We start from the raw sequence: 52,655 nt of genomic DNA, 5'->3' as shown, positions 1-52,655 counted from the left end.
GATCAGGGCACGGGACCAGCCCCGTCGTTCTGCTGGCGAGGTCCTTCGGTCGGCGCCAAGATGCAGTGTACAAGGAAGTTATGGGGTGGCGCCTCCCTCAGGAAGTCAATCGCGTGGGAGGTTGGGCAACACCCTCTGAGGTGGCCAGGCCCGAGTGCGCTTTCGGCGGTCGCGGGTGACTGGACACGCGCGGTGGATCGCGCCTGTATACAGGCATGCCTGCGTACAGGCATTCCTCCGTGATGGCGGAACCATGGAAGAAGAGCCACCTGCGCGGGACGTGCTTTCCTGGATGTCCCGGAGGTGGATGGGGCCTCCCGCACACGCCTCCGCGGGGGCTGTTTCGTGGAGCTCCACGCGTGCCGGCTGGGGCTGCGGGAGGCCGTTCGCGGGTCTGGTTGGACCTCCGGACTTCCGCCTTGTCGAACGGGGAGACTTGACCGCCATTTGCCGGGGCTTTACGCTGTGCTCCGCCGTGCGGGTTCGCGGCCGCGACTGAACGATAGAGAGAGACGAAAACGGGATGAGCGATTCACGGGTGGACCAGCGCTTCGACGAGCTGGTGTCGCAGGTGCACGACTGGGTGGAATCGGCGGTGGCGCTGGACGAGGGGCACTTTCCCAGCGAGCTGCTGAGCGACCTTCGTGACCTGGTGGAGGAGCTGAAGGCGTTCATGGACGACGAGGAAAGCTCTGCGTACAGCCGCGCCGACGTGCTGGAGATCTTCGTTACGCCCGAGATGGGCGAGGTGATGCACCGCTTTCCCAAGGTGCGCCGGCTGCTGGAGAGCGCCTGGGGCTCGTCGCTCATCGACCAGATCGAGGAAGAGTCCGCCGGCTTCGATCCCGAAGGCGACGACGACGACGACGACGATTGACCACTCCCGTCCCGGCGGCCGCACCCGGCGCCGGGCGGGTGGGCGGAACGCGCGTCCGCGCCGCGGGCGGGCCGCGCCGTGCTTTTTCGCCTGGGCGAAGATGCCCTCCGCATGGACGGCCGGCCGCGAAAAACCCCGCCCGCAGGCGGGGTTTTTCGCGTTCGGGGGAGCCCCTGGAAAGACGCGTGCTTTGATCACTTGGCCTGACCGCTTGCGTACGGGCCCGCAGGTGCGTACAATCCCGAGTGTCCACCCACCGAACCTAGACAAAGTGGCCGGGCCGCCTCGCCGGACGAGGCTTGGCGCCATGTGCCCATCGAGACGCTGCGTGCCTTCATGGGCCAGCTCGTACTTGACACGTCCTTACGCGACGTGGCGGCACGGGTGGGTCTTGGGCACGAAGCGATGCGCAAGTTCGTCAACGGCACCACCGAGCGTCCGCACCAGCGCAGTCTGCGGGCGATGGGGTTGCTGTACAACGAGCGGCAGGCGCTGCAGGCCCGCGAGCGCGGCACCATCCCCACGGCCGGCCAGCTGAAGCTGCTGCTGCCGCGCGGGCTGGACGAAGCCGGCGCCGAGGTGCGGGCCGTGTTCGACGCCATCCGCGGCACCCGCAAGGCCTCGCCGCTGGCGGACGACTTGGAGCAGTGGCTGCTGCGCCGCCTGCGCGAGGAGTACGCCGCCGAGCCGCAGTGGGGCCCCGCCCGCAAGCGCAGCCGCAAGTAGCCGCCGCCCCATCATCGTGACGACGAAGCCCGTCTCCCTCCGGAGGCGGGCTTCCTTGTTTTCGTGGCGATTCCTGCCGAGTACGGGCAATCGCCGTCACTCCGAGGGAATGCCGCCCACCCCGAGGCATCCGGAGGGCGCAGTACCTCCGTCGCCGACCGAGTCTGGCGCGAGAAGCCCCCGTTTCCGAAAGAGATTCTTCGGTCGGCGCACCGGCTGGCGTGCATCTGGAAAGGACCGGGGTGCGCCTCCCTCAGAATGACACCGTTGGCCGGATTGATCTGGACCGCTCTGCGGAATCGGCCCAACACCCGCTCACCCCTTCACCCCTTCACCCCTTCACCCTCCCCTGCCCACCCCCGCGGTCCGCGCCTTGCGCCATCACCCGCGCACCCCTGACCGCACTCCCGCTCGCGCCGATGATCCAGCTGCTGAACCGCACCGAAGCCCAGTCCGCCACGGCGGCGCCCCCGTCGTTTCCGCTACGCGTGGGCGGCATCGACGTGGGCTCCAACGCCATCCGCTTTCTGGCCGCCGAGTTCACCGCGCCCACGGAGTACCGCGTGCTGGCCGAGCGGCGCGAGCCGGTGCGCCTGGGGCACGAGGTGTTCCTGTCGGGCAAGCTGGCCCGCGGCGCCATGGAGGCGGCCGTGGAGGCCATCGGTGGCTTCCGGGTGCAGATGGAGGCGCTGGGGATTGCCCACTACCGCGCCGTGGCCACCAGCGCCACCCGCGAAAGCCGCAACGGCGAAGAGTTCGTGGACCGGGTGCGCCGCGAGACGGGGATCGAGCTGGAGGTGATCACCGGCAGCGAAGAGGCGCGCCTGGTGTACGAGGCCGTCAAGGCGCAGGTGCCGTTCGGCAAGAAGAAGTGGCTGCTGGTGGACCTGGGCGGCGGCAGCGTCGAGGTGTCGCTGGTGGACAACAGCGCCATCCTGTGGAGCGAGTCGCACACCATGGGCTCCGTGCGGCTGCTGGAGGAGCTGGCCGTCTCGGGCGAGGAGCCGGGCCGTTTCCAGCGGCTGCTGGAGGAGTACGCCGCCACGCTGCGCATTCCCGTCATCACCCAGCAGTGGAACCCGGCGGGGCTCATCGCCACCGGCGGCAACATCGAGGCGCTGGCGCGGCTGATGGGGGCCGAGCCGGGGCGCGGCAAGGCGGCGTCCATCCCCCTGGTGGAGCTGCGCCGGGTGATCGCGGTGCTGTCGCGCCTTTCGTACCGGCAGCGCGTGGAGCAGCTGGGGCTGCGCGAAGACCGGGCCGACGTCATCCTCCCCGCCGCCATGGTGTACGAGCGCGTGGCCTCGCTGGCGGGCGCCGAAGCGGTGCTGGTGCCGGCCGTGGGGCTCAAGGACGGCGTGCTGCTGGACCTGGTGGACGACCTGACCACGCACGAGGCGCACGAGGTACGCAAGGAAAAGCAGGCGATCGCGGGCGCGGTGGCGCTGGGCAGGCGCTACCTGTTCGAGGAGGCGCACGCCGCCCACGTGGCGCACCTGGCCGGCTCGCTGTTCGACCAGCTGCTCAAGGTGCACAAGCTCGACGCGGGAGACCGGCGCATCCTGCTGGCGGCGGCGGTGCTGCACGACGTGGGCATCTTCATCGGCCACAAGAAGCACCACAAGCACTCGCTGTACATCATCTCGCAGTCCGAGATCCCCGAGTTCACCCCGCGCGAGATCGCGGTGATCGCCAACGTGGCGCGCTACCACCGCAAGGGCGTGCCCGCGGTGCACCACGAGCAGTACACCGGCCTGGACTCGGAAGACCGCGACCGGGTGGTGAAGCTGGCCTCCATCCTTCGCATCGCCGACGCGCTGGACCGCGAGCACCTGCAGGCCGTGCGCGGGCTCAAGGCCAGCGTGGGCAAGGGCAGGCTCACGCTGGAGCTGGACGGCACCGGCGACCTTCTGCTGGAGCGCTGGGCCCTGCGCCGCAAGGCCGGCCTGTTCGCCGACACCTTCGGCCTTGAGGTAGAGGTCGCCGGGGATCGGGAGGGGTAGACGGCATCCGTCTCCCGGACGGATGCCGTGAGTGGCCGCAATGCGGCCGCACCGGACGCGCCAGCGTTGGCGCCTGTTCAAACGAATGCAATTCCAGCACTTGCGCGTCTCTGGGCCAGCCGCTACTCATCGACTCCGTCCAGCCGTACTCGCGTTTCCTTCCCAGCCCCACCACCCCATGACCATCGCCGAAATCGACGAGCTCGTCCTTGCGGGCGAGTCGGAAACGATCGAGTTCAAGCGTACGACGGGCCAGCGCTCCGAAGCGTCGCGGGCGGTCTGCGGGATGCTGAACGGAATCGGCGGCTTCGTCTTCTTCGGCGTGGAGGACGACGGACGGATCGTGGGGCAGGAGGTGACCGCAAAGACGATCGCCGACCTGGTTCACGAGCTGCGGCGCATCGATCCGCAGCCGGCGCTTACACCGGAGCGCGTGCCGCTGGAGAACGGCCGCGAGGTCCTGGTGGTCTCGGTGCCCGGCCGGACGGGCGGCGCCTTTACCTACGACGGCAGGCCGTACGTGCGTCAGGGGCCGGTGACGGCGGCCATGCCGCAGGAGCAGTACCGGCGCCTGCTGCTGGAAGGAGCGCATCCCGCGCACCGGTGGGAGATCCTTCCCGCGTCCGGCGTCACGCTGGACGACCTCGATCACGCGGAGATCGACCGGACGGTGGGCGAGGCCGTGCGCCGCCTTCGCCTGGACGATCCGGGGACCGGCGACCCCGAGCAGCTTCTGCGCGCAATGCAGCTCATCCGCAACGGCCAGCTGGTCAACGCGGCGGTCGTGCTGTTCTGCCGGCGGGAGCGCCTGGCCCAACTTTATCCGCAGTGCCTGCTGCGCCTGGCCCGCTTTCGCGGAACGGACAAGAGCGAGTTCATCGACAACCGGCAGGAGGTGGGCAACGCGTTCGACCTGATGATGCGCGCCCAGCGCTTTCTCCGCGACCATCTGCCCGTCGCGGGCCGGATCGTTCCATCGTTGTTCGAACGGGTCGACGATCCGCTCTACCCACCCGCGGCGCTGCGCGAGGCGCTGGCGAACGCCATCTGCCACCGCGACTACAGCATGCCGGGCGGTTCGGTGGGGATCGCCCTGTATGATGACCGCCTGGAGATCACGAGCACCGGTGCGCTGCCGTTCGGCCTTACGCCCGAGACCCTGCTCAAGCCGCACACGTCCCAACCATGGAACCCGCTGATCGCGAACGTCTTCTTCCGTCGCGGCGTCATCGAGCAGTGGGGGCGCGGGACGCTGAAGATGGTGGAGCTTACGGCGCGGGCCGGGCTGGCTGCGCCGGAGTTCGAGCAGCGCGGAGGCGAGGTGGTCGTGCGCTTCTGGCCCGTGCGCTACGTGGCGCCCACGCGGGTAATTCGCACGGTGAGCCCGCTGCAGCAGCAGATCCTGGAGGCGCTGTCGGTGATGGGGCCGGCTACGCTGGCCCAGGTGTCCGCCACGATCGGGGAGGAGGCGGCCATCCTGAGCGTGCGAGACAACCTGCAGGCGCTCCGGCGGCTGGACCTGGTGCAGGTGGCGGGCCGAGGCCGGGGCGCGCGCTGGAAGCTGGAATGAAGCGAATAGAAGTGGAATGGAAGTGAATTGAAGTGGAATGGAAGTGAATTGAAGTCGGATAGAAGTGAATGAAGTCCCATGAAAGTCAGTTGAAGTAAATTGAAGGGGCCATCCAGCAGAGATCACTTCCATTCCACTTCGATGCGCTTTCATCGAACTTCCATCTGCCTCGATGGCCATCATCCCTCGGCGGGCGGCAGGTAGTCGCGCCGGATGGCGGCGGCGATGTCGGGGGCGGCGTGGGGGCGGCCGATGCGGCGCGCCTCGCACGACAGGCGCTCCAGCAGCCCCGGCTCGGCGAACACGCGGTGAAAGGCGTCGCGCATCTCCGCCGGGGTGGCGGCGCACAGGCCGGCGCCCTCCTGCACCACGGCGCGCGTGTTCACCTCCTCCGCGCCGGGAATGGGGCGCGTGAGCAGCAGCGGGCGCCCCACCGCCAGCGACTCGCTCACCGTCAGCCCGCCGGGCTTTCCGGCCACCACGTCGGCCGCGGCCAGGAACCGCTCCATCCCCCGGACGGTGCCGTACACGTGCAGCCGCTCCGGCGGCACCCCCAGCGACGAAAGCCGCGCGCGCGCCGCCTCGTTGCGCGCGCAGACGGCCACGATCTGCACGGCGGGGTGCGTGGCCTGCAGCGCGGCCTCCGTCCCCTCGTCCACGCCCAGCCCCAGCCCGCCGCCCGTCACCAGCGCCACCGGGCGGTCCGGCGCCAGCCCCAGCTCCGCGCACGCCTGCTCGCGCGAGGGCGGCACCGAGAACGCCGGGCCGATGGGAATGCCCGTGACCGCGATGCGCGTGCGGCGCACCCGCCGGCGGCGCAGGTCGTTGGCCATGGTGTCGGTGGCCACGAAGTACTGCGCCACGCCGCGCTGCACCCAGAAGCGGTGCAGCCCGAAGTCGGTGATGGCCAGCGCCAGCGGAGGAAGGCCAAAGCGGCCGGCGGCGAGCTGCGCGGGAAGAAAGTGCGTGCACAGGCACACGCGCCACGGCCCGGACTGCAGCAGGCGGCGAAACTCGCGGAAGAGCGTGCGGTGCGCCACCGGGCCCCACCGCGCCCGGTTCTGCGCGTCGCCGTCGGTCACGCGGTAGATCTCCTTCCACAGCCGCGGCGCGCGGGCCACCATGGTCTCGAACAGCGAGCCGTAGAAGGCGCGCACCCACCGCGGGGCAATGGAGAGCAGCTCCACGTGCTCCACGTGCAGCCCGGGATCCTGCGCCGCGAACGCCTCGCGCACGGCCTCGGCGGCCCGGATGTGCCCGGTGCCGTTGGCGGCGGAGACGATCAGGACGGCCGGCCGGCTCATGGGAGCATTTTGCAGCTTGGGGCGCGCGTGGGGGCGGGGCCCGGCCTTCCCGGGAAACGTCTGGAACACGGGAAGAGCTTCCGTCCGTGCGGATGCCCGTCGCAAGGACCGTGCTTTGCGCCGGACGCGTTTACGCCGCCGCGCGCGTGTTGTGCCACGCCACCCGCCGCCATCCCGATGCAGGACGTCACCGGAGAGTTATCGTCACGTCCGGTAACCCCGCGGGGACCGCGGACGATGCGGATCCGGTGCGGGAAGTGGTGGTTTCGACCGGGGTTGGCGCATCACGAGCGCACCCGGTGTGTCGCGATCAGATGCCGATGCTATAACACTTGACGTCTGGAAACGTGGGATTTACTCTCCATGGCACGAGCGTGGGCCGGTGTCTCCGGCCCGTCCATCGTGCTCGGTCCCCCCACCTTCTGGAGGATGCATGGAAAACCCGTATTCGCCCACCACCGTACCGCTGGACGTGCTCGCCGCCGCCGCCGCCGCGGGCGTGAACCTGGCGCTCCAGGACCAGACGCAGGCCTACGCCGACATCGGTCCCACCATGGGCATGTTCCCCGTCGAGCCGTGAGCTCGGCGGTGGCGAACGGACAGGGTACGCCGTCCCGCGGCGACGCCGTGCCGTTCTGCCCGAGCGCACGGCCCACGCAGGACGGGGCGTTTGCCTTCGGCGTGGTGGGCGGTACGCTGGAAGAACGCCGCGTGGGCTACCTGGAGGGGCGCGTTCCGGTTACGGACGAGCTCCTGGCGATGGCCGGTCCCGTCATGCCCACGCAGGTGTTCCGGTTCGGGGCACCCTGCGCGGGCGGGGCCTGCACGCACTTCGACGGCGCAGACTGCAAGCTGGCCACCAAGCTGGTGCAGCTGATGCCGGCGGTCAGCAAGAACCTGCCGGCATGCCATCTTCGCCCGGACTGCCGCTGGTGGAAGCAGGAGGGCAAGGCGGCGTGCATGCGCTGCCCGGCCATCATGACGGACTGCTACACCCCCAGCGACGCGCAGCGCCTGGTGGCGAACCCCGCCACCCCGGTGCCGGCGCGGGTCTGAGGATCGGCTGCAGCCTCGTGGGATCGATCGAGCGCCCGGAAGCCACACGGCTTCCGGGCGCTCGTTTTTCGATGAGGTGATACCAGTTCCGGCAAAACGAATGATCAGGCAGGCTCTTGCTTCCGCTGCATGAGATCACGTCTGTTGCGGATCGGATGAGAGTGGGCTTGAGAATCAGCCTGGCCGCGTTGACTTCCGTGAGGGAGGCGCCGCGCCTGACCGGCTGCTACGAAGAAACCTGTCCTCTTGTCTTCTCCGTGTCCCCGGTGTGACGCCGATCCGGGAAAACAACACCTTCATGCGTACAGAGGAACAGAGTCAGACAGAGGAACCAAGATAATATCTGGCTCGCTTTCTCTGTCTGACTCTGTATCCTCTGTACGATTTATTCTTTTTCAGGATCTGGTCTGAGAATGAGACGGCCTGTGGGGAATGCACAATCGGGCTGAGAATCTGGCATGAGCCTGAGACCTTCAGCACCCGGCACCGGCCTTGCCACCCCGCCGGCCCATGAAGATCAAGCTGCGGCACGCGCTGGCCTCCCTGCGCTCCACCTACTGGTTCATCCCCGCGCTGATGGCGGGGGCGGCGGGGATCCTGGGACTGGTTTCGGTGCAGGTGGACCGCTACCTGGCGCACCGGTACGTGGACGAGCTGTCGTGGGTCTACTCCGGCGGCGCGGAGGGGGCGCGGGCGGTGCTGGGCGTGGTGGCGGGATCGGTGATGAGCACGGCGGGCGTCACCTTCTCCATCACCATCGCCGCGCTGTCGCTGGCGTCCACGCAGCTGGGGCCGCGGCTGCTGCACACCTTCATGCGCGACGTGGCCAACCAGGTGGTGCTGGGTACCTTCATCGCCACCTTCGTGTTCTGTCTGCTGGTCCTGCGCACCATCCAGGGCGAAGACGACGGCGGCCGCTTCGTCCCCGCGCTGTCGGTGACGGCGGGGGTGGGGCTGGGGCTGGCCAGCCTGGGCGTGCTGATCTTCTTCATCCATCACGTCGCCGTCTCCATCCAGGCGCCCAACGTGGTCGCCGGCGTGGGACGCGAGCTGGCGCGGCAGGTGGAGCGCGCCTTTCCGACGCCGGAGCGCGTGGAGGCTTCACCGCCGGCCGCCACGCTGCCGCCCGACTTCGACGCGCGGGCGGCGCTGGTGGGCAGCGCGAAGGACGGCTACGTGCAGGTGCTGGACGAGGACGCGCTGGTGAAGATCGCGGCGCGGACGGGGACCACCCTGGTGGTGGAGCTGAGGCCGGGGCAGTTCGCGGCCGAGGGCGCGGCGCTGGTACGTGCCTGGCCGCCCGAGGCCATGAGCCCCGACCTGGCCCGCGACATCCGCCGGCGCTTCGTGGTGGGAACGCAGCGCACGGCGGAGCAGGACGTGGAGTTCGCCGTGGACCAGCTGGCCGAGGTGGCGGTGCGGGCGCTGTCGCCCGCCATCAACGATCCGTTCACCGCCATCGCGTGCCTGGACTGGCTGGGCGCGGGGCTGTGCCGGGCTGCGCGGGGGCGCACGGCGCGCACACAGCTGGCGGACGAGGGCGGTACGGTGCGGGTGATCTACCGCAACGGCTACACATTCGCGGGGCTCATCGACGCCGCGTTCAACCAGATTCGCCAGTTCGGCGCGCGCAGCCCGGCGGTGATGCTGCGGATGCTGGAAACCCTCGAAGCCGTGGTACGCTGCACCGGCGGCGACCGCGACGAGATCCAGACCCTGCTGCAGCACGCGCGGATGGTGCACCGCGCCGCGCTCGAAGCCACCCCCGAGCCCCGCGACCGCGCCGACCTGGACCGGCGCTTCACCGAGGTGCTGCGTATCTGCGGCGCGCACGACGCGGGCGATGCGACTCCTGAGACGGCTTGAAAAGATTTGTCTCACGCAGAGGCCGCAGAGGAAGCGGAGCAAACCACCTCTGCGGCCTCTGGGTGGGACCGTTCTTCTGGCGGAACGGGATTACACCCGCTCCACGCCCGCCGTCCCCATCCGGCGCAGGATCTCGCCCTTGAGCGCCGCGAAGTCGCCGTCGGAAAGCACGGGCTGCAGGCCGGCGGTCGACAGGGGCTCGTCCAGCTCTACCCACGAGACGCATCCCTCGTAGCGCAGCGTGTCCGGACGCGCCACCGGCTCCGGCAGGCGGTAGGCGCGCACGATGAGCGCGTGCACGAAGGGCTTGCCCGCGTAGTTGAAGCGGTAGTGCGCGGCGGGGGGCGCCAGCGGGTGCATCCCCTCCAGCGCGTCCAGCACGTCGGTGTTCGTGATGCGGAAGAGGTCGTCGACCACCGCGTAGACGCGAAAGGGGACGGTGCCGGCCGGCGGCGGGGTGAGCCGGTCCATCAGCGGATGCAGCGGCTCCGCCAGGTCCGCCGCGTTCTGGTGCCATCCGGTGGGAAAGATCCAGAACTCGCGGTGCTCTACGCCAAAGCCGCCCCGCCGCTCGTGGATGCCGCCCTTGCGGATGAGCAGCGCGATCTGCCCCGCGGCCAGCGCCTCTTCGGTGACCGCCCACTCCTTGAGGGCCACCGGGCTGCCTTCCCTCATGCCGCTCCTTCGAACGGCAGGCCCACCACGCGCGCCGCGGGCCCGTCCGCCGCGCCCACCCGCACCTCCGCGCCCGGCTGCATCTCGCGCCGTACGTAGCCCATCGCCACCGTCTGCCCCAGCCGGGGCGAGAACGCCGCGCTGGTCGTCCAGCCCACCTCCTTGCCCGTCTCGGGGTTCACCAGCGGGGCGCGGACGGCGGGCGCGGGCGCGTCGCCCAGCAGCAGGCCGCGCAGGTGCCGGTTCACGTGGCCGCGGTGGGCAATGCGGATGATGACCTCCTGTCCCGTGTAGCACCCCTTGTGAAACGAGATGGCCCGCTCCATCAGCCCGGACGACTCGTACGCCTCGGTGGGGATGGTCTCCTCGGTCAGCTCCAGCCCGTAGCGGGGGCGCCCCGCCTCGATGCGCAGCGTCTCCAGCGCGCCGAAGCCCACCGGCCGCGCGTCCGCCGCGCGCAGCGCCGTCCACAGCGCCGCCGCGCGGTCCGCGGGGACGAAGACGTCGAACCCCTCCTCGCCGCCGGCCTCGCGCGTGGCCGCCACCAGCAGCCGCGCGCCGGCGTACTCCGGCTCCACGAACGCGTCCTCCGCCAGCGCGGGGATCTCCGCGTCCAGCACCCGCGCAAGCAGCGCCCGCGCACCGGGCCCGTAGACGCCCAGCTCCGCCACCACGTCCGTGGCGTCGGCCCAGCGGGCGAACATCGGCGGCACCATCTTCTTCAGGTGCTCGCGCGTGCCCTCGCGCGCCTCTCGGGCAATGCTCACCAGCACCTCGCCGTCCGCGCGGCGAAACACGCGCACGTCGGCGATCATCCGGCCCTTGGCGGTGAGCATGGCCGCGTAGACGCCGCGCCCCGCCTCCGCTTTCAGCAGGTCGTTGCTGATCAGCCCGTGCATCATCCGCGCGGGGTCCTTGCCCCACAGCCGGAACCGCGCGCGGTCGTCGCGCACCGCGACGCCGGCCGACGCGCGGACCGCGCGGTACTCCGCCGCTCCGTCGCCAAAGTGGCGCGCCACCGGGTGCCCCGCCACGTCGCCAAAGGCCGCGCCGGCCTGTTCCAGAAGTGGCCGCGGCGCGGAGTGCGCCGGGGCGGCCGTCGTCGTGTCCGTCATCGTCATCTCTCCTCCTGGTGCCGCACGCCGCCGTGCGACGAAGGGCCGCCGCGGGGAAGCTCCCGGGGCGGCCCGTAGGTTCAGGTCCGTGGACGCGCGGCGGGGTCAGCCGCCCGCGCCCTGCCGGCACAGCTCGCGAAGGCGCTCGTCCGCGCCCTCCAGCTCGGTGACCAGCCGGCGCACCTCGGCGGTGGAGGCCGCGTTGGGCAGGTCCACCTTGATCTCCGCGCCTTCGCCGCGGGGAAGGTACACCACCGTCACCTTCCATCCCTCCACGCCGGTGGCCTTTCGCGCCACCAGGTCCACGCTGTATTCCGTGCCGTCGCACTCCAGCCGGTTCGCCAGCCGGTGCTCCTTCCACGAGGAGCTGCGGGATAGTGCCATGTGCCTCTTGAAGATCGGCCGCCGGTCCGTTCACTGCCTGCCATTCGTGCGCGGAAAGGTAGCGCATCCGCCCGGCGCGGGCCAGCATGTGCTGTCCCGTTCCAGCGTTCTGGTGCGAGCAGGGAAAGATGCTTCTCACGCAGGGGGAGCAGAGGGAGCCGATCTTCTCTGCTTTCTCTCCTTCCTGTGCGTGAGACAATCCTTGGGTTCCTCGTCGATGTCGTTGCAGGGGCGGCAGATCATGAGTCGGCGGGGGATGAGCACCCGATCCATCGCCGCGGCACGGTGACCGGTCAGGCGAAGCGGAGGGTCGGCGGAGGGGTGGGATGCGGCAGGGGGCCATCCGCGTTTTTCGCGGGAGGCACCCATGCCGCCGGAGCGCCCCGGGAGCCAGCCGTCACCGATATCCGCCGCGCGGTCTCGTGGACTTTCGGACGCGCACGAAAGGTGGAGCGGCGTCCCGGTCCCGCGGACGCACCGGCGCTCCCTTCCGGCTCGACGGCGGAGGCAGGGCTCAGAGGGTGTTGCCAAACCTCTCGCCGTGATTGACTTCCTGAGGGAGGCGTCGCCCCGTAACTCGCTTGTACGCTGCAACTTGACGCCGACCGAAGGACCTCGGCGGCAGAACGGCGGGGCTGGTCCCGTGCCCTGATCTGGCCCCTGCGCCACCGAGACGAGGTCCTTCGGTCGCGCGCAATCTGTAGTGTGATTTCTGGTTAGACGTGATGCGCTCCCTCAGGAAGTCACCCCTTCGTTGTGGATGTGAGGTTTAGCAACACCCTCTCAGGAAGTCAGCGCTTCTTTATGATTTCAGGGGTTTAGCAACACCCTCTCAGGGAAAAGACGCGCGGCAGGTGGAGGCGTCCGCCGGCCGCGGCGCGTAGGCGGCGGGAAAGGTGTCTGTGGACGAGTCCGCGATACTCACCGTTGCGGGAGCTTGCGACGGCACGACGGCAGGCCCTGCCGCACGACGGACCCGCAACGGTTGCCTGCGATCGATCTGCGATGAACCCATCTTTCTCGAACGCAAAGCGGGGGCGGCCAGACCAGGCCGCCCCCGCTTTCACGTCCGTCAGGATCCGCCCCGCGTCAGTTGGTCGCGGTGGAGAGGTTGGTGCCGTACTTCTCGTTGATCCGCAGGGCGAAGCGCCCGGCCAGCACGCGGTGCGCCTCGGTGGACGGATGCACGCCGTCGAACGACATCAGCGAGCCGAAGAAGTTGGGCGCCGCCGTGGGGCCCGTGACGGGGCACGACGTAACGATCGCCGCCTGGACCGCCGCCGGCGTGGTGGCCCCGGGCAGGTCCTGGCACTTGCGCAGCCGCTGGTGCAGCCTGAAGGCCGTGCCGCCGATCGTGACCGTCGTCTCCTCCTGCAGGAACGGAAGCAGGATGAGGTTGGGATCCACGTACAGCCAGCCGTTGGCGTTGGCCGCCGCCTCGATGGCGTTGTTGAACTGCGCCACCCGCTGCGACACGATCACCTGCTCCTGCGTGTCCAGCAGGTAGGCGCCGCGGCGCGGGTCGGCCGCCGGGTACGCGTTGGGGTCGCAGTTGATCTCGGGGAAGTTCGCGTCGCCCAGGATCTGGAACGAGACGAAGTTGGCCGCCAGCGGGTTGGGCTGGCCCAGCGCCGTGACGGGCGAGCAGTTGGCGTTTACCGGCTTGCCCTGGAAGCGCCCCGTGGCCGCGTCGCGCGCCAGGAAGAAGTACGCGCCGGGCTGGATGATGGGAGCGCCCTGGATGGCGTTCACCACGCCCACCAGCATCGCGCCCTGCGGGGCCGCCACCTTGATGGAGTCGACCACCGCGCTGAGCCGCGCCTGGAAGGCGGACAGCGGCGTCAGCGAGCTGTCGGCGCCGGCGGCGCGCGGGCCCAGAATGCCGCCCACCGTGGCCTCGAGCGCGTCGTTGTTGCCGATCCACACCGAGACGAAGGTGGGGCGCGCCTCGATCATGGCGCGCACCTGCGTGCGGTTGCCCACCAGCAGCGTGTGCAGCGAGCCCAGGCTTCCCGTGGGGAACTGCAGCAGGTCGCGGATGCGGGCGCCCGGAACCGCCAGGTTGTTGACGATGCGCGGGTTGTTGGTGCGCACGCAGCTGTCCGCCGTGCCCACGCGCCCCGTGGTGCCCAGCGGCGCCAGGAACGGGCGCGGGCACCCCGGCATGGAGATGCGCGGGTAGTTGAACTGCCCGCCCGCGCGCTGCGCCAGCAGCACCGGGTAGGCGCGCTGCTGCAGGCTGTCGTTGATCCCCGCCGACTGGAAGCCGGCGGTGATGGAGTTGCCCAGCGAGACGTAGCGGTTGAACAGGTCTCCGCCGTTGGGGGTCGTGGTGGGCCCGATGACCTCGTCGCCGTCGCCCACGCAGGCGCCGAGCAGCACCACGGACGCCAGCGCGGCGGCCCGCAGCACGCTTCCCAGCGATCTCTTCTTCATGCGTTGGTTCTCCTTGTGCATTTCCGTTCAGAGCCGTCGGGAAGAGTTACTGCCGCATGCCGCCGAAGCGGTACGCCAGCGTGAAGTTGAACACCATGCCGGTGGCTTCGTAGATGCCCGCGCGCGGCCCGCCGGGGACCACCGCGCCGGCGCGGTCCGGCTGGTTGATGTACTGGAACCCGAAGTCCGTCGACAGCGCGTGGCTCAGGCGGTAGCCCAGCCCCAGCGTGTAGTAGTTGCGCTCGCCCTCGGGGAGGAACGGCGTGGCGCGGGGCGAGGCGGCCTCGTTGTAGCGGAAGCCGGCGCGCAGGGCCAGCGCCTCGGTGGCCGAGAAGTCGGCGGCGAACCGGAAGGTGTTGGTGCTGCTGTAGCCCAGCTCCAGCGTCTCGGGGTCCTCGTTCTCGAACTCCACCGGAAAGGCGTCGAAGCTGGACCAGTAGGTGCGCTGGTAGTCCAGCAGCAGCGCCAGCCGGTCGGTGGCGCGGTAGCCCAGCCCCACCACCAGCTGGGCGGGAAACTCGATGGTGGTCGAGACGCCCTGGTCTTCGGGGAGCCCCGCGCCGATCAGCGCGTCGATCCCCGTGTTGCCGGTGTTCACCTGCACGAACGCCGCGTCGCCGTCGATGTCGACCTCGGCGCTGCCCAGGTAGCGCACGCCCAGCGAGGTGCGCGGGTCCAGCTGCAGGATGCCGCCCACGTGGTAGGTGAGGCCCGTGCCGTCGCCCTTCAGCGTCACGTCGGCCACCTCGGCGTTGCCCAGGCCCAGCGCGGCCGGGCCGAACTGGCGGCGGTGCACCTCGATGCTGCCCATCACGTAGTCCACGCCCACGCCCAGCGACAGCCGGTTGGGGATGAGCTGGTACGCCACGGTGGGCTGGATGTACAGGCCGCGCAGCTGGTTGTCGTAGCCCGTGAAGCGGCCCTCGAAGTTCTGCTCGCCGCAGTCGGGGTTGTCGGCCGCGCACACCGGCCACTCCAGCCCCAGCCCGTACGGCGCCAGCGCGCCGATGCCCACGGCCAGCCGCGGGTTCACGCGGAAGTTGACGTAGCCCTGCGGAACCGGGATGGTCTCGGCCTCGCGGTCGATGACCGAGATGCCGTCCACCGGCTCCATCCCCGCGTCGTAGCGAAAGGTGCTGCCGGCGCGCACCAGCGCCACGCCCGCGCTCACCACGCTGGGGCTGTTGGCCAGCCCGGCGGGGCTGAAGTACACGGCCGAGCCGTCGTCGCACGGCATCGCCACGCCGGCGCCCACCCGGCCCGCCATGCACGCGCTCTGCTGGTCCACGCTGGATCCCTGCGCGTGCAGCGGCGTGCCCGCGGCGGCGCACGCAACGGCGGCGGCGCCGGCGATTGCCAGACTTCGTCTCATGCGAGTCTCCTTTGGAGGTGTGCTTCCGGGCATGGGCCCGGCGGATGGTGTATGGTGGCGGAACCGGCGTGATTTCGGAACGCAAGCGGGCGTGGTACGCTCCCGCGAACGGGGAGGATACAGTGCGCGGCGTGCACCGTCAAGCTGAAAACCCTTGCGCCGCAAAGCAAAAAGCACTGAGCCCGGCTCAGCCGCCGCCCCGCCCCAGCAGGGCCACGGCCAGCGTGCCCAGCGCGTTCGCCACCGCCACCGTGTTGGCCGCGATGAAGATGCGGTTGCGCAGGCGCACGCTGTACACCAGGAACAGGGTGCTGGCCACGGACTGCAGCCCGAAGAACAGCGGGTCCACGCCTCCCGGCCCGTCGATCAGCGCCCGCACGAAGGTGTAGGTGAGCGATCCGGCCAGCGCGAAGCACGCCGCCCACCCCACCATCTTTACCCACCGCTGGTCCGACGCGCGCCGCTGTGGAGGCATCTGCCCGACTGGTCCTTCTGGAGATGGATGTTTCCGGAGCGGGGGCGGGATGCAGGGCGCGGGCCGCTGGGTTTGTTTCGTGGGGGCGGAGGGGGAGGGTGGGACGGTGAACGGGTGAGCGGGGGATCAGCTCGGTCACGCGGTGTCGTTCTCCCTCCCCCACGCAGTTTGTGGGGGAGGGCGGGGAGGGGGGCGCCGGCGGACGCAGCTCGATCCCCATCGACCCGCCTCGCATAGTCCCCCATCCCCACCGCACCGCAGAGGGTGTTGCTAAACCTCAAATCCATAACGAAGCGGTGACTTCCTGAGGGAGCGCATAACGTGTAACCAGAAGTCACACTACAGGTTGCGCGCGACCGAAGGACCTCGTCTCGGTGGCGCAGGGGCCAGATCAGGGCACGGGACCAGCCCGGTCGTTCTGCTGGCGAGGTCCTTCGGTCGGCGCCAAGGTGCAGTGTACAAGCGAGTTACGGGGCGGCGCCTCCCTCAGGAAGTCAATCACGCTGGGAGGTTTGGCAACACACTCTCAGGGCACGTAGCTGACCGACAGGTACGCGGTCACGTCGTTCTCGTAGCCGGCGTCCAGACCGTAGGCCAGGCCGGCCAGCATGCGGATGGCGGGGCTGCCGGCGGCGCGAAAGGCGGGGACGGTGGTCAGCAGCTCCACGCCGGCCACGCGCAGCCAGCGGTCGTACGACGGGTCCGTGGTGCCGCCCCAGAAATAGGGCGTCAGGAATCCCACGCTGGTGCTCACGCGGTACGTCAGCAGGTCGGGGCCCTCCAGCGCGCCCCAGCGCAGCGCCGGCATCGCCACCCGCTGGCCCAGCACGCCCTCGTCCACCAGCAGCGGCGCCGGCCCGCCGACGGTCCACTGCTCCCACACCGGCGCGGCGGTGCTCACGCGCCCCAGCGTGGCCTCGGCGCGCAGGCCCAGGCCGCCCCACCCGGCGCCGAACGCGGTGGTCACCATCCCCCGCCCCCAGCGCTCGCCCACCGTCTCCCCCGCGGCGCCGGAGAGGGTGAGCACGCCGGCGGAGTACGCGGCGCCCACCCGCCGCCCGTCCGTGGCGTAGTACCGCCCGAAGCCGAATACGCGGCTTCCGTCTTCCCCCTCCCCCATGTCCAGCCGGCCGGCGGACGCGCCCAGCCGCCACTCCTGCACCCGCCGCCCCGCGCTCCACTGGTTGCGCGCCGTCAGCGCGGCGCCGGCGTAGCGCGCGTCCCGCCCCGTCAGGTCGTACGCGGCCAGGCGCGAAGGCTCATGCGCAAGATAGAACGCCTCGGCCGCGAGGGCCGGGCGCATGCCGCGCCACACGGCGGCCAGCGATCCGCCCCGCTCCAGCCCCGGGTCGCCCCACGCGCCCTGCGCCGCCACCGCCAATCGGCCGACCGGATCGGCGTTGTAGACGATGAAGCCGGCCGAGCCGCCGTCCGCGTAGGCGGCGCCCAGCGGCAGCACGCGCGTCCAGCGCGGGCCCAGGCCGTAGGCGCGCGACGCGGGGACGGGACCGCGGGGAAAGGTGTCGGGCGCGGCGGCGGCCACGCGCGGCGCGGCGGGCGCCAGCGCGGCCGGCAGCGCGGCAAAGGGGCCGGGGCGGGCGCTGTCGGGGTGAATGCGGTGCAGGCTCTGCCCGCCGGCGTGCAGGGAAAGGAAGTAGACCTCCCCCGTCCGCCGGTCCACCTCCGGCGCCGTGGCGGCGCCGGTGACGCGGGTGAGGGGAGTGGCTTCGCCCGTCCGCACGTCCACGCGCGCCAGGTTGGCGATTCCGCCCGCCTCGGAAACGGCGACCAGCCCCTGCCCATCCGCCGTGAACACGGGGTCGAAGGCGCTTCCCCGCGCGTCGTCGTGCACCACGCGCGGCGGGCCGCCGGCCGTATCCACCACCACCAGCTTCCACCGTCCGCCCTCCTGCATGGCCGCCGCGACGGTGCTTCCGTCGGGCGAAAAGCGGGGGCGGTCGTAGACCACGTCCACGCCGCCGGGCGCCAGCGGGGTGAGGGCGCCGTCGCGCAGGCTCACCATCACCAGCCCGCAAAAGCCGTCGCGGCACTGCACGGCCACGGCGCGGCGGCCGTCGGGTGCGGGGTCGGCGGCGCGGATGGAGGCGCCGCGCGTGACCCGGCGGATGGTGTTGCGGCGCCAGTTCCACACGAACAGGTCCGGCCGCGTAGCCCCGCCGCCGATGGGCGCCGAGCGCACCACCAGCAGCTCGTCGCCGCCGGGGAGAAAGCGCGCGCCCTCGTACGGCAGCCCGTCCGCCGGGCGCAGGGTGGCGAGCGCGGCGCGGGGGCGGGGACGCACGGGGACGGGCGGAACGTCTTCCGGGTCGCGCTCCAGCAGCCGGCGGCGCTCGGCCTCCTCCGCGCTGTCCGCCGCAGGCGCTTCCGTGCGCCAGACGACGATGCGGCTGAAGGCGGCGCTCGGGCCGCGCAGCGTCACCGCCAGGTGCTGCCCGTCCGGCGAGACGGCGGGGTCGCCGGTGCCCCACGTCAGCCGCTGCACCGTGTCGCCCACCACCAGCCCCGCCTCCGCCAGCCGGCGGCGGGCCTCCAGCGCGTGTGCGGTCACGTCCACGGTGAAAAAGCCGTACATCTCCTGCGGGGTGCCGCCGTAGACGCCGGCGAACGCCTGGTCGAACGAGCGCCCCTGCCGCGCGCTCATCCGCCGCCACAGCTGCGTCAGGCTCTCGTCGCCGCGGCGCTCGGCCAGCCACTCCAGGAACGCGGAGCCCGCCAGGTACGCCATCCCGCCGGCCTGGTACGATCCGGACTCGGCGCTCATCTGGGCGTACGAGGGAAGGCGGCCTTCGATGGCCCACTGCCGCAGCACCGCCGCGCGCGCCACGCCGTGCGGGCGGCCGCTGCCGGTAAGCCGGCCCTCGACGTACGTGGCGTATCCCTCCTTTACCCACCGCGGCGCACCCGTCAGCGGTCCCACGCCTCGCGGGTCGATGATGGACATGAAGCGCGTGAACGGGTTGCGGCTGGGGCGGCTGAGGTGGGCGATGTGGGCGAACTCGTGCACCAGCAGCTGCTCCACGAACGAGCGCGTGTGTCCCAGCACCGAGCGGGCCTCGGGCGGGGTGGGGTAGAGCAGGATGTAGGGCGTGCGCAGAAACGAGTACGCGCTGCCGTTCGCCTCGCCGGCGGGGTTGTCGACCACCACGGTGACCCGCCGCTCCGGCGCGCTCCCCACGCTGGCGGCGACCACGGGCTGGATTCCCTCCAGCCGCGACACCACGTCGCGCGTCCACGCCTCCAGCTCGGTGGGATAGTGGACGTCGAAGTGCTCGGTGCGGATGCTGCGCCACTCCAGCCACGGCCGGGTGGACTGCGCGTGCAGCGGCGAAACGAGCGCGAGGGCGGCCAGCGCCGCGGTCAGGAGAAGGCGACGGATCATTGGATTCGGTGATGAATGCGCGGGACGGTCGGGCTGCCGCGGATTACCCGGACGGCGGGCGATGGGTTTCAATGCGACCCCGCAGGCGCCCCCTCCGGGCTCGCATTACTCGCCCACCTCCCCCAAAACTGCTGGGGGAGGTTGGGGGTGGGGCCGGGATCGCGGATCGACGAAGAACATCCAGCTGGCGCCGACGGGGTGCCCCTCCCCCGGCCCCTCCCCGCTCGTTCCTCGCGGAGAGGGGAGAATTCGATCCCGGTCCAATCAGTATCATGCTGGCCGCTACCCACAAACCCGCTACGCCGCAGGCACGTGCCCACACGACAGAGCCGCCAGCCCGCAAAGGCGGACTTCGTGTGGCTGTTGCAGCGAATTCATTCGCCATTGCGGAGCCGGCCGGGTCAGGGGTTCGGCGACGGGCATCCAACTGGCGCCTGACGGGCCCCCCTCTCCCCCTCCGCGCCGGAGAAAGGGAGAATTCGTTACTATCTGGACACGATGTGCCCGCCCCTCACCGGAACCCGTCCGCGCAGGCGGACATCGCGTTTTCCCAGCCGCGAATTCATTCGCCGGGCTGGGGGCGTGCGCCGGACCGTCGCCTCGCATCGTCATCTCGCCTCCATCATCCCCACGACGACCATCACGCCAACGCGAGGATGGCGGCGTGGACGCCCTGGACCACCTGCGCCATGCGGTCGTAATCCAGCGTGTCGGCGGTGTCGCGGGCGGTGTGGTAGTGCGGATTGCGGTAGAACGCGGTGTCGGTGATCATCACGGCGGGGTAGCCGGCATCCCAGTAGTTCATGTGGTCCGAGAAGTCGACGCCGGGCACCCAGCGCGGGGCGTTGATGGAGTGCACCCCCAGCGGCGAGGCGCCCTTCATCGCCCGCTTGATGCGCCGCACCATCAGCGCCTGCCCCATCTTTCCGACCACCGCGATGAAGTTGCCGCGCGACGGGTAGAACGGGCGCAGCGCGGCCAGCGGAAGCTGCTGGCTGTTGGGCGCGTCGGTAAAGTAGCCGATCATCTCCAGCGACATCATCACCCGCACGCGCACGCCCTGCCGCTTGAGCGAGGCGGCGTGCACGGCGCTGCCCATCAGCGGCGTGCGGTAGAACGGCGGCTCCTCCAGCGGATACGCGACCAGTTCCACGCGGATGGCCGGCGGATCGGCGCCCAGCAGGCGTGCCAGCTCCAGCAGCCCCGCCACGCCGCTGGCGTTGTCGTCGGCCGCCGGGTACGGCCCCGCCGCGTCGTAGTGCGCGCCGATGACGATGCGCTCGCGCGTCTCCGGCCCGAACGCCGCGATCACGTTGCGGTACGTACTGCGCCCCGCCTCGAACGGCTGCTCCGCCACCGTGCCGCCCGCCTGGGCGAGCTCCTGGCGGATGTACGCGGCGGTGCGGTCCAGGTTGGCGGGGTTGGCGAAGTCGCGCGGCACGAAGTCGTCCGCGAGCATGCGGACGTGCGCCTCCAGCCGCTCGGGCGAGACCGCGGGTGGTTGTGCCTTCAACGGATCGTCTCCAGGCCAGGGCTGCACCAGGTACGCCAGCGGCGCGCAGATGAAGAGCAGCGCCGCGCCGAAGACCGTAATCGTCCGCCTGCGCATCGGTTATCCGGCTCCGCAGGTAGAGCGAGGGAGTATGCCGCTGGTACAGCGCGAAGTCCGCCTGCGCATCGATTCACCGGTTCCCGGCCGGGGGCGAATGAATTCGCGGCTGGGAAAACGCGATGTCCGCCTGCGCGGACGGTGCCGCGGCATCGTCAAACATGCTGCCGGTCCCGACGATGCCGAAGCGAGATCCTTCGATCGCGCGCCGGGTGTGGGGTTCGCCGGGTTACGCGCGGCGCTCCGTGGACAGACAAACCCGTTGCCACCCCGAATCTGTCATTCCGAGGGAGCGCACACCCGGCACCTTGCCCGATCACAGAAGCCCGTGCGCGACCGAGGAATCTACTTTCCGCCTCCTCGTGGCCTGCCGCGATGCCCCCACACTGGCCCTGTCCGGCTGTTTCGCCACCGCGGCAATGGCGCGGGCTGTCGCGTCCGGCATCGCGCGTGCCGACAGTAGATTCCTCGGCCCTGCAACCTGCGGAGTGATCGTCCGTTTGCGGCGTGGCCGGGCCTCGGAATGACATCCCTGTTGTTATCCAGCAGGGTGCGCGCAGCGCGCTGGACTCAGGAAGACACGCGCTTGCTGCTTCCTCCGCTGTTGAAGCCCCGCGCAGTTTGCGGGGCTTTCCGCTGTCGTTGCGGCGAGTTCACTCGCTCTCCGCAGGGCGGCCTCCGCCTCACCCCGCGACCACGTGCGGCTGCAGCTGGGCCAGCACGCCGGCGGTGTCGTCGGCGACGATGAGGACCAGGTCGCCGTCCTGCATCAGCTCCAGCGCGCGGTCCACCGCCTCCGGCTCCGACAGCACGGTCTCCCACTCGTCCGGCGTGCGGCCGCCCGCCTCCACCCCCTCCCCGATCAGGCGCGCCACGCCGCCGGGCTCGCGGCCGCGCAGGTAGTCGGGGTGCTCCTTGGCGATCACGTAGTCGAACCCCGCCGCCGCGCGCCCCAGCTCGCGCAGGTCCTCGTCGCGCCGGTCGCCGGGCATGGTCACCACGCCGATGCTGCGGCGCGCCTTCATCCCCCGCGCCAGCTCCGCCAGCGCCTGCACAGCCGCCGGGTTGTGCGCGTAGTCCACGATGATGCGTCCGCGCGCCGTCCGCAGCACGTTCATCCGCCCGGGCGTGGTGGCGCCGGAAGGGAGGAACGTCGCCAGCCCGTCGCGGATCTCGTCGATCCCCAGCCCCTGCGCGTGCGCCGCCGCCACGGCCGCCATCACGTTCTGCACCTGGAAGCGCGCGGCGCCCCCCAGCGTCAGCGGCACGTCGTCGGACCACGCCACGTTCACCCGCTCCGCGCCGACGCGGATGACGATGGTCTCGCGGCCGCCCTCGTCCTCCTCCACCGTCACCGCCGTGCCGCCGGCGGCCAGGTGCTCCGCCACATGCGGATTTCCCGCCTCGCCCAGGAGGGAAAAGAGGACGATCTCGCCCGCCGTGCGGTCGCGCATGGCCAGGACCAGCAGGTCGTCGGCGTTGAGGACGGCGTGGCCGCCGGGCTTTACCGTGGCGGGGATGAGCCCCTTGACCTCCGCCAGCTGCTCCACGGTGTCGATGCCGCGCATTCCCAGGTGGTCGGGGCTCACGTTCATCACCACGCCCACGTCGCAGGCGTCGTAGCCCAGCCCCGACTTCAGGATCCCGCCGCGCGCCGTCTCCAGCACCGCGACCTCCACCCGCGGGTCGCTCAGCACCATGGACGCGGCGAAGGGGCCGGTCAGGTCGCCCTCCATCAGCAGGTGCTCCTGGAAGTAGACACCGTCGGTGGTGGTGAACCCCACCACGTCTCCCGCGTGGCGAAAGAGGTGGGCGATCAGCCGCGTCGTCGTCGTCTTTCCGTTGGTCCCGGTGATGGCGATGATGGGGATCTCCCACTCGCTCTCCGGTGGATACAGCATGTCGATCACCGCGCCGGCCACGTCGCGCGGGGTGCCGACGTCGGGATCCGTGTGCATGCGGATGCCGGGGGATGCGTTCACCTCGATGATCGCGGCGCCGTTCTCGTCGAAGGGGACCCCGATGTCCGTCGTCAGCACGTCCACCCCGGCGATGTCGAGCCCCACGGAGGCCACGGCGAACTCGCAGAGCGCCACGTTGCGGGGGTGGATCTCGTCCGTGCGGTCGATGGAGGTGCCGCCCGTGGAGATGTTGGCGGTCACGCGCAGGTAGACCGTCTCCCCCGCGGCGGGAACGGAGTCGAGCGTGAGGCCGGTGCGGGCCAGGAACTGCTCGCTGGCGTCGTCCAGGGGCACGGGGACCAGCGTGTGGGCCGGATGGGTGACGTCCCGCTTGGGGTCGCGGTTGATCTCCTCGGCAAGCTGGCGGATGGTGCGCGTTCCATCCCCCACCACGTGCGCGGGCACCCGCTCCGACACCGCCACCACGCGGCCGTTGACCACCGTTACCCGGTGGTCGCGCCCGGCCACGAAGCGCTCCACGATCACGGTGGGATGCTCGGCCACGGCGGCGGGCCAGGCGGCGCGCACCTCGTCCATGCTGTTCAGCGGGCCCGAGATGCCGCGCCCGTCGTTGGCGTCCAGCGGCTTGATCAGCACGGGAAACCCCAGCCGGTCCGCCTCGTCCAGCGCATCCTCCAGCGTTTCCGCCACACCGCCCTTCGGAACCGCGAGCCCCACGCGGTCCAGCAGCCGCTTGGTGCGCGCCTTGTCGGAGGTGATGTCGGTGGAGATGACGCTGGTAAAGTCCGTCATCGTGCTGTCCAGCCGGCGCAGGTTGCGGCCCAGCCCCAGCTGCACCACGTGGTCGCCGGGGATGCGCCGCACCGGGATGCCGCGCCGCCGCGCCGCCTCGATCAGCACCATGGTCGTGGGCCCGGGTCGCGCCTCCACGTAAATCTTTCGCAGCGCGTCCACCGCCCGCTCCGTGCGCGGATCGTCGCCGCGCAGGCAGGCGCGGACCAGCGCCTCGGCCTCGTACACGGCCTCGACCCCCAGCGCCTCCTCGTCGTAGCGCATCAGCAGCAGCGGCGGCTCGTTGCCCGTCTGCACCACGCGGCCGGAGGAGACCGGCGAGCCCGCCATCCGCTGCAGCGCCACCGCCGCGTGCAGGATGGCATCCGCCCACGTCGCGCCTTCGAACGGCTCGCCGGGGAGCGCTGAGGCCAGGCGGCCGGCGAACCCCTCGGCGTCCGCGGGCGTATGGCCGGCCAGCCGCCCCACCTCCACGTCCGCGGCGATGACGGGCTCGGCACTCCACAGGCTGCGGCCCCGCAGGGCACGCGCGGCGCGGACGCGCAGGTCGGCGGCGAGCTGCGCGGGAGAATCAGTGGACGACACGGTGGATTCAGCCATGGATCTGTGGGAGGCGGGGATCAAGCCTGGCCGGCGGTTTTCGAGCTTGCCCGCAGGAGCAACTTCCGGGCGACCCCATCGACAGGGACCACTCGTCCACCCTCATCCGGTGCGAGGAGGGTGGATCGGTCGCGGATGATCGGGGTCTGGCGGGTCAGCGATGCGCGTCGCCGTGCGGGGGCGCGGGCGCGTCGTCGCGGGGAGCGGGCGCGGCCTGGAGGGCCGGCCGCTCGCGGGGCGCGCAGTCGATGCGCCGCGCGAAACGGCGCTCTCCGGACCCGGCGGCGCCATCGGCGCGGGGCGCGGCGTGGATTCGCGGATCGTTGCTGTTCATGGTGACCGCACCCCTCTTGAATGGTCGAGCGAGCCGTATGCTGGGGGATCGCGCACGCCCCATGCCGCGCATGGAACAGGGGTGCGCCGTATCCCCCTTTCTAAGTATGGGGTTGACAATCACTTATGATGGGGGTAGATTGACTGCATCTCGACATGACAGAGAGATTTCTGTTTGAGCCGATAGTTTTGAAGCCGGGGACTGATCCTGCGGGGGACGTGGAGTCTTGACTGACACCGCGGAAGCCGTGGGGATGTCACCCACCGATACCCACGTATCTGGCTTCGAACACAGCTCTCTGTTGTGTCCTGGTCGCGGGGTGGAGCAGCCTGGTAGCTCGTCGGGCTCATAACCCGAAGGTCGCGGGTTCGAATCCCGCCCCCGCTATGTGATTGGAAGCGCCTCCGTACCGTTCATCCGGTGCGGAGGCGCTTTCGCGTACATCCAAACGCATCACGCGGAGGACGCGGGGGAAGGGAGGCCGGACGCCAATCCGCTCACCGCGATTGACTTCCTGAGGGAGGCGCCGCTCCGCTATCTGCTGGTACGAAAAAGCCATGGCGCCGACCGAAGGACCTCGCCGGCGCAACCGGGGGGCTGGTCCCGCGGCATGGAGCCGGCCCCGCCTTGCCGGAGAGGAGGTCCTTTGGTCGCGCGCGATCTGTTGAGTGGCCTCTGGCTACACGTGGTCCGCTCCCTCAGGATGCCACGCTCGGTGTGAGTTCCAGAGTGTGTTTAGAATCCGACGCTGCGCATCCAGGCAGATCTACCAGCGCTGTCATTCCGAGGCCCGGCCACGCCGTAGCCTGCTTTCACACCAGGGGTTGCAGGGCCGAGGAATCTGCTGTCGGATTGCTGGAGGGCAGACGCGGTAGCCCGTGCCTGCTTTGCGGCTATGACAGGGGCGGACAGGGCCGGTGCCGGAGCGGTGCGGCAGGGCACCAGCAGCAGACAGTAGATTTCTCAGTCGGCGCACAGGATTTCGTGCCAGCCGATGGTGCGGTGTGGCGCCTCCTTCGAAATGACAGACCGGCGCGAGCGCAGGGACTCGCAGAGGTTTGGCACGTCGCCCGCGCGGCCGGCTACTTGCGCGGATCGCGCTCGCGGTTGTTTTGTTGTCGTCATGTACATTCGCACACTCGTCCTGGCCGCGCTGCTCGCCGCGCCGGCGGCCTGCCAGCCCGGCATGCCCGCGCCCATGGAAGACCGGATGGACGGCGCGCGGCAGATGATCGTCTCGACCACTGCGGAGTGGGACGCGGTGGACGCCACGCTGCAGCGCTACGAGCGCGCCGCGCCCGGCCAGCCCTGGACGGCGGTGGGCGCGCCGATCCCGGCGGCGGTGGGGCGCACGGGATTGGCGTGGGGCACCGGCATCCATCCCGGTCCCGCCATCGAGGGGCCCACGAAGCGCGAGGGGGATGGCAAGGCGCCGGCCGGCGTCTACCGGCTGAGCTCCGCGTTCGGCTACGCGCCGGCGGCCGAGGCGGGGTGGATCCGCATGCCGTACATGCAGTCGGACGCGGCGATCGAGTGCGTGGACGATTCGCGGTCGCGCTTCTACAACCGGCGCGTGGACCGCGACACCATCCCGCAGCCCGACTGGACCAGCCACGAAGAGATGCGCCGCACCGACGAGTTGTACCGCTGGGGCGTGTGGGTGGACCACAACAGCGACCCGCCGCGGCCCATGGGCGGCTCGTGCATCTTTCTTCACGTGTGGGCCGGCCCCGGCGTGGCCACCAGCGGCTGCACTTCCATGGCGGAGAGCAATTTGCGCGAGGTGCTGGCGTGGCTCGACCCGCGCGCCCGGCCCGTGCTGGTGCAGCTTCCGGCGGCGGCGTACGCCGGCCTGCGGGGTGCGTGGGGGCTGCCCTGAGCGGCGTGCCCAGCGCTTTTCCGCCTTCGCGTGTCTGGTAGGATGGAATGACCGAAGACGTGGCCCTGCTCGTGGAACGCACGCTGGCGGGCGACCCCGGGGCCGCCGACCGGCTGGTGCGGCTGCACATGGGCGCCGCGTACGCCGTGGCACTGGCCGTGACCCGCAATCCCCACGAAGCCGAGGACGTGGCGCAGGACGCGCTGGTGCTGGCGCTGGAGCGCCTGGCCGAGTGCCGCGAGCCCCGCAAGTTCGGCGCGTGGCTGGTGCGCATCGTCCGCAACCGCGCCTTCAACCACCGCCGCTACCTGGGCATCCGCGCCGCCGAGCCGCTGGAGAACGTCGACGCCGCGCCCTCCGGCGCCAGCCCCCTGGACGACACCGAGCGCGCCGAGCTGCGCGACCACCTGAACGACGCCGTGGGCGAGCTGCCGCAGACCCAGCGCGAGGTGCTGCTGCTGCACGACCTGGAAGGGTGGAAGCACCGCGAGATCGGCGAAAGCCTGGGAATGCCCGAAGGAACCGTACGCTATCACCTGTTCAACGCCCGTCGCGCGGTGCGCGGCCGCCTGCGGGCGCTGGTGGGCGAGGAGGACTGAAATGATGGAACCCGATCCGATCGACCTGCGCCCTCTGGGGCTCAACGACCTGCGCCGCGAGCGCATGGTGCGCGCCGTGCTGGCGCGCGCGCAGGCCGGCGCCGTGCGCACCCCGCTGGGCGTGCTGGCGGGCTGGGCGCGCCCCACGCTGGCCGCCGCGGCCGTGGTCACCGCGATCTCGCTGGGCACGCTGGCGTGGCCCGACGCGCCCGCGCCCTCGGCGCCGCTGACCATCGCCGACGGGCTGCGGCTCCCCGAGCCCGCCGCCGACTGGATTGCCGAAGACCGTTCGCCCACCGAGGCGGACCTGCTGGAATCGTGGGACCCCTGATGGAGCTGGTGATGATCCACATCCACACCGGCCGCGGAGGCCGTCCATGAACGCACTGAACCCCCGCCGCATGCGCCTGGCCGGTATGGCCATGCTGGCCGTGACCTTCGTGGTGGGCATGCTGGCGGGCACCGCCTTTGGCCGCGTGCTCAAGGCCGACGAGCCGGCGCCCGGCTCTCCCGCGTCGGCCGAGTGCCGCACGGAACGCGGGCCGCACCACATCTTCGACGAGCTGGACCTGTCGCCCGACCAGCGCACGCGCATCGACGGCATCATGGCGCGGCGGCGCATCCTCACCGACTCGCTGTGGCAGCGCGACGGCGCCCGCATCCGCGCCGCGGTCGACAGCACGCGCGCCGAGATCCGCGCGGTGCTGACCCCGGCGCAGGCGGTGGAGTACGACCAGCTGCGGCAGAAGCACGAGGAAAAGAAGCGGCGCGAGCGGGCCGCGCGCGACAGCGCCGGCCGCTGAGGGGCGCCGGCGGGATCAGCCACCGCGAACGGGAGGGGATGGGATGGAGCGCACGTTCTTCATGGCTCGCTTCGAGGGCGTGACCCTGTTGCTGCTGCGCGTGATGGCCGGGCTGATGTTCATGCAGCACGGCGCGCAGAAGCTGTTCGGCCAGCTGGGCGGCTGGCGCGGCGAGCCGGGGAACACGGCACCGCTGATGTCGCAGGCGGGGCTGGCGGGGGTGCTCGAGGTGTTCGGCGGCCTGCTGATCGTCCTGGGGCTGTTCACGCGGCCGGTGGCGTTCCTGCTGTCGGGGATGATGGCGGTGGCGTACTTCCAGGCGCACGCGCCGGAGAGCTTCTGGCCCATCCTGAACGGCGGCGAGCTGGCGGCGCTGTACTGCTTCGTCTTCCTGTTCTTTTCCGCCCGCGGCGCCGGCCCCTACAGCATCGACGCCCGCCTGGAAAAGCGCCGCAACGCCCCGACGATGGACTTTGCGCGGTAACCTGCGCACCGGAGCTTGAACGTCACACCCTCTCCCGCGGATGCGCGGGGGAGGGTGTTTTCGTGGCGGTCGGCACGAGACATGGGTGAGCCCCTGGCTGCCCCGTGAGCCTGGCCGCAAGGGCGAATGAATTCGCTGCAACGACTACACGAAGGCCGCCTTCGCGGACTGCAGGGTTCGGGGTGCCGACGGCGGTAGTGCACGACTCGGGCTTGGCCAGCGAGCCCCGCCACGTGCACGGGGCTCGGATCTTACCCCGGACTTTCCAGTCCCCGCAGGGGGGACTTCGTGTGCTTGTTGCAGCGAATTCATTCGCCCTTGCCGGACTGGACAATCGGCTCCGCCGCGACCACCGCGGGATATCCGTTCACGCGGGTGATGAACACGTACAGCGGGCCCGCCCGCCCCATCCAGCTGAACCAGCGCGGCGCCCGGTACGTGTGCGTGTATGCGCCGGTCTCGCGGTCATAGATGTCGATCAGCCGCCCGGCGTCGCTCGTCCTTCCCGAGAAGCCCACGGCGATCCCCTCCTCGCCCACGCCGACTCCCTGGGATGCGTGCGACCCCTCCGGCACCGTCTCCTGCCGGCGGCCGGCGCGCGGATCGCCCGTGCGTTCGGTGGACGGCACGTCGAACCACTCCACGTAGTCGTGCGCCGCAAGCTTGCCCTCACGAAAAGTGGCGAAGCCCCGGCCCTTGCTCATGGCGTAGACGCACCCGCCGTCGCCGTCCCGCTCCAGGTCGCCCTGCGTAGAGAGCGAGCCGGCATCAGCAAGGTCCGGCCATGGAAGCTCGTACCGCTGGAGAACCTTTCCGTCTGGAGAGACGCGCACCAGCGGATGTTCCGTGACCAGCGGGGCGACCAGCACGCTGCCGCCGTCCAGTGCGCACAGGCCGTTCGGGTATCCCACCATCTGAAGGGGGACGTGGCGGATAAAGGTGCCGGCGGGCGTCAGCACGGCCACCCGCCCGTTCCCCTGGTCCATCACCCGCACGTTCCCGTCCTTGTCCATGGAGAGCGCGGTGGGGCTACGCAGTTCCCGCGGGCCGCCGCCTTCGCCACCCGCCTTCCAGAGCACGGCGCCATCACTCGCTCGCAGCGCCACCACCCGGTGCATCTGTGGCTCCAGGACGTACACCCGCTCGGCGTCGCCCACCGCCGCAACGGGAATCAGCACCGTCGTGTCGCCTTCCTCCCCGCCGGCGATCCACCGCTCTCGCCACGTCACCTCCACCAGCTTGCGGCTGAGTTCAGGACGTTTTTCTGCTCCGGTGTTCCCGCTCTCCGTCCCGCACCCGGCGGCGAATGCGAGGAGGAGCACGCCAAGTCCGCGTACGATCCCCCGCATACGTCAGCGGGTCTGCGGAAGTGAAGCGGCCAGCCCGTCCGCGGCACGCTCGAACGCTTCCATCTCGGATGAGCGAAATCACAAGAAGAAGGCCTCACACAGAGTCAACAGAGTTAGCAGAGTGCCAGTCCTCTGCTAACTCTGCTGACTCTGTGTGAGGAACAATCGTCAGCCGTAGCGGCGAACCATCCGTGCGCAGAAGTCCACGAACTCGGCGGGGTCGCGGGGGGGGCTGGTGTAGTGCGGCACCACGCCCTTGTGCTCGGGGGTAAAGCAGAACGTCACCGTCACCTCGAACTCCTCCAGCGCCGCCATCTGCCGGTCGAACCAGGCCAGCGACCCGTCGCGGTGGTCGTCGCTCCAGCTGAGCCCCGTCCGCAGCTTCTTTACCCCCAGCTCCCGCAGCCAGCGCACGGCGTCGTCCAGCCGGTGGTCCTCGTAATGGAACCACTGGCAGATGCCCAGCTCGCCGCCCATGGCCGCAAAGTCGCGCATGGCCGGCTTGGGCGTGCCGTCTTCGCGCACCAGGCCCATGTGAAAGTGGCGAAAGTACGACGAGCCCTCGCGCTGCTTGTGGCGCGTGGTGGCCTCCCACTGCTGCGGCAGGTCGAACAGGCTGTACCAGTGAATGCGCTCCGCCTTCCCGCGCAGCACGTCGGCCGTGCGCCGCAGCCCCTCGGCCTGCACCGCGTCGCCGGCAAAGGTGCTGATCCCCACCTCCGTCACCCACACCGGCCGGTCGGTCACCGCCCGCACGCTGGCCAGCTTGTCGGGCCAGTCCTCGATGCTCCACAGGTTCCAGTCCAGCGGAAAGCCGTGGACCGCCACCACGTCCATCTGCTCCAGCACCCCCAGCCCCGCCATGTGCGCCAGAAAGCGCGGGTCGATGGGCGACACGCCGCCCAGCACGCGCTTGACCGACGCGTTCTCGGCCCGCACCGCCTCGCCCGTGGCGCGGGCCATCGCCGCAAAGGTGTGCCAGCCCTGATCGATGCCGAAGTCCCAGTGCGACGTGTTGTTGGGCTCGTTCCAGACCATCACCGCTTCGATCACCGGCCGCCGCCTCCCCGGGAGGGGTACACCGCGCGCGGCTCACCGTCCGTGATGCGCCCGCGGCGGCAGAGGTAGACCTCCTGCTCGGCGTGCTTCACGATCTCGAACCCCGCGCTGCGCAGCATGGCCTCGGTCCCCGCCGCGTTGGGCACCCACCAGTTCGTGGGATCGTTGCAGTAGCGGTGCTCGATGAAGGCCATCTTCGGATAGCCGGGGCTGTCGAAGTGGTCCTGCTGCCAGAAATCGTAGTCCGCCTGCACCGGGTCCACCTGCGTGGAGCCCCGCTGCATGGACTGAAAGAGCATCAGGTCGCCCACCACGTGCTCGTGCAGCAGGTCCAGCGCGAGCAGCGGGTGCCGCAGGTGGTACAGCACGCCCATGAAGATGACGAAGTCGAACTTCTCGCCCAGGTCCGCCACGTCGTAGACGGACATCTTGCGGAACTCGATGTCCATGCCGTTCACCTCGGCGGCGAAGCGGGCCTGGTTCAGGTACAGGTCTTCGCTGTCGATGCCCACCACCCGCTCCGCGCCGCGCCGCTTCATCTCCATGCTGTAGAAGCCGGCGTTGCAGCCGATGTCCAGCACGGACTTGCCCGTCAGGTCCTCGGGCACCGCGTGGGCAAAGTTCACCCACTTGATGGACGGATAGTCGCCCAGAAAGTGGTCGGGCGCCGTGCGCACGCCGCCCAGGTCCAGGTTGTGGAACCAGGGGCCCAGCTCGCGCACCCTGCGTTCGATGTCCGCCGGGGCGGAAAGGGGCGAGATCAACGTCATGTCTCCGATGGAAAGTTGTGTGTCGAGCGGACAGTGCCGGGGGTGCCGAGTATCAAGTGCCTAGTGCCTAGTGCCTAGTGCCTAGTTGGAAGCACCCCGATACTTCATCACTCGGTACTAGGTACTAGGTACTCGCTACCGGGCTCTCCCTGTCCGCCAGCACCGAAATCGCCTCGCGGTAGCCGTGCAGCGTGCCCACGTCCACGTACGCCTCGCCCGCGCGCACGCCGCGCGCCTGGCCGCCGCGCGCCAGCCACGCGTTCACCAGCGTGCCGATGTACTCGTCCTGCTTGCCGCGCTCCAGCCACAACTCGTGCAGCTCGCCCAGCGTCCACCCGGGAAGCTTGAAGGCGCCCCACACCCAGTGCGTGGCCGCGCCCGGCTGCTTTACCTGGATCTCGCGCACGCACCCCTCGTCGTCCGTCACCACCGCGTCGAAGAACTCGGGGCGGTCCACGGGAAAGAGGAGGAAGCTGAGGATGCCGTCCGGCAGCGCGCACAGCCCGTCGTCCGGAAACCACACCGTGTCGGGCAGCCCCACCAGCACGTCTTCCGCCGGGGGGATGAGGGGCAGGACACGGAAGATGGAATCGCACAGCCCCGCCGGCTTGGGCTGGACGGCGTAGCAGACGTGCGCCGCGCCGAATCCCCCGCCGTAGTACTGCACGATGTCGTGCTTTCCGGGGGAGATGACGAAGCAGATCTTGTCCGCGCCGGCACGGATCATCCGCTCCACCAGGTACTCGCTGACGGCCTTGGGACGCTCCACGCCGTCGTCGTCCATGCGGCTGCCCACGGGGAGCAGCTCCTTGCTGAACGCCAGCGGCTGAATGCGGCTTCCCGCGCCCGCCGCCGGGACGATTCCCCACATCCGCTCAGCCCTCCGCCACGGTTGCCTGCCCCCACTCCACCGCCTCGTCGGCCAGCTCCGCCGCGCCGAACGCCGCGTCCAGCAGCCCCTCCAGCTCCGCCGCGCGGCGGGCCGAGGTGTGCTCGTCCAGCGTCCGCTCGCGCGCCCGCCGGGCCAGCGCGCCGCGCTCGGCGTCGGGCATCCGCATGGCCTGCACCACGTCGTCCGTGTCGCGGGCGATGACGATCTCCTCGCCGGGGCGAAAGAAGGCGTCCAATCCCTCCCACGCGTCGCTGATCACCGGGCACCCGCACGCCGCCGCCTCGAACAGACGGCCGCTGGGGCACCACCCCATCCGCGCCATCGCCGCGCGGGTCACGTTCAGCGTGAACCGCGACGCGCTGAAGAAGGCGGGGTGCCGCTCCGGCGGCAGGTGCTTGGCGAACCAGATGTTGTTTGCCCAGGGAAACTCCTGCGGATACTGCGCCCCGCCGATCAGAAAGCGCTGCTCCGGAAGCCGGCGCGCGGCCTGGATGAACAGCCGCTCCAGCGCCGCCTGCCGGTCCTCGGCGTACGTGCCCAGGTACGACAGGTCCGCGCGAAAGTCCTCCACCGCCTGCACGGGGCGATGGACGTCGGGGTCCACGTGGCCGTACAGCGGCGCCACCCGCCGCGCGCCCAGCCGGGTCCGCAGCTGCCGCAGCGCATCCCCGCCCGTGTACGACAGGACGAGGTCGAAGTCCGCCAGCCCGCGCGGGCCCACGTACGCCACGTCCTTTCCGCTCTGCAGCGCGTCGAGCGTGACCGGCGTGTCCAGGTCGTAGAACACGCGCACCGCCGCGCTGGACTGCAGCACCAGCTCCGTGGCCGCGACCGCGTCCGCCTGGTACGAGGTGACCATGGCCGCGTCCGCGTCGGCCAGGTGGGCACGGGCCAGCGGCAGGTTCTCCGTCCAGTCGGGATAAAGGACCAACGTGCCGTCCGCCAGCGCGTGCAGGTCGCGGTTCATGGCGTAGTAGGGCACGTCGCGCTCGAAGAACACCACGTCGTGTCCCCGCGCGGCAAGCGCCTTCAGCAGCCCGCGCCAGAGCGTGGCGTGGCCGTTTCCCCACGACGAGCTGACCGTCAGCCCGAAGATGACCAGCTTCATGCGGTGCGAACCAGGTGGGCGGGAGGACTGCGCTTTTCGCGCGGCAACTCTCGCAAGGAGCGCACCGCAAGTGCGTACAGTGCACGATCATCATCTACAAGGCTTTGCAAGATGATGCGCGGGCTTTCGTTGCGGATTCAGGCCATGAAAAAGAAGGTTGGGGTACAGAGAAACAGAGTCAGACAGAGGACAGGCTTTCCTCTGTCTGACTCTGTTCCTCTGTACCCCAATGTCGTTGCCGGGCTTTTGGGGCGGGGCTACTCCTCGTCCTCGCCCAGGAACATGCGGCGGTAGCTGTCGTAGCGGCCAAAGTGGATCTCGCCCGACTCGGCCGCGGCGTGGACCGCGCAGCCGGGCTCGTGCGTGTGCGTGCAGGTGGGATAGCGGCAGCCGCCCAGCAGCGGCTCGAACTCGGGAAAGTAGAACTGCAGCTGGTCGCGCTCCACCTGCCACAGCCCCAGCTCGCGCAACCCGGGCGTATCCGCCACCCATCCCCCGCACTCCAGGGGAATCAGCTGCGCCGTGACCGTGGTGTGGCGTCCCTTGTTCACCGCCTCGCTGATGGCCGACACGCGAAGCCCCAGCCCCGGCTGCACCGCGTTCAGCAGGCTGCTCTTCCCCACGCCCGACGGCCCCATCAGCGCCGAGAGCCGCCCGCAGAGCGCGTCGCGCAGCGCGTCCACCCCCAGGTTCTGCTTGGCGGAGGTGTAGACCACCGGGTACCCGGCCCGCTCGTACGGGGCAAAGATGGCGCGGGCGGTGTCCATCCCCGCCCGGTCGGTCTTGTTGACGATGATGAGCGGCGCGATGTCGCTGTCGGCCGCGATCACCAGGAAGCGGTCCAGCATCCGCAGGTGGGGATCGGGGTGCGCCGCCGCGAAGACGATGAGCACCTGGTCCACGTTGGCCACGATGGCCTTGGGGCGCGGCGCCTTCCCCGGCGCGCGGCGGGCCAGCACCGTCGTGCGGTCGTGCACCTTTACGATGGCCCACACCGTGTCCTCGCCGGCGCGCTCCTCGTCCACGTCCACGCGGTCGCCCACCACCACCTTGGCGCCCGTGCGCTCGTCGCGCTTGATGCGGCCGCGCAGCACGGCCTCGACCACGCCTTCGGGCGTCTGCACCTCGTACACGCCGCCCAGCCCCTGCAGCACCGTCCCGCTCAGCATGGATCCATCGTCTGGAACAAAGGATTGTGCGTTGATCGGAAGGCCGGCCCGGCCGGAAAGCAGGACGGCACCCCTCCCGAGGGAGAGGTGCCGTCGATGCAGTACGAACGGACGGAGCCGGACATCAGGCGAAGCTGGCCAGCGCCTCGCCCATCTCGCCCTCGCGCAGCCGCTTGAGCGCGCGGTCGCGAAGCTGGCGAATGCGCTCGCGGGTCACGCCGAGGATGTCGCCGATCTCCTCGAGCGTGTGCTCACGCCCGCCCTCGAGCCCAAAGTACAGCTTGAGCACCTTGGCGTCGCGCGGCTGCAGCGTGCCCAGCGCCTTGTCGATGCGCTCGGAGAGCAGCCGCTCCTCGACCTCGTCCTCCGTCTCGATGGCGCTGTCGGCCACGAAGCGGTCCATCAGCTGGCTGTCGTCGCTGTCGCCGATGGGCGCGTCCAGGCGAATCTCGGCGGCGTTCAGCGTCTGCAGGCTCTCGACGATGTCGACCGACAGGCCGGTGGCCTCGCTGAGCTCCTGCGGGCTGGGGTCGCGGCGAAGCTCCTGCTTGAGCCGCTCGCGCTCGCGAAAGATCTTGGCTAGGTCGCTGGCGCGGTTCAGCGGCACGCGCACGCTGCGCCCCTGGTTGGCCAGGGCGCTCAGGATGGCCTGCCGGATCCACCAGACGGCGTAGGAGATGAACTTTACCCCCTGGTCCGGATCGAACTTACGCGCGGCCGTCACCAGGCCCACGTTGCCTTCCTGGATGAGGTCGGCCAGCGAGACGCCGCGGTTCTGGTACTTCTTGGCGACCGAGATCACGAAGCGAAGGTTGGCGCGCACCAGCTCGGCCACGGCGATCTCGTCGCCGGCCTGCGCGCGCTTGCCCAGCTCGATCTCCTGCGGGCCGGTCAGCAGCGAGTGCGTGCTGACCTCCTTGAGGTACTGGTCCAGGCTGGACTGGTCTTCGGCCGCCACGGCAAAGCCCGACTCCAGGCTGGGCGCCGCCCGCTTCCGCTTCCGCGCCGGCTTTCGCGTGGTCGTTGCCATGTCCTTGTCTTTCGTGCTCATCAGCCGCTTTCGGGGCGCCCCCGTGAGGAAGCGCGAACCGGATCAATTCTGCAAAAGGTCTGCCGGGGGGAAACAAAGCCGCCCGGCGCTCTGGGGCGTCGGGCGGCGGCTGGCGCGCGTGCACCTGCGTGCTACGCGCTCTCCGAACCGCCTCTTCCGGCGCCTGCCGCCCCCATGCGTACGCAAAGCCGTGCCCGGATGATTCCGGGCAGCTCTTTGCATCCTTGGCGCGGGGCGAACGTCATCGTGGGTAAAACGAGCCAGTAAAGTGATCTGTGACCGGCCGCGGGGCGGCATCGGGGCGCACAAGGTACGTCGCGGTTTCACGGGCGTCAACGGTCTCGTTGCGCACCTTCAGAATGCTTCCCGCAAGACGGGCACTGCTTCGTACGCGCGGGAGCGCGCAAGGTTCCGCTCATCCGCCCTCCCGGCGACAAGCCTCACACAGAGACGCAGAGACGCGGAGATACGCGTCGGCCGCCCCCTCTCCGCGCCTCCGCGTCACTGCGCGAGAGGGTGTTGCCAAACCTCCCAGCGTGATTGACTTCCTGAGGGAGGCGCCGCCCTGTAACTCGCTTGTACACTGCACCTTGGCGCCGACCGAAGGACCTCGCCAGCAGGACGACGAGGCTGGTTCCGTGCCCTGATCTGGCCCCTGCGCCACCGAGACGAGGTCCTTCGGTCGCGCACAACCTGTTGTGTGACTTCTAGTTACACGTGGTGCGCTCCCTCAGGAAGTCACCGCTTCATTATGGATTCGAGGTTTAGCAACACCCTCTGAGGCCCTCTTTTGGGGGCTCGGAATCTGGATCGACCGCTAGGCCAGGCGCGCGGGCTTTCGCCGGGAGGCGCGCAGCCCGGCGCGGGCGTCGTCCAGGGCCTGCCGCATCCGCATCCGCCCGATCTCGCCCACGTCCTGCGCGCCGAAGCGGGCGCGGACGTACAGCCGCACCACCTCCGCCGCCGGCGCGGCGCCGGGCGAGCCGTCGCGCGCCAGCCGCTCGGCGAAGTCCAGCGGCCCGCCGCCGCCGCCGATCCCCGCCTTTGCGTACGCGCGGCGCAGGGCCAGGTAGGCGCGCGTCGCCTCCGTCAGCGGGGCGCGGCGCCAGCGGCGGGCGGACCAGAGCAGGCCGGCCAGCACGCCCAGCGCGATCACCACCGCCACGCCGCGCGGGGCGCCGCGGGTGCCGCCGCCGTCCATCCCCCGCGAATCATCGCGCGAGAACAGGTCGCCCACGCGGCTGAACAGGCCGATCTGCTTTTCGAGGTTGTAGTCCAGCACCCACTTGTACCAGCGGTGCTCCATCCCGTCGAACCACAGCCCGGCGGAGCCCAGCCATCCATCGTCCGTCCCCAGCGCCACGGCGGCGTTGCGGGCGGCGGGGGTGGGATCGAACGGCACCCATCCCAGCCCGGGGAACCACGCCTCCACCCAGGCGTGCGCATCGTTCCCCGTGACCGCCAGGTAGTCGCCGAACGCGTTCCACTCCCCGCCCAGAAAGCCGGTCACATTGCGCGCGGGAATGCCGGCGGCACGCAGCATCATCACCATCGCCGTGCTGAAGTACTCGCAGTGGCCGGCGCGGCGGCGGAACAGAAAGCCCTCCACCGTGGCGTCCGCGCGCGTCTCGGGAAGGTCCAGCGTGTACGACAGCTCCGTGCTGAGCCAGTATTCGATGGCGCGCACCCAGTCGATGCGCGCCGTCAATCCCGCGGTGATGGAGTCCGCCAGCCGGCCCACGCGCGGGTCCAGCCCCCGGGGCAGCTGCAGGTACGCGGCGACGGTGACCGGATCCGGCCCGTCGCTGGCCCGAAGCGCGCGCTCGGAGGGGCGCGGGACGCCGGAGGTGACGTTGTAGACGGGCGCGTCGCTGCCGCCGTAGCGCACGTCGCCGGTGTAGTCCTGGAACACGCGGATGGCCGAGCGCGGCTGCACCGCCAGGATGGGATGGTTGCCGAAGAGCACGCTGGCCTGCGGCGGGCCGCCAAAGATGCGCACCGTGCGCGTCTGCCCGCCCCAGCGCCGGCCGTAGAAGTCGGGGGACGACCGGGGCGCGATCAGCCCGCGCGTCCGCGTCCACCGCTCGCCGTCGAAGTGGTCGAACGAGCGGCCGCGCCAGTACAGCGATCCCGTCCGCTGCGGAACCGAATCCGGGAACTCCACCCGGAACGCCACCTCGGGGTTGCCCACGATGCGCCCGCCGTGCTGCCCCAGCCGGACCTCGTTGCTGAAGCCCACCATCATGTCGCCGGCGCCGGCGCGCCCCTGCACATTCCACTGCCGCGGCAGGCGGGGAAAGACGACGAACAGCGTGGCGCTGGCCAGCAGCGTGACGGCCGAAAGCGCCGCGATGGTCGTCATCATCCGCCGCCCCAGCCGCACCCCCGGCATGCCGAAGCGCTCCGACTGGCGGCGCAGGTAGCCCACCATCAGCGCCAGGGTCGAGAGGACGATGAAGGCGATGAACGCCGCCGCGAACCCCAGTCCCGGGTAGTACGCCGTCGCCGCCAGAAGGAGGGCGAAGGCCAGCAGGTACAGCCGCGAATCGTTCTTCGCGTCCACCGAGCGCAGGCTTTCCGCGCCCAGGAGGAAGAGGAGCATGGCCATCACCGCCGGCATGAAGTCCTGGCCCAGCACGAACGCCACGTACAGCATCCACCCGCACAGCCCCAGGATGACCGCCTTGGCGATGCGCTCGATCCAGACGCTCCACTCCGGCGGCGGCAGGCGAAAGCACGCCACCGCCAGCGCGCCCGCCGCAACCAGCGCCTCCGGGGACGCGCCCGCGCCGGCCATGAAGGCCAGCAACGCGGCCAGCGACATGGCGGCCGTAAGCCGGCGGTGCAGCAGGGCGATGCCGATCATTCCCGTGCTCATCGTCCCCCCGCGGCGGCGGTGAGCACGTCGCCCCAGCCGGCGCCGGGCGCGCCCGCGGCCACCAGCACGCACTCGGCCGGGGGGACGGGCGGCTCCAGGCGCGGCGCGTCCGCGCGAAAGCGGGCGCGGGCCAGTGCGTCCAGCACGCGCTCCAGCTGCGCGCCGCCCGCGCCGGGGCGCACGCGCCCGTCCTGCGTGGCCAGGCCAAAGGCGTCGCCGCGGCGGACGGCGGCGGCGGCCAGCCCGGCGGCGATCTCCACCGCCACCTCGGCCATCTCCCCCTCCTCCGCACGCAGGTCCAGGCACAGCCAGAGGGCGCGAGACCGGTCGCGCTCGTACTCGCGCATCACGGGGTGCCCCACGCGCGCGGTCGTCTTCCAGTGCACGTCGCGCGGGTCGTCGCCGGGGCGGTAGGGGCGCAGGCCGCGGTACTCGCCGCGCGCGCCCGCGCTGCCGGCGAACGCCTCGCCCGCGTTGCGCACGCGCTCGCCCGCCAGGCGCGGCTCGCGCACGGGACGATCCGTCTTTGGCCAGACGATCACCTCGCCCGGCACGTCGAAGTCGCGCTCCTTCACGAACAATCCGAACGGGAATGAGGTCGAAAGGGTCACCGTCTTCAGCGGATACACGCCGCGCGTCTCCCACACCGTCTCCGCGCGCGCCGTCCCGCTTTCGGCGGGGTCGATGACGGGAATCCACCCGCGCGCCTCGGACCGCGCCTCGCCCGCCTCCACGGAGAACGCGGGAAGGCGCCGGTTGCCGTTGCGCACCTCGTAGGTGATGCGCGACGGCGCTCCCGCCGTGGCGCGCGCGACGCGGCGACGCACTTCCAGCCGCCGCAGCATCTGCTCGCTGAGCCAGCCGCTGAGGGTGATGAAGCCCAGCATCCCTCCCAGCATCAGAAAGAGCAGGTTGTTCCCCGTGCCGATGGCGGCCACGCCCAGCAGCACCGATCCCCCGCTGAAGAACCAACCGGCGCGCGAAAACCGCAGCCGCCGCGGCGGACGCATCCAGCGGCGGAGGCGTCGGCGGAGGGGGGAAGTGCGGGAGTGCGGAAGTGCGTGAGTGCGGGAGGTCAACGGATGAAAGAAGTGCGAGAGTGCGAAAGTGTATCCGCTCCGGGCGATGGCGTGCGAGGGGCGCGCCCCCACCCGCTCGTTCCTCGCGGCCTCCCCCCAAACTGCGGGGGGAGGTACGCCGACAACGCGGAGTGATGGCGAACGGCATCGCGCTGGCGCCCGACGGGGTGCCCCTCCCCCGGCCCCTCCCCGTTCGTTCCTCACGGAGAGGGGAGAATTCGATCGCGCTTCGGCAGCCTGCGTCTCACTCCAACCTCCCCCAGCAGTTTTGGGGGAGGTGGGCGAGTAATGCGAGCCCGGAGGGGGCGCCCGCCCCTCGCGCCACCCCCCGCCGAAGCGCTCCGGAGGCGTTTGCGACGTTTATCCCCCTCCCGCGCTGTTTGCGGGAGGGGTGGCGCGCTCTCGGGCGCCGCCGGGGGAGGGTCTGGGCCCTACACCGGCACCGGGATCCGGCCCAGGAGTTCTTCCAGCACCGACACGGCCTCGCCGTACGCCTCGCCCGTGGCGGCGGAGGCGCCGGCGGGGAGCAGGCGGTGGGCAAGCACGGGGATCGCCAGGCGCCGCACGTCGTCGGGAACCAGGAACTCGCGGCCGTCCACCAGCGCGTATCCGCGCGCCGCGCGCAGCAGCGCGATGGCGCCGCGGGTGCTGGCGCCGGCGCGAAAGCGCGGCTCCGTGCGCGTGGCCTGCACGACGGCCATCAGGTAGTCCACGATGGACGCGTCGGCGTGCACCGTATCCACCCGCTCCTGCAGGGCCAGCACCGACGCGGCGTCCAGCACGGGGCGAATGCGATCGATGGAATCCGTTCCTCCCGCCGACTGCAGGACCACGCTGCGCTCCTCGTCCGCGTCGGGATAGCCAATGGAGAGGCGCATCATGAAGCGGTCGAGCTGGCTTTCGGGGAGCGGATAGGTGCCGTGCTGCTCCAGCGGGTTCTGCGTGGCCATCACCAGGAACGGGCTGGGCAGGTCGTAGCTGCGCTCGTCGATGGTCACGCGGCCCTCCTGCATGGCCTCGAGCAGGCCGCTCTGCGTGCGGGGCGGGGCGCGGTTGATCTCGTCGGCCAGCACCACGTGGGTAAAGATGGGCCCGGGGCGCGTTTCGAACTCGTGCGTGCGCGGGTTGTAGACGCTCACGCCCAGCACGTCGGAGGGCAGCAGGTCGCTGGTGAACTGGATGCGGCGAAACCCCAGCCCCAGCGCGGCGGTGAGCGCGCGGGCCAGCGTGGTCTTGCCCACGCCGGGAATGTCCTCGAACAGCAGGTGGCCCCGCGCCAGCAGCGCCGCCAGCGACAGGCGCACGGTCTCGCGCTTGCCGCGGAACACGGTTTCCACCTGGCCGATCAGGCGGTCCAGCTGCGTAAGGTCGATCGGGGGTGCGTCGACGGGAACCGCGTTCAGCATGCGCGCGTCAGGGCCGGGCGGATGGTGTTTGTGGATGGTTGAAGCTACCGTGTACACCCACCTCCGCGGAACGGTCGTTTAGGGTGGACGTGGAGGGGCAGAAAGGGGCGGGGTCGGAGGGTGCTGGGCCGCCTGCAAGGGCGAATGAATTCGCTGCAACAACTACACGACGTCCGCCTTCGCGGACAGGCCGCTTCCCGGTAAGGTGAGTGCTGCCACGTGGTGGGTTAGGCGGAAGCGGCCAGGTGGCGGCCTGTCGGAGCGCGCCCGAATTCTCCCCTCTCCGCGAGGAACGAGCAGGGAGGGGCACCCCGCCGGCGCGATCACGTGCAAGTCGTCGAGCCGCGGTCCGTCCGCATCCCCAACCTCCCCCAGCAGTTTTGGGGGAGGTGGGCGAGTAATGCGAGCCCGGAGGGGGCGCGCCCCTCGCACCTCATCATCCGGAGCGGAACCACTCCCGCACTCCCGCACTCCCGCACTCCTCAACACTTTCGCCCCCGGCTGCGTCTGGAAGGAGAATGACCGGCGAGACCGATGCCCAGCTGGTGGCGAGGGTGCGGCGCGGGGAGCGCGCGGCGGCGGAGGCGCTGGCCCAGCGGTGGCTGCGCGCGTGCCGTGCCGTGGCCCTGGCCGTCACCCGCGACGAGGCCGACGCCGACGACGTGTGCCAGGACGCCTTCGTGAGCGCCATCCAGCGCATCGACGACTGCCGCAACCCCGAGCGCTTTGGCGCCTGGCTGCTGCAGATTGCCCGCAACCGGGGACACGACCACCTGCGGGCCCGCGCGCGGCCGGTGCTCTCGCTGGAGGGAATGGAGATCGAGTCGGGCGAGGCGTCGCCGCAGCGGCTGGCGGAGCGCGGCGACGAGCGGACGCGGCTGCTGGCGGCGCTGGGCGAGCTGCCGCAGGAACGGCGCGAGGTGCTGCTGCTGCACGACCTGGAGGGATGGACGCACCGCGAGATCGCGGAGCGGATGGGGCTGCCGCCCGGGACCGTTCGGTCTCATCTGCACCACGCACGGCGAAAGATGCGGACCCTGCTGCCGGAACTGGAGGAAGGCGAGGAATGATGGACGAAACGCGTGTGAACCTGTCCGCGCTGGACCCCGCCCGCGACCCCGCCCGGTGGCAGGGGGTGATGCAGGCGACGATGGCGCGCGTGGACGGCGTGCTGCTGCACCGCGCCCGGCCCGACCCGCTGGCGCTGATCGCCGGGTGGCGGCGGCCGCTGCTGGCCATGGCGGCCGCCACGGTGCTGCTGCTGGTGCCGGTGGAGGTGGCGCTGGAGCGCCGCGAGGCGGACCGCCAGGCCCTGCGCGGGCTGGTGGACGTTTCCACGGCGTGGGCGCAGGAGGGGCGCGCCCCCACCGGCGCGGAGCTGCTGCACGCCGTCCGCACGGGAGGCGCACGGTGAAGAACCGGGCGCGCGCCGTGGGCCTGCTGCTGCTGGCCGCCACCTTTTCGGTGGGCGCGCTGGGCGGCATGGCCGTGGAAGAGGCGCTGGGGCTGGACTGGTTCGACTTTCTGGACGAGGACGCCAGCCCCTCGGAGGACCGCCTGTTCGCGGGGATGGAGCTGACGGATGCCCAGCGGGCGCGGATCGAGGGGATCCGCGACCGGCGCGAGGACCGGCTGGAGGCCTACTGGGAAAGCCGGGTGCCGGACATCCAGCGCATCGTGGACCAGTCGTACGGCGAGATGCGCGCGGTGCTGCCTCCGGAGCGGCACGCGGAGTTCGACCGCCGCGTGCGCGAGCTGCGGGCACGCACGCCGGCGGAAAGCGACTGACCGCATCCCAAAGAAGACGTTTCTCACGCAGAGGCCACAGAGGCCGCAGAGGAGATCCCTCTGCGGCCTCTGTGGCCTCTGCGTGCGACCTATCTTTTGCCGGGGCTGGTGATTGGACCGTCAACCCCGTCGCCGAGCAGTGTTCGGATCGACTGCGGGGAATGCTACTTGCGGCGCGAGGCGAGCGGGGCGAAAATGCTCCGTGGCATAGATCGAGACCCGCCTGGCCGCCTTGCCCGCGCCGGGTACCTACGACAACGGCAAACCCGTCGAAAGGCGGGGACGCAAAGCCAACGAGGCTAACGCCGCACCCATGCGGCCATGCCGGTCGGGTTACCGAACAGGTGCTGCTCATGCGCACAACGCTCTCCACCCCCGAATCCTCGTCCGCCGCGCACAGCGGCGACGGGGAGATCCTGGCCCGCCTGGCCGCGGCGGCCGTCACGCGGCTGCAGCTGGGCGCGTCCGCGGTGCTCCTGGACGCCGCCGACGCGCCCCTGCACTCCGCCGGCGCGCCCGAGTTCCAGCAGGTCCTTCTGCGCGTGATCCTGCACCACCGCGCGGCCATCCGGCAGGCGCCGGCGGGGTCGGTGCGCGTCCTGAGCCGGCTTACCTTCGTGCAGCAGCCGTCGTACCCGCAGGCCACGCTGGCCCTGGTGCCCCTGGCCCTGCCCGATGGCGAGCCGCTGGGCACCCTGCTGGCGTTGCACCCGGGCGACTGGTCGGCGGTGGAGACCTTTGCGCTGGAGAGCCTGGCCCGCGCCGCGGTGGCGGAGCTGCGCTGGCGGCGCGAGCGCGAGGCGCGGCGGCACTCCGAAGACAAGCTGACCCTGCTGGAGCGGGCGCTGGAGACGGTGGACCTGGGCGTCACCATCACCGACGAGCAGGGCACCATCGTCTTTACCAACCCCGCCGAGGCGCGGATGCACGGCTACCAGGTGGAGGAGCTGTACGGCCGGGAAGCCCGGTCGCTGGCCCCGCCGGAGCTGTGGAACCCCGGCGCCGCGGTGCCCGCGCGGCCGGTGCGCCGGTGGATGCGCGAGCGGGTCAACGTGCGCCGCGACGGCACCCGCTTTCCCGTGCGCCTGTGGTCCGACGTGGTGGCCGCGGACGACGACCGCCCGCTGGGGCTGGTGACGTGGACCGAGGACCTGAGCGCCCGCGGGGAGCCGGTGCAGCCCGCCGCCGACGCCGACCGCGACCCCATGACGGGGCTGCCCAACCGCGCGGCCTTTCTGCGCGCGCTGGGGCAGGCGTGCGATGCAAAGCGGGAGCAGCGCGGACAGAACTTCGTGGTGCTGTTCGTGGACCTGGACCGCTTCAAGGCCGTCAACGACCGGCTGGGCCACGCCGCCGGCGACGCCTTTCTGGCGGTGGCGGCCGAGCGGCTGGCGGCCTCCGTGCGCCCCACGGACCTGGTGGCCCGCATCGGCGGCGACGAGTTCGCGGCGCTGCTGCACGGGGTGGAGCGCGAGGCGGACGCGCTGGCGGTGGTGCAGCGCATCCAGCGGCTGCTGGGCGCCCCCGTCACCATCGGCGACGCCGAGATGACGGCGTCGGCCAGCATCGGCGTGGCGCTGTGCGGCAGCGCCGACACGCCCGAGGGGATCCTGGCCGTGGCCGACCGGGCGATGTACCGCGCCAAGTCGCTGGGCGCGGGGCACCACGGCTTTTCGGAGCCGGGCGTGCGGGACCACGAAGAGGCGCTGCTGCAGGTAGAGCAGGACCTGCGGCGCGCCATCAGGAACGACGAGCTGACGCTGCGCTTTCAGCCCATCGTCTGCCTGAAGGACGGGCGGCTGGAGGGATTGGAGGCGCTGGTGCGGTGGAACCACCCGGAGCGCGGGCTGCTGGGGCCGCAGGCGTTTTTGCCGGTGGCGGAAGAGATGGGGACCATCGTCGAGGTGGACCGCTGGGTGCTCTGCGCGGCCGCGCGGCAGCTGAAGGCCTGGGGCGACCACCCGGTGCTGCGCAGCGTTCCCGTGAGCGTAAACTTTTCCGGGCGGCACGTGGTGCACCCGCGCGTGGTGCAGGACGTGGAGCGCACGCTGCGCGAGTACGGCGTGGATCCGCGGCGGCTGATCATCGAGGTGACCGAGACGTCGTTCGTGGAAGACTTCCAGACGGCGGCGTCGGTGCTGGCGGCGCTGCGCGACCACGGTGTGGGCATCTGCCTGGACGACTTCGGGACGGGATACTCGTCGCTGGGCTACCTGCGGCAGTTCGGCTTCGACCGGCTGAAGATCGACCGCTCGTTCGTGCAGCGCATCGGCGAGAACGCGGCCGACGAGGCCATCGTCCGCAGCATCGTGGCGCTGGCCGAGGCGCTGAACCTTACGCTTACCGCCGAGGGGGTGGAGACGGTGGCCCAGCGCACGGTGCTGCAGCGCCTGGGCTGCCGCGACGCGCAGGGCTTTCTGTTCGCGCGCCCGATGGACGTTCCCGAGCTGGGTGCGTGGCTGCTGGCCTCCGCCTGAACGGCGCACTCCAACAGATTGATCTCACGCAGAGGCCCCAGAGGCCCCAGAGGATCAAGCACCTATGGGGCCTCTGGGTGTTGTAGACGGTTCTGCTTATACCGAATCCGGGAAACAACACCTTGATGGGTACAGAGGAACAGAGTCAGACAGAGGACCCAAGATGATATTTCAACTCGCGTTCTCTGTCTGACTCTGTTCCTCTGTACGATCTTCTTTTCAGGATCTGGTACTTACGCAGCAGCAGCTGGCGCAGTCGCTGGGCGTAAAGCAGCCGCGCATCGCCCAGATCGAAAGCGCCGGCGCAAACCTTCAGATCGACACGCTTGACCGCGTTGCCGCCGTGTTCGGCGTGGAGCCCGCGCGCCTGCTGCAGGCCGAAAAGCCAGCCGCCCATCCACACGCGGAACGGCAGATGGAGCCGTTCGCGGCCAGGTAGGCACCTCCGCATCAAAACAAGCGGCGCGGCTCCCGGGAACCGCGCCGCTCGTGCATCAGCGGGTGAAGTCCAGTTCCACCCAGCGCGACCAGTCGGACGGGGCGCCGCGGCGGTCGCGGTGGCTGCCGGGGTTCACCTCGGCGTCACCCGTGTCGGCGGGGAACAGGAAGACGGCGCCCAGCAGGATCTGGCCCGCGGGAATGCCCATCCACCCGAACGCCTCCGGCTCGCGCAGCACGCCGCCCGACGACCAGTAGTTGGGAACGCCGCGCGCCGTGGCGGCCAGCAGCAGGTTCTGCACGGCGGCGCCGGCGGCGGCCAGGTGCTCCATGTTCTCTTCCGTGGCCTCGAACAGCCCCGTGACCGGCCCCCTGGGCGGGTTGGGGAGCCACGTGGCCTGCACCATCGCGGTGGCGGCGGCCAGCATCCGCGGGATCTTGCTCCGGTCCCCGCGCTCCAGCAGCACCTGGCGCAGCGCGCGGCACGCGGGTGCGTCGAGCAGGTGAAAGCGCCACGGTACGATCGAGGTGAGCGCCCCCGACTCCGTGTGCATCCGCGACGCCACGCGGTGAAACGGCGCCCACCCCGCGGTGGCGACCAGCTCCTCCACCGTCCCCCGCGCATCCACGACCGGCAGCGGCGCATCCGCCAGCACCTTGGTCGTCCGCCGCTCGCGGATCACGCCATCCACCATCCCCGCCCTCTCTGCATCCATCCGTTCATCTCCCCTGAAATGTGTGGGGGGATGATAACGGAATGCGCCGCGGGTTGTCCAAGCATCGGCGGCCGCAGCGCTGCGTTGGGATGCTCACCCATGCACGATCTCCGCACCCGTGGCGTCCAGCGAGCACCGGTGCGACCCTGGCGTGCCCTGAAATTGCAACGCGGGGCCCGCCATGAAAGCCACCATCTACGACCTGGTCCCTGGCGCCCGCCTGAGGGACGTGGTGCCTCCGGCGTACCGCGACGCGGTTGCGAAGGATGCGCGGCCGGACGGCGTGTACTCCGTGCTGCTGTTCGACCACGCGGAGCGCGACGTGGTCCCGTCGCCGCCGGTACGCAAGGCGCTGCGGCGGCTGAAAGAGGCAGCGGCGGACGGCATCGTGGCGGTGGGCACGGTGTTTACCGACGAGGCGCTGGCGCTGCTGGCGGAAGCGGGCGCGCGCGTCGTAACGTTCCGCACCGCGCGCTGGACCGACGAATCCGCCCGCGCACGACAGCTGTGACAGGGCCGCCGCGGTCGCACCGTGAGACCGGCGGACCGGCAGGAGACAACTCCGCTGACTCCGTTGACTCCGTGTGAGGCCATTCTTTTCAGGCCTCAGGCATCCACCTCCCGCAATGCATGGCACGGCAGTTCCAGTGACGATCCCGCGTGGTCCCTGGAGGACGCGCCGCGCCCCGGGACATCGCCCGTTCGCACCGGCAGCCGTTGACCATCGCCTCCCGTAGCATCCACCCGCCCGAACCCGCACCCCTGGCCGCGCCGGCGTTCCGTCCGCGCGGGCGCACGCACGTCCTTGCCGCGCCGGAGCACGCGTGACGGACCCCCTGTCCACGCCCTCCGAGGCCTGGCTGCGCGCCGTCATCGACTCGGCGCTGGACGCCGTGGTCACCACGGACGCGAACAGCGTGATCACCGGGTGGAGCGCGCACGCCGAGACCATGTTCGGCTGGAGCCGCGAAGAGGCGCTGGGGCGCACGCTCAGCGAGACCATCATCCCCGCGCAATACCGCGAGCCGCACCGGGCCGGCGTACAGCGCTACCTGAGGACGGGCGAGCCGCACATCCTCAACCAGCGCATCGAGATCACCGCGCTGCGGCGCGACGGGCGCGAGTTCCCGGTCGAGCTCACGGTGGCGACGGGGCGCTCGGCCGGCGAAGTGGTCTTCAGCGCCTTCATCCGCGACATCAGCGACTGGCGGCGCGCCGAGGCCCGGCTGGCGGCGGAGCACGGCGTGACCCGCGCCCTTGCCGAAGCCGCCACGGTCGAGGCGGCCGCGGAGCCCGTGCTGCGCGCCATGGGCGAGGCGCTGGGGTGGCAGCTGGGGTTGCTGTGGACGGTGCGCGACGGCCGCCTGCGCGTGGCGGCGCTCTGGGGGGCGGAGGGCGTGGACGCGGCGGAGTTCCAAGCCGCCAGCCGCGCCTGTGCCTTTGCGCCCGGCGAGGGGCTTCCCGGGCGCGTGTGGGCACGGGGAGAGCCGGTGTGGGTGACGGATGCGGCCGAGGACACGGGCTTCGTCCGCGCACCGTACGCGCTGCGCGCCGGCCTCCGCGGCGCGTTCGCCTTTCCGGTGCAGGCGGGGCCCGAGATCCTGGGGGTGATCGAGTTCCTGAGCACCCGGGCCGAAAAGCCGGACCAGGCGCTGCTGGACATGGCGCGGGCCATCGGCAGCGACGTGGGGCAGTCGTTCCGGCGCATCCAGGCCGAGGAGGAGCGCGACCGGGCGCTGGCGCAGGCCAACGCATCCAACGAGACGATGCGCCGCGTCAACGCACAGCTCGCCGCCCGTACGGAAGAAGCCGAGCGCGCCAACCGCGCCAAGAGCGACTTCCTTGCGGTGATGAGCCACGAGCTGCGCACGCCCATCAACGCCGTGCTGGGCTACACCGACCTGCTGCAGATGGGGATCGCGGGGCCGGTGACGGCGGAGCAGCGCGGCTACCTTGAGCGGGTGCGGGTAAGCACGGCGCACCTGCTGGGGCTCATCAACGACGTGCTGGACCTGTCCAAGATCGAGGCGGGGCGCATGGGCGTTACCCGCGAGGCCGGGCGCAGCGGCCAGGCCGTCGCGGCCGCGCTCTCCTTCGTCGCCACGCAGGCGGCCGACCGGGGCGTGCGGCTGGAGAACGCGTGCCCCGAGCCCGGCCCCGAGTACCTGGGCGACGACGAGCGCGTCCTGCAGATCCTGCTGAACCTGCTTTCCAACGCGGTCAAGTTCACGGGTCGCGGCGGCCACGTGGTCGTCCGCTGCGGCACCGGCCGGCCGGACCCCGGCGTGCGGCTGGAGGGCAGCGGGCCGTGGGTGTGCATCCGGGTGGAAGACACGGGGCCGGGGATTGCGCCGGAAGAAACGGAGGCGGTGTTCGAGCCCTTCGTGCAGGCCGAGGCGCCGCACACGCGCACGGCGGGGGGCACGGGGCTGGGGCTCAGCATCAGCCGGCGGCTGGCGCGGCTGATGGGCGGCGAGCTTACGCTGCAGACGGAGCTGGGCCGCGGCGCCTGCTTTACCCTCTGGCTTCCCGCCGCCGGCGCCGCCGAAGAGGCGGAGGCGTCCACGGACGACGCACCGCCCGCCCCGCCCGCCGACGCCGACGGGCTGCGCCGGGCCGGCGAGGCGCTGCAGCTGGAGATGCGCGGAGTCATCGCGGCGTACGCGGCGCGGCTGCGCGCCGACGCGGGGCTCCCCGCCCGTGGCCTGAACGACGCCGAGGTGGAGGACCACCAGATAACGCTGCTGACCGACATCGCGCAGTGCCTGGTGGCCCTGGCCGACGCGCCGGGGGAGGTGTCACTGCTGCAGGACGGCACCGAGGTGCAGCGGCTGCTGGCGTTTCGCCACGGCGAGCAGCGTGCGCGGCTGGGATGGGACGACGAGGGCCTGCGCCGCGAATTCAGGGTGCTGGGCGAGCTGATCCGCGCCGCGCTGGAGCGGCGCGGTCTGGCGCCCGCGGCGTGGGACGTCCTCTGCCGCTTCCTTCACCGTGCCGAAGAAGTCTCCGTCGCCGCCCTCTGCGCCGCGAAGCAGGACACGCAGCCGGAGGGCGAGAGCGTGCCGGGGTAGCCGTGCGGCGCCCGGATCAGGCGGAGAACGGCTTTACCCGTTGCGGCTCCGGTGCCGAGCGTACTGCAGCACCGCGAGGATGTCGTCCCGCTCCAGGTCCGGGTAGTCGCTGAGAATCTCCTCGTGGCTCATTCCGGAGCTCAGCAGATCAAGGATCATCTCTACGGGATAGCGCAGTCCGCGCACGACGGGTTTTCCGTGGCAGATCGCCGGATCGACGGTGATGCGGTTGCTTATCGCTCCAGGATACGGTTGGGCTAGAAGGGTCACGAAACCCACAGAAAAACACAGGAGCCTGACTTCCTGAGGAAGCGCACCACGTGTAACCAGAAGTCACACAACCGATTGCGCGCGACCGAAGGACCTGCTCTCCGCTCGCGAGGGGCGGCTGGTCAATAGAGATCCAGCCCACGGGTTCTGCCGAGGAGATCATGCGATCGGCGCCAAACCCCGTCGTACGGCATGTCCCGCGCTTCGCTCGACCGAACGCACTGGGTATGGGCCGCACACGCCGAACTGTCATTCCGAGGGAGCGCCCGCCCGCACCTTGCCCGACCACAAGGCCCGGCGCACGACTGAGGAATCTGCTTTCCGTTCCTCGTGGCCCGCCGCGACGCCCCGGACTGGCCCTGTCCGGCGGTTTCGCCGCCGCACGTATGGCGCGGGCTGCCGCGTCCGGCCTCGCGTGGACCGACAGCAGATTCCTCGGCCCTGCGACCCGCACCGCATCCGTCCGGCATCAGCGTGGCCGGGCCTCGGAATGACAGTTCCTGGTTCATCCAGCAGGTGCGCCGAGCGCCCCTGGATTCGGGTCGTCCGGCGCGGCGGGTGTGGTAACGTCTGGCGCGCCGCGTTACTTTGCTGCACACGCAGGCGGCGCGGCTCTCCGGGGCCGCGCCGCTCGCGTTGGTTCGCCCATGCGGGGAACGGATCGTGAATGGGCGGGCGGGGACGTGCGGAGGCGGACCTCCGCCAATCGCAGACAACACGGCGGACGATGACGGACGAGACGACACACGGGATGGGCGCGGAGCCGCGGGCCGAATCGGAGCATCCCCCGCAGCCGCGGGCGGGGGATGGCGGCGCGCACGGAAGCTGGACCGGCGCATGGAAGGACTATCCGGGCGAGGCCGACGGGCCGGAGCACACCGTCGTGGGCACCATGAAGGTGCTGGCGCAGCTGGAAAGCCCGCAGCTGGGCAACCGGCGCGACATCCTGGTCTACCTGCCGCCCTCGTACGATCGGTCGCAGCGCCGCTACCCCGTCATCTACATGCACGACGGGCAGAACCTGTTCGACCGCGCCACCAGCTTTGGCGAAGAGTGGGAGGTGGACCAGACGCTGGAGCAGGCCGCGGGCGAGGGGCTGGAGGCCATCGTCGTCGGCATCCCCAACCTGGGCAAGGAGCGGCTGAACGAGTACAGCCCCTGGCACGACCGCAGGCACGACCAGGGCGGCAAGGGCGAGGCGTACCTGGAGTTCATCGTCGACACGCTCAAGCCCATCATCGACCGCGACTTCCGCACCATGCCGGGGCGCGAGAGCACCGGCATCGCCGGGTCGTCCATGGGCGGGCTCATCAGTCTGTACGCCTTTTTCAAGCACCCCAGGGTCTTCGGGTTCGCGGGGGTGATGAGCCCGGCGCTCTGGTTTGGCGGCCGGTCCATCTACCCGTTCGTCAAGGAGCGGCCGTTCGTCCCCGGGCGCATCTACCTGGACGTGGGCACCAGCGAGGGGAGCGAAGAGCTTCACGACGTCCGCCGCCTGAAGGAGATCCTCACGCAGAAAGGCTACAAGACCGGCCGCGACCTGCTGTACGTGGTGGAGATGGGCGGGCAGCACAACGAGCGCGCCTGGGCCCGCCGCATGCGCCGCGAGCTGCACTTTCTGCTCGGCATTCCCCAGCGGGTCACGCCGCCCGTCTGGCAGGCGGATCCGCTTTGAGTGCGGGAGTGCGAGAGTGCGGGAGTGCGGGAGTGCGGGAGTGCGGGAGTGCGGGAGTGCGAGAGTGGGGGATTCGGTGGATGAACCGCAGCTGATGGCTGGGGCGGATGCGTCCTGACCCGCGCAAGTCCAAGGTGATGCGGATCAGTCCGCCGGAGGCGCCCGCGACCGACGAGGTCGCGGACGAGGCACCGGTGCTGGAAAGCGGCGAGGTGCTGGAGGACCTGCGGCTGCGGGATGCGGACCTTGCGGATGCGTCGGCGCCGGGGGTGCGGCTGGAGCGCGTGGCGCTGGAGCGGGTCGCGCTGGCGCGGGCGCGGCTGGCCCGCGCGGTGGTGGTGGATGCGCGCTTCAGCGCCTGCGACATGGCGGGAAGCCAGTGGGAGCGCGCGCACCTGGGACGGGTGGAGATGGAAGGATGCCGTCTCGTCGGCGCCGCCTTTCCGCGCGCCGACTTCACCGACCTGCGCGCGACCGACGTGAACGCCGAGATGGCGATGTTCATCGGCACCGTCTTCACGGCTACGCGCTTCGAGCGGTGCAACCTGCGCGGCGCCTCGTTCGAAGGCGCGGACCTGCGAAACGCGGTGTTCCGCGACTGCGACCTGCGCAACGCCGACCTGTTCAACGCCAGGCTCGAAGGCGCGGACCTGCGCGGCTCCAGCATCGCCGGCGTGCGGGTGGACCTGGGCAAGCTGCGCGGACTGGTGCTGGACGCCTCGCAGGCGCTGGACATCGTGGACCAGATGGGCGTGACCATCAAGCCGCGGGACGAGGACGCGTAGCGGGGAGTCTTGAAACGTGGTTGCACAACGCGCCGTAGGTCCCTGCAGGTGATCGAGAAACCCGCATCCAGGATGCTCCCGATGGAACCCGTTTCGCCGGGCGACTACGTACGGGCGGTGCGCGACGCCAACTTCGAGTCCGACCGCACCGACCGCACGGTTTCCCTCATGGACGTCGACCTGCAGCTGCGCTACGCGCCGGAGCCCGGCGTCGAGATGCGCGTCCAGGGGCTCGACGCGGGCGAACCGGTGGCCGGCGCGGAGTCGGTGCTGTACGAGGGCGCCGCCGAGCGGCCGGCTTCGTATCCGCCCGGACTGCCGTTTCTGCCGGGGGTGAAGGTCTCGGTGTCGCGGTCACCGGCGGGGCCGTCGCCAGTCGCTTCGCTCATGTGG

General features: G+C 70.8%; 45 protein-coding genes, 1 tRNA gene and 1 riboswitch (1 of these 47 cut by a window edge). Of the genes, 23 read left to right on the top strand and 23 right to left on the bottom strand.

Features of this window, described 5'->3' with window-relative positions; translation table 11 throughout:
- The first annotated feature begins 523 nt into the window (after window positions 1–523).
- From VGC13_RS12575 to VGC13_RS12560, 4 genes are all read left to right on the top strand, one after another.
- A complete protein-coding gene (locus tag VGC13_RS12575; RefSeq protein ID WP_331125614.1) occupies window positions 524–877 on the top strand; it encodes a hypothetical protein in 354 nt (117 codons plus the stop codon).
- A gap of 405 nt (window positions 878–1,282) precedes the next feature.
- Window positions 1,283–1,603 carry a hypothetical protein gene (locus VGC13_RS12570; protein ID WP_331125613.1) on the top strand — a complete coding sequence of 107 codons (321 nt, stop codon included), beginning with the start codon at window positions 1,283–1,285 and terminating at the stop codon, window positions 1,601–1,603.
- Window positions 1,604–2,022: 419 nt separating this feature from the next.
- Window positions 2,023–3,606 carry a Ppx/GppA phosphatase family protein gene (locus tag VGC13_RS12565; protein WP_331125612.1) on the top strand — a complete coding sequence of 528 codons (1,584 nt, stop codon included), beginning with the start codon at window positions 2,023–2,025 and terminating at the stop codon, window positions 3,604–3,606.
- Window positions 3,607–3,784: 178 nt separating this feature from the next.
- A complete protein-coding gene (locus VGC13_RS12560; protein WP_331125611.1) occupies window positions 3,785–5,176 on the top strand; it encodes an ATP-binding protein in 1,392 nt (463 codons plus the stop codon).
- Between the two features lie 179 nt (window positions 5,177–5,355).
- On the opposite strand, the gene VGC13_RS12555 is transcribed toward VGC13_RS12560, so the two are convergent.
- Window positions 5,356–6,480: an MGDG synthase family glycosyltransferase gene (locus VGC13_RS12555; protein WP_331125610.1), complete on the bottom strand. Its 1,125-nt coding sequence runs from the start codon at window positions 6,478–6,480 to the stop codon at window positions 5,356–5,358.
- 433 nt (window positions 6,481–6,913) lie between these two features.
- Here VGC13_RS12555 and VGC13_RS12550 point away from each other — a divergent pair, with 433 nt between their 5' ends.
- The 3 genes from VGC13_RS12550 (at window position 6,914) to VGC13_RS12540 (ending at window position 9,402) form a co-directional block, all read left to right on the top strand.
- A complete protein-coding gene (locus tag VGC13_RS12550; RefSeq protein WP_331125609.1) occupies window positions 6,914–7,060 on the top strand; it encodes a hypothetical protein in 147 nt (48 codons plus the stop codon).
- 8 nt (window positions 7,061–7,068) lie between these two features.
- On the top strand, window positions 7,069–7,536 hold the full coding sequence (locus VGC13_RS12545; RefSeq protein WP_331125608.1) for a hypothetical protein: 468 nt from the start codon (window positions 7,069–7,071) through the stop codon (window positions 7,534–7,536).
- Window positions 7,537–8,046: 510 nt separating this feature from the next.
- Window positions 8,047–9,402 (top strand): DUF2254 domain-containing protein, encoded by a 1,356-nt coding sequence (locus VGC13_RS12540; RefSeq protein WP_331125607.1) that lies wholly within the window; start codon window positions 8,047–8,049, stop codon window positions 9,400–9,402.
- A gap of 90 nt (window positions 9,403–9,492) precedes the next feature.
- On the opposite strand, the gene VGC13_RS12535 is transcribed toward VGC13_RS12540, so the two are convergent.
- The 10 genes from VGC13_RS12535 to VGC13_RS12490 all read right to left on the bottom strand — a co-directional run bounded on the left by VGC13_RS12535 (window position 9,493) and on the right by VGC13_RS12490 (window position 24,516).
- Window positions 9,493–10,077 carry a DUF1802 family protein gene (locus tag VGC13_RS12535; RefSeq protein WP_331125606.1) on the bottom strand — a complete coding sequence of 195 codons (585 nt, stop codon included), beginning with the start codon at window positions 10,075–10,077 and terminating at the stop codon, window positions 9,493–9,495.
- Window positions 10,074–11,192 carry an aminomethyltransferase family protein gene (locus VGC13_RS12530; protein ID WP_331125605.1) on the bottom strand — a complete coding sequence of 373 codons (1,119 nt, stop codon included), beginning with the start codon at window positions 11,190–11,192 and terminating at the stop codon, window positions 10,074–10,076. Before VGC13_RS12530 ends, VGC13_RS12535 begins: the two co-directional genes overlap by 4 nt.
- A 105-nt stretch (window positions 11,193–11,297) precedes the next feature.
- Window positions 11,298–11,576: a hypothetical protein gene (locus VGC13_RS12525; protein ID WP_331125604.1), complete on the bottom strand. Its 279-nt coding sequence runs from the start codon at window positions 11,574–11,576 to the stop codon at window positions 11,298–11,300.
- A 1,089-nt stretch (window positions 11,577–12,665) separates the two neighbouring features.
- Window positions 12,666–14,012, bottom strand: a complete 1,347-nt coding sequence (locus tag VGC13_RS12520) for an SGNH/GDSL hydrolase family protein (RefSeq protein ID WP_331125603.1) — start codon at window positions 14,010–14,012, stop codon at window positions 12,666–12,668.
- Between the two features lie 46 nt (window positions 14,013–14,058).
- Window positions 14,059–15,384: an OmpP1/FadL family transporter gene (locus VGC13_RS12515; RefSeq protein ID WP_331125602.1), complete on the bottom strand. Its 1,326-nt coding sequence runs from the start codon at window positions 15,382–15,384 to the stop codon at window positions 14,059–14,061.
- A gap of 187 nt (window positions 15,385–15,571) precedes the next feature.
- Window positions 15,572–15,859 carry a hypothetical protein gene (locus VGC13_RS12510; RefSeq protein ID WP_331125601.1) on the bottom strand — a complete coding sequence of 96 codons (288 nt, stop codon included), beginning with the start codon at window positions 15,857–15,859 and terminating at the stop codon, window positions 15,572–15,574.
- A 526-nt stretch (window positions 15,860–16,385) separates the two neighbouring features.
- On the bottom strand, window positions 16,386–19,259 hold the full coding sequence (locus VGC13_RS12505) for a hypothetical protein (protein ID WP_331125600.1): 2,874 nt from the start codon (window positions 19,257–19,259) through the stop codon (window positions 16,386–16,388).
- Between the two features lie 640 nt (window positions 19,260–19,899).
- The gene (locus VGC13_RS12500; RefSeq protein ID WP_331125599.1) at window positions 19,900–20,868 is read right to left on the bottom strand and encodes a M28 family peptidase; all 969 of its coding nucleotides are present in this window, start codon (window positions 20,866–20,868) and stop codon (window positions 19,900–19,902) included.
- Between the two features lie 683 nt (window positions 20,869–21,551).
- Window positions 21,552–24,182 (bottom strand): cyanophycin synthetase, encoded by a 2,631-nt coding sequence (gene cphA / locus VGC13_RS12495; RefSeq protein WP_331125598.1) that lies wholly within the window; start codon window positions 24,180–24,182, stop codon window positions 21,552–21,554.
- Between the two features lie 154 nt (window positions 24,183–24,336).
- Window positions 24,337–24,516 (bottom strand): hypothetical protein, encoded by a 180-nt coding sequence (locus VGC13_RS12490; protein ID WP_331125597.1) that lies wholly within the window; start codon window positions 24,514–24,516, stop codon window positions 24,337–24,339.
- Window positions 24,517–24,829: 313 nt separating this feature from the next.
- Between VGC13_RS12490 and VGC13_RS12485 the strand changes: the two genes are divergently transcribed.
- From VGC13_RS12485 to VGC13_RS12460, 6 genes are all read left to right on the top strand, one after another.
- Window positions 24,830–24,903 (top strand) — tRNA-Met (locus VGC13_RS12485).
- A 736-nt stretch (window positions 24,904–25,639) separates the two neighbouring features.
- Window positions 25,640–26,395, top strand: a complete 756-nt coding sequence (locus VGC13_RS12480; RefSeq protein ID WP_331125596.1) for a L,D-transpeptidase family protein — start codon at window positions 25,640–25,642, stop codon at window positions 26,393–26,395.
- 47 nt (window positions 26,396–26,442) lie between these two features.
- Window positions 26,443–26,994 (top strand): RNA polymerase sigma factor, encoded by a 552-nt coding sequence (locus VGC13_RS12475; protein ID WP_331125595.1) that lies wholly within the window; start codon window positions 26,443–26,445, stop codon window positions 26,992–26,994.
- Window position 26,995: 1 nt separating this feature from the next.
- A complete protein-coding gene (locus tag VGC13_RS12470) occupies window positions 26,996–27,325 on the top strand; it encodes a hypothetical protein (RefSeq protein WP_331125594.1) in 330 nt (109 codons plus the stop codon).
- 46 nt (window positions 27,326–27,371) lie between these two features.
- On the top strand, window positions 27,372–27,797 hold the full coding sequence (locus VGC13_RS12465) for a hypothetical protein (protein ID WP_331125593.1): 426 nt from the start codon (window positions 27,372–27,374) through the stop codon (window positions 27,795–27,797).
- A gap of 43 nt (window positions 27,798–27,840) precedes the next feature.
- The gene (locus tag VGC13_RS12460; protein ID WP_331125592.1) at window positions 27,841–28,281 is read left to right on the top strand and encodes a DoxX family protein; all 441 of its coding nucleotides are present in this window, start codon (window positions 27,841–27,843) and stop codon (window positions 28,279–28,281) included.
- A 308-nt stretch (window positions 28,282–28,589) separates the two neighbouring features.
- On the opposite strand, the gene VGC13_RS12455 is transcribed toward VGC13_RS12460, so the two are convergent.
- The 10 genes from VGC13_RS12455 to VGC13_RS12410 all read right to left on the bottom strand — a co-directional run bounded on the left by VGC13_RS12455 (window position 28,590) and on the right by VGC13_RS12410 (window position 41,042).
- Entirely contained in the window at window positions 28,590–29,510 is a 921-nt protein-coding gene (locus tag VGC13_RS12455) for a hypothetical protein (RefSeq protein ID WP_331125591.1), read from the bottom strand.
- A gap of 288 nt (window positions 29,511–29,798) precedes the next feature.
- The gene (locus VGC13_RS12450) at window positions 29,799–30,683 is read right to left on the bottom strand and encodes a glycosyl hydrolase (protein ID WP_331125590.1); all 885 of its coding nucleotides are present in this window, start codon (window positions 30,681–30,683) and stop codon (window positions 29,799–29,801) included.
- Complete coding sequence (locus tag VGC13_RS12445) at window positions 30,680–31,453, bottom strand: TIGR04290 family methyltransferase (RefSeq protein WP_331125589.1); 774 nt, start codon at window positions 31,451–31,453, stop codon at window positions 30,680–30,682. Before VGC13_RS12445 ends, VGC13_RS12450 begins: the two co-directional genes overlap by 4 nt.
- 130 nt (window positions 31,454–31,583) lie before the next feature.
- On the bottom strand, window positions 31,584–32,330 hold the full coding sequence (locus tag VGC13_RS12440; RefSeq protein ID WP_331125588.1) for a nucleotidyltransferase family protein: 747 nt from the start codon (window positions 32,328–32,330) through the stop codon (window positions 31,584–31,586).
- Window positions 32,331–32,334: 4 nt separating this feature from the next.
- The gene (locus tag VGC13_RS12435; RefSeq protein WP_331125587.1) at window positions 32,335–33,459 is read right to left on the bottom strand and encodes a CgeB family protein; all 1,125 of its coding nucleotides are present in this window, start codon (window positions 33,457–33,459) and stop codon (window positions 32,335–32,337) included.
- Between the two features lie 257 nt (window positions 33,460–33,716).
- Window positions 33,717–34,628, bottom strand: a complete 912-nt coding sequence (gene rsgA / locus VGC13_RS12430) for a ribosome small subunit-dependent GTPase A (protein ID WP_331125586.1) — start codon at window positions 34,626–34,628, stop codon at window positions 33,717–33,719.
- A 124-nt stretch (window positions 34,629–34,752) separates the two neighbouring features.
- A complete protein-coding gene (locus tag VGC13_RS12425) occupies window positions 34,753–35,679 on the bottom strand; it encodes an RNA polymerase sigma factor RpoD/SigA (RefSeq protein ID WP_331125585.1) in 927 nt (308 codons plus the stop codon).
- 817 nt (window positions 35,680–36,496) lie between these two features.
- Window positions 36,497–38,557, bottom strand: coding sequence for a DUF3488 and transglutaminase-like domain-containing protein (locus VGC13_RS12420; protein WP_331125584.1), 2,061 nt, complete (start codon window positions 38,555–38,557; stop codon window positions 36,497–36,499).
- Window positions 38,554–39,567 carry a DUF58 domain-containing protein gene (locus VGC13_RS12415; RefSeq protein WP_331125583.1) on the bottom strand — a complete coding sequence of 338 codons (1,014 nt, stop codon included), beginning with the start codon at window positions 39,565–39,567 and terminating at the stop codon, window positions 38,554–38,556. The genes VGC13_RS12420 and VGC13_RS12415 overlap by 4 nt, the downstream gene beginning before the upstream one ends.
- 500 nt (window positions 39,568–40,067) lie before the next feature.
- A complete protein-coding gene (locus tag VGC13_RS12410) occupies window positions 40,068–41,042 on the bottom strand; it encodes a MoxR family ATPase (protein WP_331125582.1) in 975 nt (324 codons plus the stop codon).
- Between the two features lie 518 nt (window positions 41,043–41,560).
- Between VGC13_RS12410 and VGC13_RS12405 the strand changes: the two genes are divergently transcribed.
- The 5 genes from VGC13_RS12405 (at window position 41,561) to VGC13_RS33635 (ending at window position 45,746) form a co-directional block, all read left to right on the top strand.
- On the top strand, window positions 41,561–42,112 hold the full coding sequence (locus VGC13_RS12405) for an RNA polymerase sigma factor (protein WP_331125581.1): 552 nt from the start codon (window positions 41,561–41,563) through the stop codon (window positions 42,110–42,112).
- Window positions 42,112–42,456: a hypothetical protein gene (locus VGC13_RS12400; RefSeq protein WP_331125580.1), complete on the top strand. Its 345-nt coding sequence runs from the start codon at window positions 42,112–42,114 to the stop codon at window positions 42,454–42,456. The genes VGC13_RS12405 and VGC13_RS12400 overlap by 1 nt, the downstream gene beginning before the upstream one ends.
- Window positions 42,453–42,830, top strand: coding sequence for a hypothetical protein (locus VGC13_RS12395; RefSeq protein ID WP_331125579.1), 378 nt, complete (start codon window positions 42,453–42,455; stop codon window positions 42,828–42,830). Before VGC13_RS12400 ends, VGC13_RS12395 begins: the two co-directional genes overlap by 4 nt.
- A gap of 249 nt (window positions 42,831–43,079) precedes the next feature.
- A riboswitch (cyclic di-GMP riboswitch) is annotated at window positions 43,080–43,171 on the top strand.
- Window positions 43,172–43,183: 12 nt separating this feature from the next.
- Window positions 43,184–45,307: a putative bifunctional diguanylate cyclase/phosphodiesterase gene (locus VGC13_RS12390; protein WP_331125578.1), complete on the top strand. Its 2,124-nt coding sequence runs from the start codon at window positions 43,184–43,186 to the stop codon at window positions 45,305–45,307.
- Between the two features lie 226 nt (window positions 45,308–45,533).
- The gene (locus tag VGC13_RS33635) at window positions 45,534–45,746 is read left to right on the top strand and encodes a helix-turn-helix domain-containing protein (RefSeq protein ID WP_414682990.1); all 213 of its coding nucleotides are present in this window, start codon (window positions 45,534–45,536) and stop codon (window positions 45,744–45,746) included.
- A gap of 55 nt (window positions 45,747–45,801) precedes the next feature.
- On the opposite strand, the gene VGC13_RS12380 is transcribed toward VGC13_RS33635, so the two are convergent.
- Complete coding sequence (locus VGC13_RS12380) at window positions 45,802–46,461, bottom strand: nitroreductase family protein (RefSeq protein ID WP_331125576.1); 660 nt, start codon at window positions 46,459–46,461, stop codon at window positions 45,802–45,804.
- 181 nt (window positions 46,462–46,642) lie between these two features.
- On the opposite strand from VGC13_RS12380, the gene VGC13_RS12375 reads away from it, so the two are divergent.
- Both VGC13_RS12375 and VGC13_RS12370 read left to right on the top strand, forming a co-directional pair.
- The gene (locus tag VGC13_RS12375) at window positions 46,643–46,972 is read left to right on the top strand and encodes a hypothetical protein (RefSeq protein WP_331125575.1); all 330 of its coding nucleotides are present in this window, start codon (window positions 46,643–46,645) and stop codon (window positions 46,970–46,972) included.
- Between the two features lie 313 nt (window positions 46,973–47,285).
- Window positions 47,286–49,532, top strand: a complete 2,247-nt coding sequence (locus VGC13_RS12370) for an ATP-binding protein (RefSeq protein WP_331125574.1) — start codon at window positions 47,286–47,288, stop codon at window positions 49,530–49,532.
- A gap of 33 nt (window positions 49,533–49,565) precedes the next feature.
- On the opposite strand, the gene VGC13_RS12365 is transcribed toward VGC13_RS12370, so the two are convergent.
- The gene (locus tag VGC13_RS12365; protein WP_331125573.1) at window positions 49,566–49,802 is read right to left on the bottom strand and encodes a DUF433 domain-containing protein; all 237 of its coding nucleotides are present in this window, start codon (window positions 49,800–49,802) and stop codon (window positions 49,566–49,568) included.
- A 727-nt stretch (window positions 49,803–50,529) separates the two neighbouring features.
- Here VGC13_RS12365 and VGC13_RS12360 point away from each other — a divergent pair.
- The 3 genes from VGC13_RS12360 to VGC13_RS12350 form a co-directional block, all read left to right on the top strand.
- On the top strand, window positions 50,530–51,477 hold the full coding sequence (locus VGC13_RS12360) for an alpha/beta hydrolase (protein WP_331125572.1): 948 nt from the start codon (window positions 50,530–50,532) through the stop codon (window positions 51,475–51,477).
- A 107-nt stretch (window positions 51,478–51,584) separates the two neighbouring features.
- Complete coding sequence (locus VGC13_RS12355) at window positions 51,585–52,262, top strand: pentapeptide repeat-containing protein (RefSeq protein WP_331125571.1); 678 nt, start codon at window positions 51,585–51,587, stop codon at window positions 52,260–52,262.
- A gap of 72 nt (window positions 52,263–52,334) precedes the next feature.
- On the top strand, window positions 52,335–52,655 hold the 5' portion of the coding sequence (locus tag VGC13_RS12350; protein WP_331125570.1) for a hypothetical protein. The gene runs 207 nt beyond the window's last position; only the first 321 of its 528 coding nucleotides appear in the window; it begins with the start codon at window positions 52,335–52,337; the stop codon falls past the right edge of the window.

The organism is Longimicrobium sp. (assembly GCF_036399255.1).
Classification (GTDB): domain Bacteria; phylum Gemmatimonadota; class Gemmatimonadetes; order Longimicrobiales; family Longimicrobiaceae; genus Longimicrobium.
Note: the sequence above shows the minus strand (reverse complement) of the source record. Positions and strands in the feature narration are given on the sequence as shown.

What these genes read in the sequence shown, in the direction of transcription:
- VGC13_RS12540 (WP_331125607.1), top strand. Translation starts at nt 8,047, where the DNA reads ATGAAGATCAAGCTGCGGCACGCGCTGGCCTCCCTGCGCTCCACCTAC.
- VGC13_RS12360 (WP_331125572.1), top strand. Translation starts at nt 50,530, where the DNA reads ATGACGGACGAGACGACACACGGGATGGGCGCGGAGCCGCGGGCCGAA.
- VGC13_RS12460 (WP_331125592.1), top strand. Translation starts at nt 27,841, where the DNA reads ATGGAGCGCACGTTCTTCATGGCTCGCTTCGAGGGCGTGACCCTGTTG.
- VGC13_RS12400 (WP_331125580.1), top strand. Translation starts at nt 42,112, where the DNA reads ATGGACGAAACGCGTGTGAACCTGTCCGCGCTGGACCCCGCCCGCGAC.
- VGC13_RS12500 (WP_331125599.1), bottom strand. Translation starts at nt 20,868, where the DNA reads ATGCGCAGGCGGACGATTACGGTCTTCGGCGCGGCGCTGCTCTTCATC.
- VGC13_RS12435 (WP_331125587.1), bottom strand. Translation starts at nt 33,459, where the DNA reads ATGAAGCTGGTCATCTTCGGGCTGACGGTCAGCTCGTCGTGGGGAAAC.
- VGC13_RS12510 (WP_331125601.1), bottom strand. Translation starts at nt 15,859, where the DNA reads ATGCCTCCACAGCGGCGCGCGTCGGACCAGCGGTGGGTAAAGATGGTG.
- VGC13_RS12465 (WP_331125593.1), top strand. Translation starts at nt 27,372, where the DNA reads ATGAACGCACTGAACCCCCGCCGCATGCGCCTGGCCGGTATGGCCATG.
- VGC13_RS12570 (WP_331125613.1), top strand. Translation starts at nt 1,283, where the DNA reads ATGCGCAAGTTCGTCAACGGCACCACCGAGCGTCCGCACCAGCGCAGT.
- cphA (WP_331125598.1), bottom strand. Translation starts at nt 24,182, where the DNA reads ATGGCTGAATCCACCGTGTCGTCCACTGATTCTCCCGCGCAGCTCGCC.
- VGC13_RS12475 (WP_331125595.1), top strand. Translation starts at nt 26,443, where the DNA reads ATGACCGAAGACGTGGCCCTGCTCGTGGAACGCACGCTGGCGGGCGAC.
- VGC13_RS12515 (WP_331125602.1), bottom strand. Translation starts at nt 15,384, where the DNA reads ATGAGACGAAGTCTGGCAATCGCCGGCGCCGCCGCCGTTGCGTGCGCC.
- VGC13_RS12505 (WP_331125600.1), bottom strand. Translation starts at nt 19,259, where the DNA reads ATGATCCGTCGCCTTCTCCTGACCGCGGCGCTGGCCGCCCTCGCGCTC.
- VGC13_RS12480 (WP_331125596.1), top strand. Translation starts at nt 25,640, where the DNA reads ATGTACATTCGCACACTCGTCCTGGCCGCGCTGCTCGCCGCGCCGGCG.
- VGC13_RS12470 (WP_331125594.1), top strand. Translation starts at nt 26,996, where the DNA reads ATGATGGAACCCGATCCGATCGACCTGCGCCCTCTGGGGCTCAACGAC.
- VGC13_RS12425 (WP_331125585.1), bottom strand. Translation starts at nt 35,679, where the DNA reads ATGAGCACGAAAGACAAGGACATGGCAACGACCACGCGAAAGCCGGCG.
- VGC13_RS12550 (WP_331125609.1), top strand. Translation starts at nt 6,914, where the DNA reads ATGGAAAACCCGTATTCGCCCACCACCGTACCGCTGGACGTGCTCGCC.
- VGC13_RS12375 (WP_331125575.1), top strand. Translation starts at nt 46,643, where the DNA reads ATGAAAGCCACCATCTACGACCTGGTCCCTGGCGCCCGCCTGAGGGAC.
- VGC13_RS12440 (WP_331125588.1), bottom strand. Translation starts at nt 32,330, where the DNA reads ATGTGGGGAATCGTCCCGGCGGCGGGCGCGGGAAGCCGCATTCAGCCG.
- VGC13_RS12530 (WP_331125605.1), bottom strand. Translation starts at nt 11,192, where the DNA reads ATGACGGACACGACGACGGCCGCCCCGGCGCACTCCGCGCCGCGGCCA.
- VGC13_RS12405 (WP_331125581.1), top strand. Translation starts at nt 41,561, where the DNA reads ATGACCGGCGAGACCGATGCCCAGCTGGTGGCGAGGGTGCGGCGCGGG.
- VGC13_RS12415 (WP_331125583.1), bottom strand. Translation starts at nt 39,567, where the DNA reads ATGCGTCCGCCGCGGCGGCTGCGGTTTTCGCGCGCCGGTTGGTTCTTC.
- VGC13_RS12575 (WP_331125614.1), top strand. Translation starts at nt 524, where the DNA reads ATGAGCGATTCACGGGTGGACCAGCGCTTCGACGAGCTGGTGTCGCAG.
- VGC13_RS12420 (WP_331125584.1), bottom strand. Translation starts at nt 38,557, where the DNA reads ATGAGCACGGGAATGATCGGCATCGCCCTGCTGCACCGCCGGCTTACG.
- VGC13_RS12410 (WP_331125582.1), bottom strand. Translation starts at nt 41,042, where the DNA reads ATGCTGAACGCGGTTCCCGTCGACGCACCCCCGATCGACCTTACGCAG.
- VGC13_RS12355 (WP_331125571.1), top strand. Translation starts at nt 51,585, where the DNA reads ATGCGTCCTGACCCGCGCAAGTCCAAGGTGATGCGGATCAGTCCGCCG.
- VGC13_RS12565 (WP_331125612.1), top strand. Translation starts at nt 2,023, where the DNA reads ATGATCCAGCTGCTGAACCGCACCGAAGCCCAGTCCGCCACGGCGGCG.
- VGC13_RS12560 (WP_331125611.1), top strand. Translation starts at nt 3,785, where the DNA reads ATGACCATCGCCGAAATCGACGAGCTCGTCCTTGCGGGCGAGTCGGAA.
- VGC13_RS12525 (WP_331125604.1), bottom strand. Translation starts at nt 11,576, where the DNA reads ATGGCACTATCCCGCAGCTCCTCGTGGAAGGAGCACCGGCTGGCGAAC.
- VGC13_RS12490 (WP_331125597.1), bottom strand. Translation starts at nt 24,516, where the DNA reads ATGAACAGCAACGATCCGCGAATCCACGCCGCGCCCCGCGCCGATGGC.
- VGC13_RS12555 (WP_331125610.1), bottom strand. Translation starts at nt 6,480, where the DNA reads ATGAGCCGGCCGGCCGTCCTGATCGTCTCCGCCGCCAACGGCACCGGG.
- VGC13_RS12390 (WP_331125578.1), top strand. Translation starts at nt 43,184, where the DNA reads ATGCGCACAACGCTCTCCACCCCCGAATCCTCGTCCGCCGCGCACAGC.
- rsgA (WP_331125586.1), bottom strand. Translation starts at nt 34,628, where the DNA reads ATGCTGAGCGGGACGGTGCTGCAGGGGCTGGGCGGCGTGTACGAGGTG.
- VGC13_RS12535 (WP_331125606.1), bottom strand. Translation starts at nt 10,077, where the DNA reads ATGAGGGAAGGCAGCCCGGTGGCCCTCAAGGAGTGGGCGGTCACCGAA.
- VGC13_RS12380 (WP_331125576.1), bottom strand. Translation starts at nt 46,461, where the DNA reads ATGGATGCAGAGAGGGCGGGGATGGTGGATGGCGTGATCCGCGAGCGG.
- VGC13_RS12520 (WP_331125603.1), bottom strand. Translation starts at nt 14,012, where the DNA reads ATGAAGAAGAGATCGCTGGGAAGCGTGCTGCGGGCCGCCGCGCTGGCG.